This window comes from Verrucomicrobiia bacterium, from assembly GCA_019634625.1.
Taxonomy (GTDB): domain Bacteria; phylum Verrucomicrobiota; class Verrucomicrobiia; order Limisphaerales; family CAIMTB01; genus CAIMTB01.
This window is the reverse complement of record JAHCBA010000017.1, coordinates 57672-115342: the sequence shown is the minus strand read 5'-3', so window position 1 is coordinate 115342 and position 57671 is coordinate 57672. Positions and strand designations below refer to the sequence as shown.

Sequence of the window (57671 nt, the reverse complement as noted above, 5' to 3'; positions counted from 1 at the left end):
CATCCAGCTCCAGGCGGTCCAGCGTCCGGCCCTTGCGTTCAGCCAGGGCCACCACCTCGCCCACCACATGGTGGGCCTCCCGAAATGGCATGCCACGCAACACCAGGTAATCCGCCAGATCCGTCGCCAGCAATTGGGCATCCCCTGCCGCCGCTTCGCACCGATCCGCAACCGCCTCGGTGTTGGCCAGCATCCCCGCCATCAACCGCACACAGGCCCGCACCGTGTCCGCGGTGTCGAACACCCGCTCCTTGTCCTCCTGCAAATCCCGGTTGTACGTCATCGGCAGCCCCTTCAGCAGCGTCAGCAGGGCCATGAGATTCCCCACCACCCGGCCGCTCTTGCCTCGCGTCAGTTCCGCAACATCCGGGTTCTTCTTCTGCGGCATCAACGACGACCCGGTGGTGTAGGCGTCTGCAATTCGTACGAACCCGAACTCGGCGCTCGCCCACAGAATCGAATCCTCCGCCAAACGGCTGAGATGCACGGCCAGCAGTGCCGCAGCCGCACAGAATTCCACCGCGAAGTCCCGGTCACTCACCGCATCCATCGAGTTTCGGGACAGTCGCGCCCTGCCACGCGCGTCCACAAATCCCAACTCCCTGGCCACGAATTCCCGGTCGATCGGGAGGGTCGTTCCCGCCAGCGCTCCGGAGCCGAGCGGACAGACATTCGCCCGCTCCCGGCAGGCGGCCATCCGGTCCCGGTCCCGGGCCACCATCTCGACATACGCCAGAAGATGATGGGCCAGGTACACCGGCTGACCGCGCTGCAGGTGCGTGTATCCCGGCACCAGCACGTCCGCATGACGCCCACCCAGCTCCACCAGGCTCCCCTGGAGCGCCGCGAGTTCGCTGTCCAGCGCCTCGATCTCCTCGCGCAGCCACAAGCGCAGATCGAGGGCCACCTGGTCGTTCCGGGATCGTGCCGTGTGCAACTTGGCCCCGGCCGCCACCCGGCGCGTCAGGGCCGACTCGATGTTCATGTGGACATCCTCGAGATCCCGCCGCCACTCGAATCTTCCCTCGGCAATCTCCCGCCCGATCGCCTCCAACCCGGCCACAATCGCGTCCCGCTCCTCCGCCTCAAGCACCCCGATGCGCGCCAGCATCCGGGCATGGGCGATCGAACCCCGGATGTCCTGGGACCATAGCCGCCAGTCGAACCCCACGGACTCCGAAAACGCCGCCACCTCGGCGGCGGGACCCCTTGAGAACCGCCCGGACCGGGCGACGACGGACGAACGTTTGGTGGCCATGTCAGGCGACGAGTCTGCCGGGACCGGACGGCGTCGGCTATCCCCAGTTCCCATCGCCCCAGTTCCCACCGCGATGCCGCCAGGATTGGCACCGGCCCGCTCTCGCGGCAGCATGGCCCCGTGCGCCGTCTCGCCTCCCTTTCCCTCGCGCTGATCCTCGGCCTGCTGAGCGGCTGCGCGGCTTCCGGCCCTCCCCACAAACTGACCTGGCGGACGCTCTCCCGTGGACTGACCAGCGGCATCAGCGAACCCCGCCGGGTGGTCCTCCATGCGGAGGCGCCGTACCTCCGCCTGTGGGCCGAACATGCCGCCCAGGCCGACCGCGTCGCACTGCCCCCGGCCGTCAACTTCGATCGGGAAATGGTCCTCTTCGTCAGCATGGGCACCCAGCCCACCGGGGGCTACTTCATCGAAATCGTCGATGTCGAATTGCGCGGAGACCAGCTCCGAATCCTCGTCGGAGAACGCCGCCCACAGCCAGGTGCCTTCCAAATCCAGCAACTCACCCAACCGTACCACCTCGTCGCCCTTCCAGCCGTCCACGCCAGGGTCGATTTCCGGGATGTCCGGCCCGCTGGCGTCGCCCTGCGCCGTAACGCCCGACCCGGCGACGAGGGAACTCCTTCCGTCCCGACCCGAACCCCTCGATCCCCGGCCCGCTCACCGCGTGGAGCCAGTTCGGCACCCTGAATCGGCCCCCCCTCCTCAACCGAAAGCCCCGGGTCGAATCCCGGCCCCCGGGTCGCCCATGAAGACGACCCGGTCGGTAAGATCGTTCAGGGCCTGGCGCACCTCGCCGAACGCTTCCGACAGGTCCGCCAGGATCCCGTCCAATTCGTAGCGCGACGCCAGACGATGGTCGCTGGCAGCCTTGAAGCTCGATCGCCCCATGCCCTCGTAATACCCAATCCCCGGCGCGCCACGTCGGTCCGATCGCCATCGGAGGTGCTCAGGGAACAGGCCCGTGACGAACAGAGTGTGGTTCCCCAGGTGCGCCTGGATCAGGAATCGTGTCCGGTCGTCCGCCTTGTCCATCGCCGCCAGCATCTCGAAAACATATCGCATCGGACGCCCTTCAGCGTCCCTCGGCGTCGCGTTGTCGGCATGCGTGAAGCCGACCAGCACCTCCGCCACGTAATCCGCCAGACGCCGATCGTCGATCCCCGCCCTCCGCAACACGTGCCGGACAAGAATGTAGAAGTAGCAGTGCTCCGAAATCGCCGTGCAGCCCGGCAGGTCCCGCAATGCCGCAACCAGCTTCTCCTCATCCAGAATCCGGTCCCGCGTGTCGGCATCGGCCAGCAATCCCAGGAGCGCCCGTTCCTGTCGGTCGTCCCGTCCCAGCACCCGGCTGATGAATTCGAAGTCGGTCGGCGTGAATTGCTGCCTGCAGTTCGGAAGGATAAACTTCATGGCCAGTCCGGGTTTTGTCCTCTGCCAGAGAGAACCGTCCCTTGTCGAGCCCGGATCCCTCACCCCACCCTTGCACAACTTCCCTGCGTTGACATCGGTCGTTTGCCAGCAGTCCTCGAGCCCAATCGCTCCGCGATGACGGCCGGTTCCCCGGCCCTGGCAGCCCCCCTCGACATTCTCCCCCGTGACGGGCACTCTGCTCGCGTGGCGCAGGCCAAACTCGAACAATTGCGGGCGTTGGTTCGTTCCTTCGGCTCGTGCCTCACCGCCTACTCCGGCGGCGTGGATTCCGTCCTCCTCGCCGCCGTCGCCCACCGCGAATTGGGGGATCGCGCCCTCGCCGCCATCGCCGACTCGCCCAGCCTGCCCCGCGCAGAACTCGCCGAAGCCCTCGCCCTCGCCCAACGCCTCGGTTTCGCCGTCCGTGTCGTCCGCACCCGCGAATTCGACAACCCAAACTACCTCGCCAATCCCGAAAACCGCTGCTTCTTCTGCAAACACGCCCTCTTCGAGGTCCTCGCCCCCCTGGCCTCCGCAGAAGGCTTCGCCGTCCTCGCCTACGGCGAAAATGCCAGCGACCTCGGTGACCACCGCCCCGGCGCCAAAGCCGCTTCCGAATTCCAGGTTCGCGCCCCCCTCAAGGAGGTCGGCCTCACCAAGAGCGAGATCCGCGAATTGTCCGCCCTCCTGGGCCTGCCCACCGCCGACAAGCCCCAGCTCGCCTGCCTCTCCTCCCGCATCCCCTACGGTGAGTCCGTCTCCCCCGAAAAACTGCGCATGATCGAGGCCGCCGAGGCTTTCCTCCGCGATCTCGGCTTTCACGACGTCCGGGTCCGTCATCACGAACTCAAGTCAGGCGCCCTCGCCCGCCTCGAACTGGGCTCCGCCGAACTGCCCCGCCTCGTCGTCGGCGACCTCCCCGCCCGCGTCGCCCGGCACCTCGCGGGCCTCGGCTACTCCCAGGTGACCCTCGACCTGCAGGGCTACCGCCGCGGCAGCACCCTCGAGGCCCTCCGCACCCCCCTCCTCCGCAACTTTTCCACCCCCACGGGTTAGGTTCCCCTCACGAAGGTCCGGATGCCGCAGTTCACCTACAAAGCCCGACGCCGCACCGGCGAGGTCGTCCAGGGCGTCCTCGAAGTTGCCGACCGCGCCACCGCCCTCGGCCAGTTGGAACGGCTCGGCCTCTTCCCCGTTGCGGTCCAGACCGCCACCGGCGCCGAACTCCGGAAACAGGCCCAGGCCCGCTCCCCCGGCTCCCCCGCCGCCGGCTGGCTGCCCCCGGCACTCCGGTCCCTCGTCCAGCGCCAGCGCAAACCCAAGCTCCAGGAACTCGCCACCTTTACCCAGCAGCTCGCCAACCTCCTCAAGTCCGGCATGCCCCTCACCGTCGCGCTCAACAGCATGACGCACCTCGAAACCCGGGGCATCCCCTCCGATGTCAGCCGCCAGCTCAAACAGGACGTCATGGAGGGAAAATCCCTCTCCGACGCCATGTCCCGGCAGCCCCGTGTCTTCGCCGACCTCTACGTCAACATGGTCCGCGCCGGCGAACAAAGCGGTGCCCTCGTCGATGTCCTCCGCCGCCTCGGCGCCCACTTCGAACGCTTCGCCGAGGTCCAGTCGAAGTTCGTCTCCGCCCTCATCTACCCCGCCGTCGTCGCCCTCGTCGGCCTGGCCGTGATCGTCTTCTTCATGGCGGTCATGCTCCCCAAGTTCATGACCATCTTCGAGGGCATGGAATCCCGCCTCCCCACCTCGACCCTCATGGTCATGTCGGTCAGCGACATCTTCGCCCAATACTGGTGGCTGATCGGCCTCGTCGCTGTCGCCGGCTGGATCCTCTTCTCCCGGTACCGCGCCACCGACTCCGGACGTCGCACCCTCGACCGCTGGAAACTGTCCGCACCCGTCCTCGGCAAGGTCGTTCGTCTCAATCTCTTCGGACAGTTCTGCCGCACCCTCTCCACCCTGCTGTCCAACGGCGTTCCCGTCCTCACCGCCCTCAAGATCAGCGAGTCCATCATCCCCAATGTCATCCTCAAGGAGGCCATCGCCAAAACCCGCGAGGAGGTCACGGACGGCAAAACCATCGCCCAGCCCCTGGCCCGCTCGAAGGTCTTCCCCCAGCTCATGATCGACCTCATCCGCATCGGCGAAGATACCGGCGATGTCCCCGGCTCCCTCGAAAACCTCGCCGGCACCTACGAAAACGAACTCGCCATTCAGCTCCGCGTCCTCACCAACCTCATCGAGCCCGCCATGATCATCACCATGGCCCTCGGCGTCGGCTTCCTCCTCTTCAGCGTCGTCTCCGCCATGTTCTCGATCACCCAAAACCTCAACATGTGATGCCCGTCCCCCCTTCGATGCCCCGTCCGCATCCCATCGGAGGCCTTCCATTCCCCAGGCCGTCCGCCCCCGGACGCCGCTCCCAAGGGTTCACCCTCCTCGAATTGATGATCGTCATCGGCATGGCCGCCCTGGTCATGGCCATCAGCATCCCGTTCGTCCAACGCACCCTCCGCCGCGATGCCGTCTTTCAGGCTGTCCGCCTCGTCGAGGATGCCTGCCGCAACGCCCGCTCCACCGCCATCTTTCACAACGCCACCGCCGAACTCGTCATCCGTCCCCTCGACAAGTCCGTCAGCGTCCAACCCGGCCAGTCCGCCTTTCCCCGCTTCGCCGCCCCCGACCGCGATCCCTACGACGATTCGCCACCCCCGCCCCGCGGTTACGCCCGCCATGCCGCCAAACCCGTCTCAGGCCACCTCGGCGACGACGTCCATATCGAACTGCTCGACGTCAATTTCACCGAATACCGCGACGCCGAGGAGGCCCGCGTCCGCTTCCATCCCAACGGCACCAGCGACGAGTTCACCATCGTCCTCCGCATCGGCGCCTCCGCCTGGCGCAAGATCTCCCTCGAGATGGTCACCGGCCTCCCCGTCCTCGAAGTGATGCGCTGACCCCCAGCCGCCCCCAATGCGCCTCTCCCCTTCCCACCCGTCCCGATCCCGCACGCCCGGTCGCCGCCGCGGCTTCACCCTCCTCGAAGTCGCCCTCGCCATGGGCCTCCTCTTCGGCGTCACCTTCGTCCTCCTCCAGATCACCTCCACCAACCTCCGTGTGGCCCGCGCCCTCCAGCGCACCACCGTGGACGCCGGCAGCCTCGCCGCCGAACTCACCCTCACCAACCAGCTCGTCGAAGGCATCGAAATGGGCGACTTCGGCGAACTCCATCCCGGCTACGAATGGCGCCGTGAAATCCTCCTCGTCGGCACCAACGGCCTCTTCGAAGCCCGATTCGAGGTCTTCCATCCCCACGATCGCTCCCTCGAATCCGAACTGGTCATCCTCCTCTTCCGACCCGATTCCATCCTGCGCGCCGGCGCCTCCCGTCAATGATCGCCGCCCGCCGTCCATCCGGCGCCTTCACCCTCCTCGAGGTCATGCTGGCCCTCGGCATCCTCATGATGGTGCTCACCGTCATCTACTCCACCTGGATGGCCATCCTCCGCTCCAAGGTCGCCGCCGACAGGGCCGCCCTCCAGGCCCAGCGTTCCCGCATCGCCGTCCGCGCCCTCGAAGACGCCCTCGAAGGCGTCCAGGTCTTCCAGCAGAACCAGCCCTACTACGCCTTCCTCGCGGACACCGGCTCCCAGTTCGCCTTCCTCAGCCTCGCCTCCCGCCTCCCCCAGGCCTTCCCAGGCTCCGGCCTCTTCGGCGACCAAACCCTCCGCCGCGTCACCTTCCAGGTCGAGTCCGGCACCAACGGCCGCCCGCAACTCGTCCTTCGCCAGTACCCCCTCCTCCTCGCCACCAATGTCGTGGACGAAGCCTACCCGATCGTCCTGGCCAGCGATCTCACGGACTTCCTCCTCGAGTTCTGGGACGCCCGCCGCGGCGAATGGCTCTCCGAATGGGTCTATACCAACCAGCTCCCCCCCGTCGTCCGCTTCCTCCTCGGAGTCGGCCAGCGCCCCGATAACCCCTCCCTCCCCCAAACCCTCCAGGTCCGTACCGTCGCCCTCTCCGCCACCCCCGTTCCTTTCGAACTCCAGGGTCGCCCCATGCGCGCCCCCGGCACCCCACCCACCAATCAACCGCCCCCCAACCCCAACGAACCGCCCCCGGGCGGCGATCCCGTCGCCCCATGAGGATCCCCGCCCACCACCGCCCATCCCCCGCCTCCCAACCCGGCGCGCCCCGCCCCCGCCCCGCCGAAGCCGGCATCGCCCTCATCCTCGTCCTCGGCGCCATCGTCGTCCTGACCGCCCTCGTCGCCGGCTTCACCTACTCCATGAAGGTCGAAGCCCGCCTCGCCATGAACAACCGCCACGAGGCCGAAATGGAATGGATGGCCCGTTCCGGCGTCGAACTCGCCCGCTTCATCCTCGCCCAGGAACTCCTCAGCCCCGAAGGCCGCATGTTCGATGCCCTCAACCAGAAATGGGCCGGCGGCGTCGGCAGCCCCACCAACGAAATCCTCGCCGGCATCTCCCTCACCGACAACCAGATCGGACGCGGCCGCTTCGCCCTCTCCATCACCGATCAGGAGCGCCGCTTCAACATCAACAGCGCCGACCAGTTCGTCCTCTCCCAGGCCCTCCTCATGATGAACGTGGACGCCAGCCTCCACGCCACCATCGTCGATTCCATCCTCGACTGGCGCGATCCCGACGATGACCCGCGCCTCAACGGCGCCGAAAGCGACGACTTCTACCTCCGCCTCGATCCCCCCTACTTCGCCAAAAACGGCCCCATCGACGACCTCTCCGAACTCCTCCTCGTCCGCGGCATCACCCCCGAAATCTACTGGGGCTCCGGCTCCACCAACGTCCTCCGCAGCCAGCCCGTTGCCGCCCCCGGCGCCCTCCCCCGCTTCGACGAGGAACCCTACATCGTCCACGGCCTCCGCGACCTCTTCACCGCCGTCTCCGCCCCCCAGGTCAATATCAACACCTGCTCCGCCGAAACCCTCCAGCTCGCCGGCCTCGATCCCCTCGTCGCCCAGTTCGTCCTCGAAGCCCGGCGCGGCCCCGATGGCGTGGACGGTACCGAGGACGATATGCCCTTCCGCAGCACCGCCCAGATCCCCGTCCCCGGCAACGACCCCGCCCTCCGCCAGCAGATCCAGCAGTACTTCACCATCCGCAGCCGTACCTTCGAGGTCATCGTCACCTGCGATATCGGCGGTTATGTCCGCCAGTACCGCGCCCTCCTCGACCGTCGCAGCCAGCGCGATATCGTCGTCCTCTTCCTCCACGCCCTCTGATTTTCAGACAGGCTCCAAGAGGCCGCGCAACGCCGTCAGATTCGCTGTCGCGTCGAACAACGCCCGTATCGGGATCTCGAATCCCTCGATAACCCGCGATCGCACCCGCCCATCCCCCGACTTCACCACCAGCGCGTATCCCCCCTGCCCCAGCACATACTGCTCCAAACTCTCTGCTTCCGGATCGACCAGCCAGTACTCCCGCACGCCGTGCGCCTCGTAGTCGCGAAACTTCACCCCGCGGTCCCGCGACGCCGTCGACTCCGACAAAACCTCCACCGCCAGGTCCGGAATCGGAAGGCGGACCTGCCCGGGCTGCAACCCCGCCGCCTTCTCCGTTCCAAAGTAAATCACATCCGGCATGAAGTCGTTCCGCGGAAAAACGCATAGTCCCTTCTCCCCAAGAACCAACCCCATGCCCCTCGCGTCCACATGGGCGCTCAGCAATCGCTCCAGCCGCGCCCGCACCGCCATGTGCACCACCCGGTCCGGCGAATGCATGACAGTCTCGCCATTGATGAACTCCCACTTCGCCCCGTCCGGCAGTCCCTCGTAAAACCGGCGCCGCCGCTCCCGCTCCGCCGTCAGCCGCGCGTCCAACTCGGCCACAAATTCCGGAAGCGTCGGCAACTCCATCACCTGATCCATCAGCCCCTTCACGCCGTCAGCCTACCCTCCGTCAGGGCTCCCGCAAGAAACCTCGCCCTCCAACCCCGCCTGCACCGCCTGCACCGCCTCACCGCCCGCCGGCCCGTCGCCTCACCGCATCCCCGCCCTCACCCTCCTCCACCACCCGCTCCCCCTCCGCGCGCGGCGGCTGGACCAACGTCGGCGGCGCATTCGTTCGCGCCGCCGCCAGCTGCGCCGCGTATTCCTCCGGTGTCGGCACCCCCCCCCGGGAGATGTACTGGTAAATGTCCGTCGCCGCCTTGGCCCGCTTCACAAATTCGATGATCTCCGCCTGCGTGTAATACGTCCCGTACGTGGACAATGCCACCCGGGACGGCCGCTCCGTGTCCGTGTAATACCCGTACCGGTCGATCCGACCCTTGATCGACGGAATTGCCCGCTCCATCCACTCGGAGATCCGCGTCTGCTCCACATAATTGTCCGCCAGCTGGTCGAACGGCCCGTCGTAATAGTCGTTCCGCAATACGCTGATCTTCCGGATCATCGCCAGCACCTTCCGGCCCCCGTTTGCCTCGTCGTTCCAGAACGCAAAACCCGTCCGCCGGCCCACCACGATGTCCTTCTCCAACGTCGTAAAGGTATCCGGCACCGGCTCCTCCTCGTTCAAGACCCAGAAGAAACAGTTCCGATCCGTGTTGAACATCAGAAAGAACTGGATCCCCGACTCATCGAACGTCCGCATGATGAACGCCTCGTTCGACCGCACCGGAAACCTCTCCGGCGGATCCTGCCGCAGCCGGTGCAAATGAAAGGTCACCGACCGACCGTTGTACCGCACCCGGTACGTGTGCTTGTCCAGCTCCGTGATCGTCAGCCCGTCCGCATCCGTGAAATACTTCGACCGGCTCAGATAACTCCCAGGCGAACTCGGAAATTCCACATACTCCGAGTACCCGAACGACAACACCCCCCGCTCCCTCCGCCCCGCCGGCAGCCGGATGTTCCCCCAGATCTGCATCCCGTCGATGTAGTCGATGAAATAATAGTAGTTCTCCGACGGATAGATGGTCACCTCCTCCGGCAATCGCGAGTACACATGCCAGAAATACGCGTCCACGTCGTTCGGATCGACCCCCTTGCTGTAGTAGCCCTCGTTCCGCCATTGCTGCAGCGACAGGTACGAACCCGTCCCCAGCCCTCCAACACCCTGCGAGGACCCGGGCGCCGCCGCCCGAACCGTCACGCCCCCATTCAGGAGCACCATCAGAAGCCCCCATCCAAGTCCAGTGCGCGTCAGGAAACTCATCTCAAGAGCTTGGTTCAAACGTCATCCTATTGCCCCTCCCGGCTACTCCACAACGATCCGGTAGAAGAATCGCGTCCCGTCCACATTGGCATCCGTGAACACCGCCACCGGCCCGTCCGCCACCACCGAGCCGATCGTCTGCCATCCCTCCGGATCCGCCAGATCCGCCGTGCACTGAATCAAGTACCGGAGTCCCGGCGCCGCCCGCCACCGCAACGCCCGCCCCTCCGTCCTGGGCTCGATCCCCGTCATGCGCAACACATCCTCCGGATCCGCCGGATTCGTCCACACCCGCAGCTCCTCCTCGTTGGTCATGCCATCCCCGTCCGTGTCCTCCGCCGCATTCACCCGTACCCCGGGCCCAAACGCCAGAATCTCCCATGCGTCCGGCAGCCCGTTCCCGTCCAGATCCTCACCCAATCCCGAATCCACCGCCCCATGCACCACCGACCGCAGCGGATGGTGCCCAAGCGACGCCGCCGGCTCATGCACCGCGGAACGCGCCGGATCGTGCTGCAACGAACGGTCCGGGGTGTGCACCTGCTCCGATCGCAGAACATCATGCACCAGCGACTTCAACGGCTCGTGCGCACTCGACACCGCCGCCAAATGCACCGCCGACCGTGCCGGATCATGGCCCTCCGACAACGCCGCACCGTGGCCCGCCGATTCCAGCGGCGCATGCACCGCCGACCGCAGGGCGTCATGCGCCAGCGACCGCTCCGGCGAATGAAACGCCGGGCGCCGCGGATCGTGCATCCCCGACTGCTCCACCGTGTGCAACCCCGATCCTACGCTGTCGTGCCCAAGCGACGCCGCCGGCTCGTGCTGAACCGACTTCAACGCATCGTGCAACCCCGACCCCACCGGGTCGTGATGCCGCGACATCAACACCGAATGCACGTCCGACAACAACGGCTCATGACCCAGGGACGTCCCCGGCAGGTGCAATCCCGATACCGCCGCATCATGCAGCCGCGACGCTTCCGCCCCGTGGTGCACCGACATCAACGGTGAATGCACCACCGATCGCAACACCAGGTGCCGCCCCGATTCCACCGGCTCGTGAATCATCGAACGGACCGCGTCGTGCCGCGCCGAGTCCGCCGCCACGTGCTGCCCGGACCACAACGGATCATGGATCGCCGAGGCCAGCGCATCATGCCCGCGAGACGCCAGGGGCTCATGCACCACCGAGAGCGCCGCATCATGCAACCCGGACAACGCCGCCCCATGCTGGGTCGATCGCGCCACCTCGTGAATCGCCGACCGCAACGGCCCATGCTGCTGCGACAGCGCCGTCGTATGCACCTCCACCGACCGGTCCGGTTCATGCACCCCCGACAGCGCCGCGTCATGCCGCCGCGATCCGTCCGCCTCATGGTGCGCGCTCATCAGTGGCGAATGCACCGCCGACCGCAACGGCTCATGCACCCGGCTGTTCGCCGCCTCATGGATCAGCGAGACCGCCGGATCGTGCGCCGCCGACAGGTCCGGCCGATGCCCCGCAGACCAGAACGGATCGTGAACATCCGATCGCAAGGCCCCGTGCAACTCCGACCGTCCCACCGCATGCACCATCGACACGGCCGGATCGTGCACCACCGAATCCTCGGGGCGATGTGCCACCGACCACAACGGATCGTGCACCACCGACTGCAGGGCATCGTGCCCCGTCGAACGGATCGACGAATGCACCATCGACCGCGCCGGATCATGCACCGCCGAGTCCGTGGCATCATGCCCGCTGGACAGGAATGGAGAATGCAACGCCGACCGCAATGCCGCATGCCCGGCACTCGCCTCCGGCCGGTGGATCATCGAAAGCCCCGGATCGTGCCTGCGCGATTCCGCCACCGCGTGCCCCGCCGATCGCACCGGATCGTGGATCAACGATGTCCACGCATCGTGCATCACCGACCGGTCCGCCCCATGCACCGTCGAAATCGCCGGATCGTGCCCGGCCGAAACCTCCGGCCGGTGCTCCCGGGACCACACCGGATCGTGCAGATCCGATCGCAACGCCCCATGCAATCCGCTCACCTCCGCCCGATGCACCAGCGACACCGAGGGATCATGGACCCTCGATTCGGTGATCAGATGCTGCACCGACCCCACCGGGTGATGGTGCACCGACCGCAGCACGTCGTGCCCCACGGAAACCGAGACACCATGCAGCATCGATCGGGCCGGGTCGTGCGTTGCCGACACCTGCACCGTATGCGCCGAGGACAGGAAGGGAGCATGCAACGCCGAACGCAACGCCCCGTGCTCGGCCGATAGCTCCGGCCGGTGCAACATCGAGATCCCCGGATCATGCACGGCCGATTGCTCCGTTCCATGCACCGAGGACCGCAGCGGATCGTGCAGCAACGACGCAAACACCTCGTGCAACCCCGACCGCTCCGGCGCATGCACCACCGACACCGCCGGGTCGTGCAGCCCCGATGCCTCCGGCCGATGCTCGGCCGACCACACCGGATCGTGGATGTCAGAGGCCAGCGGCCGATGCAGCAGGCTCCGGTCCACCGCGTGCCACACCGACAAACACGGGTCGTGCTGTCCCGGTTCCACCGTCGGAAGCGGCCTTTCCACAAATAGCTCGAACGCGCCCGCCGCCTCGAAGGTATCGCCCGGCCCCGCCGGAACCCGCGAGACCACCGCCAGGACCCGCACCGCCTCCCGCACCCGCATCGACTGATCCCCCAACCCCACGTCCAGCACCAGGTCCAGGAAGGCATTTCCCTTCCCTTCCGCCGTCAGTGGCGGCAAATCGATCCGCCCTGACTGGACGTTCTCCGCCTCCTCGAGAACTCCCGTGCTCCGGCAGAATGGCCAAACCCTCGGAGACCGCACTCGTACCACCACCGGTCCCCACCGCGATTCACCCGCCAATTCAAGCTGCGCCAACTCGATCGGGATCTCGTCCAGCAGGTTCCCGTTGTCATCCGTGACGGCGTTGATCTGCAGCGCCATCAGACTCGCCCCCGCCAGTTGAATCACCTGGGGCGCACCCTCGGGCGGATGCAACTCGATCGTTCCCCGTGTATTCGCCACACCCGACGCCGGACGAACCGTCGTGTCGCTGTCCGTATCTCCAGGCGGCCGCGTGCCCCCGGCATCGGGAACGATCGTCAGCCGGCCCACCCGGAATCCCGTCCTCTCCAACGGCTGCCAGATCGACCGCAGCGGATCGTGCAATCCCGACAAGTCCGCCTGATGTCCCGACGACCACCGGGGATCGTGCCGGACCGAATTCTCCGGGTTGTGCGCCATCGACCACGCCGGATCGTGCCCCCCGGAACTCGCGGCGTCGTGGCGCCCGGACGCGAACGGAGAATGAACCGCCGACCGCAGCGGTTCGTGCCCGGCCGAACGCATTGGCTCATGCACCGCCGAACGGGCCGCATCGTGAATCCGCGACTCCTCCGGCCGGTGCATCCCCGACCAGACCGGATCATGGACCGCCGAACGCAGCGCGTCGTGCTGCAACGAAGCCTCCGGCCGGTGCAGCACCGACCGGACCGCGTCATGCACCTCCGACTCCGCCGGGCGGTGCGTCCGGCTCCATACCGGATCATGCACCAGCGAAAACCGCGGATCGTGCTCCGCCGACCGCTCCGGCTGGTGGACCCGCGATGTCGCCACCTCATGCACCGCCGACCGCGCCGCGTCATGGAGCCGTGATTCGAACGGCGTGTGCAGCAGCGAACGCAACGCCTCATGCGCCGCCGACAACCCGGCTTCATGCTGCATGGACAACGCCGGATCGTGCCCGCGCGAATCCGCCACCGCATGCTGCACCGACATCACCGGAGCATGCAGCGCCGACCGCAGCGGATCGTGCAGCGCCGACAGCCGCGCCTCATGCACCATCGACCGCGCCGCATCGTGAATTCCCGATCGCTCGGGCCGGTGCCGTTCCGACCACACCGGATCGTGCACCGTCGAGGTCAGCGCGTCGTGCAACGCCGACCGCTCCGGCCGGTGCAGCGTCGAGCGGACCGCGTCATGCACCAGCGACGCCGCCGGTTGATGCTCCCCGGACCATACCGGGTCGTGAATCACCGAGGCCCGCGGTTCATGCACGTTCGAGCGCATCGGATGATGCACCGCCGACACCCCCGCGTCATGACGCTCCGACTGCCATGGCGTATGCACCGCCGAACGCACAGGCTCATGCGCCCCCGACCGCGCCGGATCGTGCACCACCGACAACACCGCATCATGAACCCGCGATTCCGCAGCCTCGTGCCGCTCCGACCACACCGGATCGTGAATGTCCGAAATCAGCGGTCGGTGCAGCCGGGAACGATCCGGAACATGCACCGCCGACACCGCCGGATCATGCTCCGCCGAGGCCTCCGGACGATGCTGCCGCGATCGGACCGGATCGTGCACCCTCGAAGCCACCACCTCATGCACCCGGGACTCCGCTGCCCCGTGCACCCGCGATACCACCACATCGTGCTCCCTCGATAGGACAAGATCGTGCAACACCGAGCCGCCCGTCTCGTGCAGCACCGAGCGGATCGCCTCATGCACCGTGGACACCCCCACCCGGTGCACCGCCGAACGTCCCGGCTCGTGGATCGCCGATACCACCGGATCGTGGCCACCCGATCCCGCCGGATCGTGCTCCGCCGACATCAGCACGGAGTGCAGCACCGACGCCACCGGACGATGCAGTCGCGACAGACCCGGATCGTGCAGGTTGGACCGCAATACGTCATGCAACTCCGAGGCCGCAGCCTCGTGCCTGGCCGAACGCACCGGATCGTGGCCCAGCGACCGCAGCGGCTCGTGCGTGCGCGACTCCTCCGGACGATGCAGCACGGAAGCCGCCGGATGATGAATCGCGGACCGCGCCGCATCGTGATCCCGGGAAAACGCCGGATCGTGAAGCGCCGAAATCAGCGGCACATGCACCCGGGAACGGTCCGCCTCGTGAACCGCCGACTTCGCCGGGTCGTGCCATTCGGAGGTCGCCACCGCGTGCACCGCCGATCGAACCGGATCGTGCACCCCCGACAACCCCGCCTCGTGCCGCCGCGATCGCACGGGATCGTGCAACAGCGACGCCAGAGGATCGTGCAGCCGGGAACGCGCCGGCTCGTGCAGATGCGAGGACACCACCTCGTGAACCTCCGACCGCTCCGGCCGGTGCTGCCGCGACCACCATGGATCGTGCACCTCCGACCGCAGCGGCTCATGCACGATCGATTCCTCCACCCGGTGAATCCGTGACACCACCGCATCGTGCGCCCCCGACACCGCAGGCTCATGGGCCGCCGACCGGCCCGCGTCATGGAAGATCGACCGAACCGGCTCATGCACCACCGACAACGCCGGATCATGCCCCAGCGACTGCTCAGGCCTGTGCTCATCCGACATCACCGGCGAATGCAGGAACGATCGCGAAGGAACATGCATCTCCGATCGAACCGGCCGGTGCAGGCTGCTCACCAGGGCATCATGAACCCGCGACCGCACCACCTCATGGTGACCCGACCAGAGCGGATCATGCCCCAGGGAGATCAGCGCCTCGTGCCCTCCCGACAACGTCGGCGCATGCACCACCGACACCGCCGGATCGTGCACCCGCGACACCTCGGGATCATGCTGGTCCGACCACACCGGATCATGAATGTCCGAGGTCAGCGGACGGTGCATTCGCGAACGGTCCGGCACATGCACCGCCGACAACGCCGGATCGTGCGCTTCCGACCGGATCGCGTCGTGCACCCACGACTGCCTCGGATCATGCAACGCGGATCGCAGCACCCCGTGCTCCACCGAATCCTCGATCCGGTGCTGCCTCGAAGCCCCCGGATCGTGCGTCGCCGACGTGCTCGGAACATGCGTCATCGACAGCACCGGATCGTGCTCCGCCGACGGCCCCGGAAGGTGCAACCGCGACAGCACCGGACCATGCAGTGCCGAAAGCAGCGCCTCGTGCAGTCCCGAAAGATCCTGCCGGTGCACCACCGACCGCGCCGGGTCATGCCAGACCGACCGCACCGGATCGTGGCGCCGCGAACGAACCGGGTCATGCACCACCGACCGAAGCGGTTCATGCGCCGCCGATCGCACCGGGTCGTGCAGAATCGAGGCCGCCGCGTCGTGCAGTCGCGAGTCAGCATCGCCGTGCTGCCGCGACCAGTGGATGTCGTGGATCACCGACCGGCGCGGATCGTGACCCGGCGACATGGACGGCTCATGCCACATCGACATCACCGGTGCATGCTGCGCCGACTGCGCCGGCTGATGGGCCGCCGACCGGACCGCGTCGTGCACCACCGAATCCACCGGGTCATGAAGGATCGAACCCAGCACGTCGTGACGCGCCGACACCCCGGGCTGATGCTCCGCCGACAATACCGGCGAATGCAGCACCGACTCCAACGCCCCGTGTATCGCCGACCGCCGCGGATCATGAAGCCGGGATCGTACCACTTCATGGGTCGCCGAGGCTTCCGGCCGGTGTTCCCTCGACCGCAGAACGTCATGCACCACCGACGTGAGGACCCCGTGCTCACGCGATTCCGCCGCCGTGTGGAAGGTGGATTGCACCGGCTCATGCTCGACCGACTGCGCCGGCTCGTGCTGACGTGACCATACCGGATCATGCAGATCCGACCGCAATGGCGCGTGCAGCGACGAATCCGCCACCGTATGGGCCACCGATATCGCCGGATCGTGACGCCGCGATTCGAAGGGGGAATGAATCTCGGATCGCTCCGGACGATGCAGCAGCGACCTCAACACCTCGTGCGTCGCGGAGGCCCTCGGCTCATGCGCTGCCGACCGGGCGGGCTCATGCACGCCCGACGTCGCCGGCACATGGGCCATCGAGAATGTGGCGTCATGCCCCGCGGAGTCCCCTGGCAGATGCTGCGATGACAGGAAGACGGTGTGAAACAGGGACGCCAGCGGCTCGTGCGCCCCCGACCGGCCCGGGTCATGGATCCGGGACCGGAAGACGTCGTGCCGCCGCGAACGCATCGCGTCGTGCTGGTGGGACCCGCGCACGTCATGCAACAGCGATTCCAGCGGGTCATGCATCGCCGAGGCATCCGGTTCGTGAACGATCGAATGGACCGGATCATGCCATTCCGATGCCTCCGGCCGGTGCATTCCCGACCACCACGGATCGTGCACCACCGACCGCAACGGGTCGTGTCCCGCCGAAACGCCGGGCGCATGCACCGCCGACAACGCCGGGTCGTGCTGCGCCGAAACCGCCGTCGCATGCGCCGCCGAACGCGCGATGTCGTGCAGCAGCGAGCGCGCCGGTGCATGGCCGCCCGAAAGCTCAGGACGATGCTCCGCCGACTTCTCCGGCTCATGCACCGCCGACAATGCCGCGCCATGCGTCACGGAGCCTTCCGGCCCATGCGAGGCAGACACCACCGGAGCATGCAGAGTCGAGGCCAGCGGGTCGTGCACCTCCGACCGCTCGACCGCATGCAGCATCGATACGCCCGGCTCGTGCACCGCGGACCGCCCCACCGCGTGATGTTCCGACAGCACCGGACTATGCACCGCCGAGTCGAATACCCGGTGCAGCCGGGATCGCTCCGCATCATGAAAACTCGATCGCTCGGGCGAATGCACCGCCGAGTCCGCCGGCTCGTGCCGCGATGACCACCACACATCGTGCCCCACCGAGGCCAACGGCTCATGCACCGCCGACCGGTCCGGACGATGCACTCCCGACAACGCCGCATCATGGACCGGCACCTCCACCACCGCCTCCGACCGCGCCGGCACATGCAGCAGAGAGCGGACCGGATCGTGCATGGCCGAACGCTCCGGCCGATGGAGCGCCGAACTGCCCGGGTCGTGCCGTTGTGAAAGGTCCGGATCGTGTCCGGCCGATCGCACCGGATCGTGCAGATCCGACTGAAGCGCCTGGTGCGCCGCCGACCGTTCCACCGCGTGAACTCCCGACACCGAGGGATCGTGGACCAGCGAATCCTCAGGCCGATGCTGCGCCGAGCGGGCCGGGGCATGCACTTCCGACCGCGCCGGATCGTGCGTTGCCGAGGTCGCCGGCTGATGAAGCTTGGATCGCGTCGGATCGTGGGCCGTCGAGTCCTCCGGGCGATGACGCTCCGAGCGGAACACATCATGCACCTCCGACCGCAGCGGATCGTGTTGGAGGGATCGATCGGGAAGATGCACCGCGGACCGCGCCGGATCGTGCACCGCCGAATCCTCCGGGCGATGCAGGGCCGATCGATCCGGCCTATGCACCACGGAGCGGATTGCATCGTGCACGACCACCCCCCCATCGGCCGCTAGGACCCCTCCCGGCAAACCCGACACCATGAGAAGGACGCAGCCAGCCCGGAGCAGGGCCGGCAAGGACGCAGCGGATCGCTTCATGGTCACCTCCCTTTCCCAACAGAAACCCTACTGGCTGTCAGTAGTGTCTGTTGGGAATGGGCGGCAGGCTGAACCGACGATCCGGCGCGATCAAGCAGAAACATGCCGCGCCACGAAGCCCCCAATCCGCCATCGCCGCCACTTCGTCACGCCACCAGGGCCAGGATCGACGGCGAATCCGTCGGCACCCACGCCCATGCCGTGGTCGGACTCGGACGCAGCCACGCCTCCCGCAAGCGGGCCAGCTTCTCCTCCACGATCGCCAGGCGCGCCTCCACCCCGCGAAGTTCCTCGCGGCGCGGCCAGATGAACCGATCCGAAATCCACCGCGCATCCCCCGTCGCCCCAATGATCCTCTCCCGCAATCGCAACGCCTCGATCTCCCGTTCCAGTTCCTCCTTGCGACGCCGATCCGTCCGCAACAACTGGACAAACGTCTCCATCGTGATCCGGATGGCCTCGGGAATCTCCTCTTGCGCTTTCATACGTCACGCCTCGGTTCAACGTCGCGACCCTCTCCCCGTGCATTTCGCCCTGAGCCAGATGCTCGCAACACCGATTACATAATCACTCTGCCTAGATCATGACAAGTAGTGAATTTCCGTTATCCACAAAGTCCCCGATCCACCCCGTTCCGTCCCTTGACTTGCTCCCCCGACCCTCCGGAGACTCCGCGCCCCATGTCCGAGCCGAAGGAAAACCCGCTGATGGAAAAGATCGTGTCCCTGTGCAAGCGACGGGGCTTCATCTTCCAATCCTCCGAGATCTACGGAGGCATCAACGGCTTCTGGGACTACGGCCCGCTCGGCGCCGAGTTGAAGCGCAATGTCAAGGACCTCTGGTGGCGCGCCATGACCCGGCTGCGCGATGACGTCGTCGGACTCGAGGCGACCATCATCATGCATCCCCAGATCTGGAAGGCCTCGGGCCATGTGGACACCTTTGCCGACTTCATGCGGGAGTGTCCCATCACCAACAAGCGCGTCCGCGCCGACCAGGTGGACCCCCAATCCGGCCTCCTCCATCGCTTCCGGGGCGCCCGCTCCCCCTCCACGGGCTGGACCACCGACAAGCCCTTCGCCGTCCTCCTCAAACCCAACGAAAAGATCGAGATCGCCCGGCGTCGCGCCCGCGTCTTCTACGGGCTGGCAGGCCCTTGGGACCAGGTCGGGGACAAGTACACGCTCGAACTCCTCGAGGATCCCCCGGAGCCCTTGGAAAACTCGGTCGACTTCCACCCGGAAACCGGCTGCGAACTCACCCCGGCCCGGGCCTTCAACCTGATGTTCAAGACCCACTACGGGCCCGTCGAATCCGACGACAACCTCGCCTACCTGCGGCCGGAAACCGCCCAGGCGATCTTCGCCCAGTTCAAGAACGTCCTCGAAACCTCCCGCCGGAAGATCCCCTTCGGCATTGCCCAGGTCGGCAAGGCCTTCCGCAACGAGGTCACCCCGCGCAACTTCACCTTCCGCTCCCGCGAATTCGAACAAATGGAGCTCGAGTTCTTCATCGCCCCGGATGAAGCCATCGAGGCCATTCATGGCCGCGTCGCCCAGCCTTCCAGCCCCGGCCATCCCGGCTCCCCCCAACCCGACTGGGGCTGGCGCATGTGGCACCAGTACTGGGTCGAGGAACGCATCCGCTTCTACGAATCCATCGGACTCCCCCGCACCCGCCTCGAGGAATACTGGCAGAAGCCCGCGGAACTGGCCCACTACGCCCGCGCCACGGTCGATCTCCTCTACCAGTTTCCCTTCGGCACCCAGGAACTCGAGGGCATCGCCGCCCGCGGCGACTTCGACCTGTCCCAGCACCAGCGCTTCTCCGGCAAACCCATGGGCGTGTTCGACGAGGATCTCCGCGCCGCCTGGTCCAAACTCGATGCCGGGCGCCAGCAGGCCCTCGCCCGCGGCTACCGCGAAGCCCGCCTTGCCTACTTCACCCATGCCGGCCTTTCCCCCGAGGACGCCGCACGCCAGGCCGACGAGGCCGCCGAGGGTCTCGCCCGTGGCCATTACATCCCCCACGTCATCGAACCGTCCGCCGGCGTCGATCGCCTTGTCCTGGCCCTCATCGCCCAGGCCTTCTCCGAAGACGAGGTGCCGGACGACAAGGGCAAACCCGAGATCCGCACCGTCCTCCGATTCCATCCGCGAATCGCCCCGGTCAAGGTCGCCGTCTTCCCCCTCCTGAAGAACAAACCCGATCTCGTCACCAAGGCCCGCCAGGTCCTGGAACTGCTGCGGCCGCACATGTACGCATTCTACGACGACGCCGGCGCCATCGGTCGCCGCTACCGGCGCCAGGACGAAGCCGGGACTCCGTTCGGCGTGACCATCGACTTCGAAACGCTCGGGGAAAAGGGCCCCGATACCGCCGACACCGTCACCGTCCGTGACCGTGATACCTGCACCCAGCAGCGACTCCCCATCGCCGACCTCCTCCCCTGGCTGCTCTCCCGCATCCAGTAGCCGCCGTCTCCCATCCCACGCTGCGAACGCCGGGGCTACGCCACGGCCGCTCCGTTCCGAAGGTAGTCCAGGTACCCGATCAGCCGCTCCCGCATCTCGCGCCGCGGCACCAGGGCATCGATCAGCCCGTGCTCGATCAGAAACTCCGCCGTCTGGAACCCCGGCGGCAGATCCGCCTGTGTCGTTGCCTCGATCACCCGCGGCCCCGCAAATCCGATCATCGCCCCCGGTTCGGCCAGAATCAGGTCTCCAAGACTGGCGTAACTGGCCATCACTCCCGCGGTCGTCGGGTGCGTCAGCACGCTGATGTAGGGAAGTCCCGCCGCCCCGTGATACGCCAGCGCCCCGCTGGTCTTGGCCATCTGCATGAGGCTGAACATCCCCTCGTACATCCTCGCGCCACCACTGGTGGACAAGATGACCACCGGGAGACGCCGGTCCGTGCCGGCTTCAATGAGGCGGGTCAGTTTCTCCCCCACCACCGCCCCCATCGACCCCCCCAGGAACGAAAAGTCCATCACCCCCAACGCCACCCGGTGCGGCCCCATCAGGCCCACCCCCGTCACCACCGCATCGCTCAGCCCCGTCCTCGTGTAATTGGCCTCAAGCTTCGACTCGTAGGTCGCCGCGCCGGAGAACCGCAGGATATCCACGCTCGCCAGATCCGCATCCATCTCCTGGAACGAACACGTCTCCACCAGCGCGTGAATCCGCTCCCTCGCCCCGATCGGAAAATGATGCTGGCACCGCGGACACACCTTCAGGTTCTCGTCCAGCTCCCGGTCGAAGATCATCGACGCGCACTTCGGGCACTTCGTCCACAGCCCTTCCGGAATCTCCTTCTTCCGCGGTCGTCCCGCCGCCATCTTGGGCTTTCGGAAAAACGCCGTGTCGCTGGGCACCGCCGGCGGACTGAAGGTCGGATCGAATTTCTCCATCGCCGGCCGTCGCCTGGGGAATCGCTCTTGGCTCATGATCGATTGTTCCTGCATCCGCTCCTGCGCCTGTTCCTGCGCCTGTTCCTGCATTCGGCCGCTCCGCTCCAGGTCACGGCTCCATCACCCCGCGGGCCACCGTCCACACCCCCACCCGCTCCGCCCCGGCCCGCCGGAGCGCCCGGGCCACCCCGCTGGTCGTCGCCCCGGTCGTCAGCACGTCGTCCACCACCAGCACCCGCCCGCCGATCGGCCCCGCCCCGGCCCGCACCGCAAAGGAACCGCCCACATTCTGAACCCGCTCCCTCCGGTCAAGCAAGGCTTGCGTCCGGGTCGCCCGCGTCCGCTCCACCCACCGCGTCCGCAACGGTATCCCCGTCGCCCGCGCCAGCCTCGCGCCCAACCGTTCCGCCTGGTTGAACTCCCGCTCCCGCAATCGCAACGGATGCAGCGGCACCGGCACGATCGCATCCCAATCCTCCCTCCTCACCCGCGGCAATGCCTCCCTCAATAACAGCCCCGCCAGAAACGGCTCAAACCACACCGCCCCCCGGTACTTGTAACGGTGAACGACATCCAGCAGGAAGGGCGTCGCCACCACCGCCGCTCGTGCCGCCTCGAAATGAAGCTCCATCTCCCCGCAATTCCCACACTCGAACGTCCCGGTCACCACCCCCTCATAGGGAAGTCCGCACCGCTCGCAATACGTCCCGCCCACCCATCTCACATGACCCGGACCTCCCGCGCATTCCGCACAGACATACCCCTCGTCGCGCCCCGCCTCCCCTTCCCCGCAAATGCCGCAGACATCCGGATACACCAGGGACAACGCCGCCTCGATCCAGTCCATCGCCCCAAGTGCCCGCCGCGTCTCACCCACGGGAATCCTCGGATTGTACAACTCTCCTCATGTCCTCCCATCGCCACCCGCAGCCCGGCGCCAGCGGTTCGTCCCCAGCGGTTCGTCCCCAGCGGTTCGTCCCCAGCAGTTCGTCGCCGGTGAATCGTCGCCGGTGAATCGTCGCCGGCCGGGTCGCACCTCACGCACGTCGCGAGGCTGCGGGTCAGTTATTCACCCGGTTTTTCTCCTCCCGATACTTCGCCCATCGCGCCTTCGCCGCCTCCGCAATCCGCGCCTTCGCCGCCGGACTCATCTGACGACGCTTCCGAGGCCCCATTCCTGCCGCCCTGACCCCGCGGGCAGGCCGCCCGCGCCGTGCCTTCCCGCCGCCCCCACCCTCCCCCCCGAACAATCCCGCCAGCTCCGCCTGGAGTGCCTCGATCTCCTGAATGATCTGTCCCGCCCGTTGAAGAGTCTCTGCGCTCGGAATCATGTCGAGAAGTTTCCTTTCGAAATTTGAACGCTACACAGACGCTACTCGGGGTCAATGGCAAAGACTGTCTTCAAGTCACTCCCGCCTGTGCCCGCAAAAAACCAGTGGTTCACCACGCCTTCGCGTGTTACTCCGCCCCCGGAAATGGCGGAGATTTGCACTGTGGCCGGAGACGCTCTGGATTTGGAACCGCGACCGTTCGGACCGTACCGACTGGAGGAACTCATCAATCGCGGGGGCTTCTCCGAGGTCTGGCTGGCCCGCGATTCGAATCGTCGTTCCCTGGCCATCCGGCGCCTGGTCAACACCTCGATGTTCCACTTCACCGAACGGAGCCGGTTCGGCCGCGGCTGCGAGATCCTCCGCCAACTCCAGGGCAACGACCTCATCATCGGTTACCTCCATCACGGGCGCATCGAGGGCTGCCCCTACCTCGCGATGGAGTACGTCGAGGCCTCCAACCTCAAACTCATCCTCGCCCGCTGTGATGACCTGCTCCAGGAATACCTCGGCAATATTCTCATCGACAGCGCCCGTGCCCTCGAACATGTCCACGACTCCGGGTACATGCACCTCGACTTCAAACCCGAGAACCTCCTGGTCACCCGCAACGCCAATATCAAACTCATCGATTTCGACCTCGCCCAACCCCGTCCCGACCAGCCCCGCAAAGCCTCCCGCAACCCCGGAACCCCGGCCTACATGGCCCCCGAGCAACTGCAGCGCCTTCCCTACGATCATCGGGTGGATATCTTCGCCTTCGGCGTCATGGCCTACGAACTCCTCACCCTCGAGAAACCCTTCCCGGGAGAATCCCCCGACGAGATCCTCCGGCGGCAACTCCACCGTTCCGACTTCCGCGTCCCCCGCGACATCAATCCGAACATCCCGCCCGCCCTCGAACGCATCGTCCTCAAATGCCTCGAACGGGATCCCGGCCAGCGCTACCCCTTCCTGAGCATCGTCGTCCGCGATCTCGAACGAGCCCTGTACGTCTGAGCCGGCGCCTGTCCCACGCACCTGTCCCCCAGCCGCCGCCCGCTTCACACGCTCCCGGCCAACCGACCCGCTTCCGGACCCTCCAAGCCGCCGCTTCCTGCCCCCGTCAGGGCCGCGTCCCCATCCTTCCACACCGGCTCCAGCCCCAGCGCCGCCAGCACCCCGGCCACCTCTCCCGCCGGCCGTTCATCCGCAATCTCGAACTGCCCCGTCGCCCCCGTCCTCCGTCCCGCCCCAGGCTCCCCTTCCCCCTCGCGAACCGCCACCCTCCGCCCGCGTTCGGTATAGTGCACCTTGTCCCGGCCCACACCCGTGTACCCGCCCGGCTCCGTGTGGCTCCCGGCGCTCATCAGGGTAATGCCCAGGGGAACCAATCCATCCCGCAACCGCGCCGGTTCCCGGGTCGATAACACCAATCCCACATCCGGCAGAAGGATCCGAAACGCGGTCACCAATTGCACCAGCTCCCGGTCTCCCAAAGGCCGCTCCGGCGTGTAGCCCCCGGCGCACGGACGCAACCGCGGCAGTGAGATCGTGATCTGTGCCTTCCAACAGTTCCGCAACAGCCACAACGCATGCGCCGCCACGGCCAGGGCCTCGGTCCGCCAGTCGGCCAATCCAAACAGCGCCCCGATGCCCAGCCTCCGGAACCCGGCCTGGTACGCCCGTTCCGGCGTGGCCAGGCGCCACTCGAAGTCCTTCTTCGGTCCCAAAGTGTGAACCGAGGCATACCGTTCGCGATCGTACGTCTCCTGGTACACCACCAGCCCTTCCGCTCCCGCCCCCACCAGCGGCCGATATTCGTCCGCCTCCATCGGCCCCACCTCCAGCGACACTCCCGGCACCAGCTTCGCAACGGCCCCCACGCACGCCTCCAGATACCCTTCCGACACAAACCGCGGATGCTCCCCGGCCACCAGCAGGATCTGACGGAATCCCTGGTCCCGAAGGGCCCGCACCTCGTGCGCCACCTCCTCCACGCTGAGCGTGACGCGCAGAATCGCATTATCCCGCGAGAAGCCGCAGTAGGCGCAGTTGTTGATGCACTCGTTCGACAGGTACACCGGCGCAAAGAGTCGGATCACCCGCCCGAACCGGCGCCGCGTCAGGGCCTGCGACCGCTGCGCCATCGCCTCCAGACACTCCGCCGCAGCCGGCGACAGCAACCGCGCAAACTCCCCCAACCCCAGTCCCTCCCCCCGGGCCAGCAGGGCGCGCACCGCCTCGGGACGGGTGCCCTCCGCCTCCGTCACCCACCGCCGCAGCGGCAATTCCCGGAATACGTCGAGAAATGGCATGCTCTGCCCCTCAGAATCCCAGCCGGGCCAGGACCTTCTCCAGCTCCACCTGGAAATCGCCGACATCCGCCGCCGAGGGCTGGTACCCCGGCGTCTTCGGGATCACCCCCAGCCTGCCATACTGATCGAGCTGCCACTCGGCTCCCTTCCCGTCCCGAAATGTCACCTTCCCGCTCGCCAGCGCCCCAGGCCGCGCCAGATCGTCCACCGTCACCGTCACCCGCCCGGGCGCCCCGCCCGTCGCCGCCCCTTCCGCGCCCCCGCCAACCAGCAGACCGGCTCCTCCCGCAGAGGTTCCGGTGCTCCCTCCCGCCTTGCCCCCCGCAGTTCCACCCCCGGTCGCAACAGCCGGAGCCGGAGCCGGCGCAACCGGCTTGGGATCCCGTGGCCGCAATTGCAGGTCGTCCAGCAGCATCCGGGCCTCCATGTAGGTCAGCCGGATCCCCAGTTCGTCGCCCAGCCGCGTTTGGATGTCGGCCACCTTCAGTCCCTGGTCGATCCATTCCCGCACCCGGGCCGCTTGTGTGTCGTCGAGCTTCATGTCGAGGAATACCGCCGCGCCCTTTATTGGCGCCGCCGCCGTCTTTTTCAATCCTGCGCCGTTCCCATCGCTGACGAGCTGTGCATCCCGGAGTTGTGGGTGAGGAGGCAGCGAATCGGAGGGACGAGCTCTGCGAGTCCTCAATCCAACGCTCCACACCGTTGCGGCCTCGTGGAACTCGGCCCTCCGAAGCACCGCTTGGCGGAGTTCCCCTCGTCCTATCCCTCGCCCGATCGCATCTCCGACAACATGGAGATTCGCCCCCGCCCGCCCCCCCGGCATGCCTCCCTTGACGTGCGGGGCCCCGGACTCCCAGCTTCCTGTCCCCGAAGCATGAACCGCCTCGTCCGACCCCGCTGCTCCGTAACGGTCTCCCTCGTACCGGAAGCCCGCGGCGGTCCGTTCATCTTTCACGGCGACCTGGACGTCGCCTGCGCCCGGGCGGCGGAGCTGGGATTCCACGCCATCGAACTCTTCCCGCCCGGCGCGGATGCCCTAGACGCCCGTCTGCTCCGTCAGGTGCTGCACCGCAACCGCCTCGCCCTCGCCGCCGTCGGCACCGGCGCCGGTTGGGTGACCCAGGGACTGTCCCTGACCGACCCCGACCCTGCGCAGCGCACCCGCGCCCAGGCGTACGTCGCCTCGATCGTGGATTTTGCCGGGGCGTTCGGTGCGCCGGCCATTCTCGGCTCGATGCAGGGCCGGGCCCTGGGCGAAGTGACCCGCGGCCAGGCCCTCGAATGGCTGGCTCAGGCGCTCGAACAACTCGCCCCCCGCGCCCATGCCCACGGCCAGCCTTTCCTCCTCGAACCCCTCAACCGCTACGAATCCAATCTCCTCAACACCGTCGAGCAGGCCCTCACCTTCCTGGCCACCCTACACTCCCGCAATGTCCGGATCCTCGCGGACCTCTTTCACATGAACATCGAGGAAACGTCCATCCCGGCCGCCCTCGAACGGGCCGGCGAGATCCTCGGGCACGTCCACTTCGCCGACAGCAACCGGACCGCCGTCGGCGGCGGGCACACCGCCATGGCCCCCATCATCGAGGCCCTGCGCGCGGTCGGCTACCGTGGCTACCTCTCCGCCGAGGTCTTCCCCCTGCCCTCCCCGGAGGAGGCCGCCCGACAGACCATCGAAAGTTTCCGTCGCTGGTTCGTCGCGTCCGGCTAGCCCCGCTCCGTCCTGCCGCCGTCCGTCCTCTCGAACGCCCGGTCGAGCAACGCCGCCTGCTCCTTCTTGTGCGCGTTGTTCGAGCCGGTCGCCGGACTCGCCGAAGCCGGGCGGCTCACGTAGCTCAAAGGAAACCGCCGCAACAGCCGGTTGCCCCACTGTCCCTTCAGGAACCGCAACGCCCCCATGTTGCCGGGCTCCTCCTGCACCCACCGGACCACCGTGCCCCGCTCGTACCCCTGCATCGCCTCCTGCAGGGCCGCCTCGTCCATCGGGTAAATCTGCTCCAATCGCACGATCGCCACATCGCCGCGCCCCTGTTCCTTCCTCCTCTCGACCAGCTCGTAATAGATCTTTCCGCTGCACAGCAGCACCGTCCGCACTTCCGATGGCGCCACCTCGGTGTCCCCCAGCACCCTCCGGAATCCCCCCCCGCTCAACTCCTCCCGCGCGGACACGCACCCCGGATGCCGCAACAGGCTCTTCGGCGTCATCACCACCAGCGGCTTGCGCCAGTTCCGCAGGACCTGGCGCCGCAGCAGATGGAAATACTGGGCGGGCGTGGTCGGGTAACACACCTGGATGTTGTCCTCGGCCGCCAGCGCCAGAAACCGCTCCAGACGCGCGCTCGAATGTTCCGGCCCCTGCCCCTCGAACCCGTGCGGCAGCAGCAGCACCAGCCCCGACAACCGCCGCCACTTGTCCTCTGCACTCACAATGAACTGATCGATGATCACCTGGGCCACGTTCGCAAAATCCCCGAACTGCGCCTCCCACAGCACCAGCCCGTCCGGCATGTCCAGACTGTACCCGTAGTCAAAACCCAGCACCCCGATCTCGCTCAGCGGGCTGTTCACCACCCCAAACGCCGCCTGCCCGGGACCCAGCTCCCTCAACGGTGTCCAGGTCGCCCCCGTCTCGATGTCGTGCAATACCGCGTGCCGATGGCTGAAGGTCCCCCGCGCCGCGTCCTGACCCGACAACCGCACCCGCCGCCCCGCCGCCAGCAGGCTCGCAAAAGCCAGCGCCTCGGCTGCCGCCCAGTCCAGACCCTGCCGGCCCGCCGCCATCTCCCGCCGCCCCTCCAACACCTTCACCACCTTCGGATGCGCCCGGAATCCCTCCGGCAGTTCCGTCTGCCTCGCCAGCCACCGTTCCACCTCCTCCACCGGAATCCCGGTCTCCCCGTCCGGAACGTCGCTCTCCCGGCCGCCCACGTACCGGCTCCGCGCCCAAATCCCCAGCAGACGCTCCGCCGGTGGCTGGTACCGCTCGCTGGTCGCCTCCCCCAATTCATCCTCCAACCGGCGCCGGCACTGCTCCGCAACCTGGTCCGCTTCCTCCCGCGTCACGCCCCCCAGCTTCAAGAGATGGTCCAGATACCCTTCCCGCACCGTCTTGCGCCGGGCAATCGTCCGGTACAGCAACGGCTGGGTGAACGCCGGCTCGTCCGTTTCGTTGTGGCCCAACCGCCGGTACCCGTACATGTCGATGAACACGTCCCGCTGAAACGCCGCCCGGAAATCCAGCGCCAGCCGCAAACACAGCGCAACCGCCTCCGGATCCTCCCCGTTCACGTGGAAAATCGGCGACTGCAGCATCTTCGCCACGTCCGTCGCGTAGGCACAGGATCGCGCCTCCCGCGGGCTGGTGGTGAATCCGATCTGGTTGTTCACGATGATGTGCAGCGTCCCGCCCACCCGGTAGCCGTCAAGCTGGCTCAGGTTCAGCGTCTCCTGCACCACCCCCTCCCCCGCAAACGCCGCATCCCCGTGGATCAGCAGCCCCATGCAGCTCCGTCGCCCCGTGTCCCCCACCCGGTCCTGCTTGGCCCGCACCCGCCCCAGCACCACCGGATTCACAAACTCGAGATGGCTCGGATTGAAGCACAGGGACAGATGCACCCGCCGCCCCGTGGTGGTGATCCAGTCGTTGCTGTGCCCCAGGTGATACTTCACGTCGCCCCGCCCGATGTAGAGATCCGGATCCTTGTCCGCGAACTCCCGGAAGATCTCCTTCGGACTCTTCCCGAGAATGTTGGCCAGCACATTCAACCGGCCCCGATGCGCCATCCCCAACACGATCTCCGCCACCCCCTGCGCCGCCGACTTCTCGATCGCCAGGTCCAGCAGCGGAATCAGCGTCTCCGACCCCTCCAGCGAAAAACTCTTGGCCCCGATGAACTTCCTCCGGATGAACTCCTCGAACATCACCGCATCCGTCAACCGCGTCAGAATCCGAAGCTGCTCGTCCTTCGACAACTGCATCCGCGTCTCGATCGGCTCGAGATGCCGCTGCAGCCAGCGGCGCACCTCGATGTCGTCGATGTGCATGTACTCCACCCCCACACTCCCGCAGTACGTGTCCCGCAGCCGCTGATGCAGTTCCCGCAACGGCATCTGCCGCCCGTTCTGAAACGTCCGGCACGACACCATCCGGTCCAGTTCCGCCTCGGAGAAATGAAAGTATGCCAGCCCCAGCTCCTCCGGCATCCGTGCCTTCTCCTGGTCCCGCCGCTCGTCGTGCAGCGGATCGAACCGCGCCACCACATGGCCCCGCACCCGGTGGTTCCGGATCATCTGCCCCACCCGGTCCTGAAACCCCGTCGCCTTGATGTCCTCCACCACCGTCTCGTCCGCCCCCCTCCCCACCCGGCCCGTCACCCGGTCGCCCTGCGCCGGTCCGGCCGGGTGAAACAGCCCGCGCGGCCCGATCGAAGGCCCCGTCCCCGCGCCCGTCGGCCACGCCTCGCCGTTCCCACCCTGACGGAAGTACGCCTGCCACTCCGGCGACACCGAGTCCGGATCGGATCGAAACACCTCAAAGAGCTCCTCGATATACGCGACATTCACCAGGTTCCCCGCGGACAACGCTTCATTCATGGCCGTGCACCGCCCGCAGGCTGACCGCACCAGCGCCCCTGTCAAACCCACGCGCCTCCCCGTCCCTTGCGCAATCCGCCCTTCCCGGCCCACATTGCCGGCGTCCGGTCGCTGCACCCCACATCCCTATCCCCATCCCAACCCCGCCCAAGCCTCCCAGGACCTCCTCCCATCCGCCCGATCCGATCATGAACCGCGGTTCTCCAGCCGATTCCAACCTTCCCCCGGTCATCGACGTCGAAATCGTCGCCCGCGATGGCGGCAATCCCCTCACCCCTGACGAACTCGCCGAACTGCGCTGGGCCCGGCACCTCCTCAGCCGGCCCGGCGTCGCCATCCGCCTCGCCAACATCGTCGGCGCCCCCATCGAAAAGGGCCTTCGCCTCCTCCCCCCCTCCGCCGCCCGCGTCGTCCATCGCGCCACCCGCCTCGCCCTCTCCCATGCCCTCCGCATCGCCGTCCACTCGCTCCCGGACACGCCGGTGCCCACCCCAAGAAACCGCTTCCATCGCTGGCTCGTCGGGGCGTCCGGCGCGGTCGGAGGCGCCTTCGGCCTGGGCGCCCTCGCCGTCGAACTGCCCGTCTCCACCACCCTGATCCTGCGCTCCATCGCCCAGATCGCCGCCAGCCAGGGCCACAGGCTCAGTGCCCTCGAAACCCGTCTCGCCTGCCTCGAAGTCTTCGCCCTCGGCGGCGACACCACCGCCGACAATGCCGCCGAAACCTCCTACTGGGCCGTCCGGGCCGCGCTTGGCCGCCTCGTCACCGAGGCCGCCAGCTCCCTCGCCGGCCGGGCCGCCTCCCTCGATGCCACCCCGGCCGCCGTGCGCCTCGTGGCCGCCGTCTCCGCCCGGTTCGGCCTCGTCGTCTCCGAACAGGTCGCCGCCAAGGCCGTTCCAGTCGTCGGTGCCGCCGCCGGCGCCGCCATCAACGTCGCCTTCATGAACCACTTCCAACTCATGGCCGAAGGTCACTTCATCGTCCGCCGCCTCGAACGCCAGTACGGCACCGAAACCGTCCGCCAGGCCTACGAATCCCTCTCCCAATCGTCCGACTCTTGAACCCTCCCCAGATGCCCGCCCGGGATCGCCTCCCCATCCACGCCTGCACCCGCGACCAGCTCGCCGACCGCCTCCGCGATTGGAACCAACCCGCCTGGCGCACCGATCAACTCCTCGACTGGCTCTACGCCAAACGCGCCTCCAACTGGTCCGATCTCAGCAACCTCCCCCGCACCCTCCGCTCCCGGCTTGCCGAGTCGTTCGACCTGTCCCTCCCCACCCTCGCCCGGCTCCAGGGTTCCGCCGATGCCACCCGCAAGTTCCTCTGGCGCCTTCAGGACGGTGCCCTCATCGAAAGCGTCCTCATCCCCGCCAATCCCGCCCTCTATGGCGACCGCGCCGACCGCCACACCCTCTGCGTCTCCACCCAGGTCGGCTGCGCCTACGGCTGCCGCTTCTGCGCCAGCGGCCTCGACGGATGGAAACGCAACCTCGGCCCCGACGAAATCGTCGGCCAGGTCCTCGCCGTCGAACGCTGGCACCGCTCCACCCCAACACCCACCCCCGCCGCCCCACCCCATCCCCCACCCTCCCGGTCCGCCCGGCTCATCGACAACCTCGTCATCATGGGCATGGGCGAACCCCTCGCCAATTACTCCGCCCTCCTCGCCGCCCTCCGCACCCTCAATGCCCCCTGGGGTGCCGCCATCGGCGCCCGCAAAATCACCGTCTCCACCAGCGGACTCGCCCCCCGCATCCGCCAGCTCGCCGCCGAACCCGAACAGTTCCGCCTCGCCATCTCCCTCCACGGCGCCACCGACGCCGTCCGCCAGCGCATCATGCCGGTCAATCGCAAATATCCCCTCCAGGAACTGACCGCCGCCTGCGAGGAATACCTTCGCCACAAGGGACGCATGATCACCCTCGAATACATCCTCCTCGTCGGGGTCAACGACGACCTCGCCCAGGTCCCGCCCCTCGCCGCCCTCGCCCGGCGCCTCCACGCCAAGGTCAATCTCATCCCCTACAACACGGTCGAAGGACTGCCCTGGTCACGCCCCGACGACGCCCATTGCCAGGCCTTCGCCTCCCTCCTCGATCGTGCCGGCATCCCCACCACCCTCCGCCTCGAAAAAGGCCACGACATCGCCGCCGCCTGCGGTCAACTCCGGCTCCAGACCGAGCGTGAGTCCGCCTGAGCGTCGTCCGTCGCCGGGCCGCCAATCTCGGTCCCGTGCATCCCGGAGTTGTGGGTGGAGGCGCGAACTTCGCGATGCATCGCCTCGGAGGGCCGAGTTCCACGAGGCCGCAACGATGGGGTGCGTTGGGATGAGGACTCGCGGATCTCGTCCCTCCGATTGGCTGTCTCCTCACCGACACCTTGGGGATGCACCAATCCCGGACCCTTTTTGCTGGGAATTCCCCGGGAGGCCGGTTCAACCTGCCGCCGTCACCTCAACGCCTGATTCCCTTATGGACTTCACCTTCAACTGCCCGAACTGCCAGCAGGAATTGGAAGTCGACATCTCCGCCGCCGGAACCCAGGTGGAGTGCCCGGCCTGCAATCGGAAGATGAACGTGCCCGTCCCGGAGGTGTCCCAGTTGCACGTCGCCCCCCATGGCGCCGGCACCGGCGCCCCGGACCCCAACCGCGAGGAGAAACACTTCGTCGTCCCCATCCACGATGGCCCCGCCGAGGTCCTCATCCAGAAGTCCGCCCCCACCCTCGAAGTCGCCGCCTCCGAGCCCGAAAAGAAACTCCGGGTGAAAACCTTCCGCCGCATCGACACCATGACGGTGAACAAGGATCACTTCGACGAGGTCGTCTCCGAATTCCTCCAGAAGGTCGGCCAGGACTACATCATCAGCGTCACCCCCATCACCTACACCTACAAGGACCTCTCCAGCGGCGCCTTCGTCACCGACTACGGCGCCATGGTCGTCTTCCGCGGTTGATCCGGCACCCACCCCCAGCCCCGGGTCGGACATCCTCCCTCTCCCCCCCCCATGACTCCGTTCATGGGGCCCCGCTGATTGACTAGCGGGTCAAGCCTTATTCCCCCCCCTGTGCCATCAGTCCTATCAGTCCTATCAGTCCCATCGGTCCCATCCATCCCCCGTCCTGTCCCCACACCGCGAAAGCTTTGACTCCCCGTTCCTGTCGCCTAGCCTCCCCTCCACGGACCCACATGCGCCATCGCGCTTGCTACCATGAGAATCGGCATCAACTCCTTCCTCTTTGTCTCCCCCTTCACCACCGACAGCGTCCGCCTGTTCCCCAAGTTCAAGAAGTGGGGCTTTGACACGGTCGAACTGCCCATCGAAGCCCTCGACCACATCGACCCCGTCAAGGTCAAGGCGGCCGCCGACAAGGCGGGTCTGGCCATCGGCAGCGTCTGCGCCTGCATGGGACCCGGCCGCGACTTCCGCGGCAATGCCGGCGAGCAGCGCACCGCCATGACCTACTGCCGCGGTCTCATCGACCACATGGTCGCCCTCGGCTGCCCCTCCCTCATCGGCCCCGTCTACAGCGTCGTCGGCCGCATCGGCGCCCACGACAACGACGAACGCAAGGCCCAGTTCGCCACCGTCGTGAAGAACCTCAAGCAGCTCGCCGCCTACGCCGAAGAGCGCGGTGTCCAGATCTGCATCGAGCCTCTCAACCGCTTCGAAACCGACTTCCTCAACACCTGCGACCAGGGCCTCAAGCTGGTCAAGGCCATCGCCAGCCCTGCCGTCCGCCTCCACCTCGACACCTTCCACATGAACATCGAGGAGAAAAACCAGGCCGCCGCCATCCTCAAGGCCGGCAAACTCCTCGGGCATTTCCACGCCTGCGGCAGCGACCGCGGCACCCCGGGCAACGATCACATCGACTGGAAACCCATCGCCGCCGCCCTCACCAAAGTCGGGTACCGCGGCGACATCGTCATCGAAAGCTTCACCACCGACGTCAAGGTCATCGCCCGCGCCGCCGCCATCTGGCGCAAGATGGAACCGACCCGCGACGAGATCGCCACCAAGGGTCTCCAGTTCCTTCGCCGCCTCCTCAAATCCAAATAATCCAGGCCGAAGCCCCCTCCGTTCGCCCCATCCTCCATGTCACTGCACCCTGTCGCCTCCCACGCCGAAAGCCTGCCCACCCTCGATGTCCTGGGCACCGTCACCCGCATCCTCCTCGACGGTAAGCAGACCCACGGCGCCTTCTCACTCGTCGAACTCATCGTCCCGCCCGGTGGTGGCATTCCCGCCCATGTCCACCACCGCGAAGAGGAGACCTTCCACCTCATCGAGGGCGAACTCGACATCACCTGCGGCCATCATTCGGTCCAACTCCGCTCCGGCGATACCTACTTCGCCCCGCGCGGCATCCCCCACGCCATCCGGGCCGACGGCGCCGCCCCTGCCCGGCTCCTGGTGACCATCACGCCGGCCGGCTTCGAACGCTTCTTCCGCGAAGCCGATGAACTGGCCGCCCGCGGCGAATGTTCCCCGGAGAATGTCATGACGGTCCTGCGCGATCGCTACGACTGCACCTTCCTGCCGTCCCCGGTCCCCGCCTGAGGCCCTCCTGATGTCCCCCTCGCGGCCTGCCCGGTCTCTGCGGTCCATCCTTACCCCCCAACCCAACCCCGCATCCCTCCCGTCCCCACGATGCCCATGAACCCGTCCCCCCGACTCGCCCGCGGCCTCGCCTCCCTCGCCCTGGCCCTCCTCGCTGCCCAGCCCTTCTCAGGGCATGCCGCTTCGGACGAGATCGCCCTCTTCAACGGACGCAACCTCGACGGCTGGGAGGGACATGCCGACATCTGGTTCGTCCGCGACGGCGCCATCACCGGCCAGACCCGTCCCGAGACCGCCCTCAAGCACAACACCTTCCTCGTCTGGAAGGGCGGCACCATCGAGGACTTCGAACTGCGCCTCTCCTACCGGATCGTCGGCGGCAACTCCGGCATCCAGTACCGCAGCCGCGTCGTTCAGCAGGGCGCCCAGGGCCCCATCGTCGGCGGTTACCAGGCCGACTTCGAGGCCGGCACCACCTACTCCGGCATCCTCTACGAGGAACGCGGTCGCGGCATCCTCGCCCAACGTGGCCAGTTCACCCGTATCACTCCCGCCGATGACGGACGTCACCGCGTCACCGTCCTGGGTTCTCTCGGCAGGACCGAGGACATCCAGGCCGGCATCAAACCGGAACAGTGGAACGACTACCTCATCGTCGCCCGCGGCAATCGCCTCACCCACCTCATCAACGGACGCGTCACCGCCGACGTCATCGACGATGACCCCGCCCGTGCCGCCGCCTCCGGCGTGCTCGCCTTTCAGGTCCATGTCGGTCCCCCGATGACCGTTCAATTCAAGGACATCCGCCTCCGCCACCTTGCCCCCGCCCCCGCCCCCACCCTCTCCGACCTCGACCGCTTGGCCGGCGAGTGGATCGGGCACGCCGGCCGCCGGGACGGCTTCGACATCCCCGCCGACTGGCTGTCCCAGGTCCACCTCAAGATCGAAGGCGATCGCTATGACGTCCGCTGGGACGACGGCGGCGATCGCGGCACGATCACCCTCGATCCCTCGGCCAGTCCCAAGCGCATGGACATCGATGGCACTTCGGCCGGTCGGGTGTACGGGATCTACGAACTCTCCGGCGACCAGCTTCGTGTCGCCTACACCCCGGAAGGCGGACCCCGCCCCCGCAACTTCGACACGCCGGCCGGTTCCTCCACCCTCACCATCACCTATCGCCGGAAGTAGCCACTCCCGGCCTCCACCGGCTCAACGCTCACGGCTCCGCCTTCGCCACCGACGCCCGCTCGCGCAACCAGGCCAGATCCTCGTTGTTCGGGTACTGCAAGGCGATGTGGTTGGGAATCCATCGCTCCCGGGCCAGCCGCGTGGTCTCCGCATTCCGCCAGCGACGGCTCTCGACGTGCCCGTCCGCAAAGCTGAACGTCCCGGACCGGTTGTGCTGAACCGAGGGCAAGTGGTAGTAGAGGTCCGGAAGCCACCCGCCCAGCGAGATCACGAAGCCGGGATAACAGATGTTCCCCGGTGCCGTGTCGATGAACTGCAGCAGCCTCGAGGCGCTCCCCACGCTCAGATCGCTGGTCTTCCTGAACGCATGATGCCGGCTCGACACATACGGGAAAATCTCCAGCGGCGGATCCTGCCACCCCATGTACCCGTTCAATGCATACGACCGCACCTTCGGATGCTCGCGCCCTTCCAGCTCCACCGTGCTCCGGTCGGCCGGACACTTGTACACCGCCGCCGATCCAAGGTAGGAGCCAAACGCCGCATGGCGGGGATCCAGCAGGAACGTCGTGTTCGTGAAGGTCTCCGGTTCGCGATGCGACGCCCCCATCACCCACAGGCGCCGCCCTTCGACCGTCTCCGGAATCCCATACCCGTTCGGCGCCAACCGGTCCTCATGATCGTCCGCGTAAAGCTGCCACGTCAGCCCAAGCTGGCGCAGATGGTTCATGCACTGGATCCGTCGCGCCGAGTCCCGTGCCCGCGACAACCCGGGCAGCAGCAGACTCGCCAGAATCGCAATGATGGCGATCACCACCAGCATCTCGATCAGTTGAAAGCCCTCCGCCCGACGCCCGCTGCGCCGCTCCTCCCCGCCGACCGTACGTCCCGTCGTCACCGGCGCACCCTACCACCGCCCCCCGCCCGCCGAAAGGCGCCGCTCCCATGACCCGTATCCGCGTCCTCGATTCCCACACCGCCGGAGAACCCACCCGCGTCGTCCTCGAAGGCGGTCCCGATCTCGGTCGCGGTCCCCTGCCCGGGCGCCTCGCCGCGTTCCGCGCCCATCACGACCCCTTCCGCTCGGCCATCGTCAACGAACCGCGCGGCTCGGACGTCCTCGTTGGCGCCCTCCTGGTGGAACCCTTCGATCCCTCCTGCGCCGCCGGCGTCCTCTTCTTCAACAACGTCGGCTATCTCGGCATGTGCGGCCACGGGACCATCGGGCTGGTGGTGACCCTGGCCCACCTCGGCCGCCTCCAGCCCGGCGAGTGCCGCCTCGAAACCCCGGTCGGCATCGTCACCGCCACCCTCCATCCCGACGGCTCGGTCTCCGTCCGCAATGTCCCCAGCCACCGCATCGCCCGCGCCATCACCGTGGAGGTGCCCGGACTCGGACCCGTCACCGGCGATGTCGCCTGGGGCGGGAATCCGTTCTTCCTCGTCGCTCATCATCCCTGGACACTCGACCTGGCCTCGGTCGGGCAACTCACCGACATCACCTGGCGCATCCGGCAGGCCGTCAATGCCGCCGGCCATCCCGAGGTGGATCATGTCGAACTGTTCGGCCCGCCGGGTGCAGGCGGCCATTCCCGCAACTTCGTGCTCTGTCCCGGCCGCGCCTATGACCGTTCCCCCTGCGGCACCGGCACCAGCGCCAAGCTCGCCTGCCTGGCCGACGACGGCGACCTCGCCGAAAACCAGCCCTGGATCCAGGAGGGCATCCTCGGCACCACCTTCACCGGCCACTACCAGTGGCTCGACCGCACCCGCGGCATCATCCTCCCCACCGTCACCGGCACCGCCCACGTCATCGCCGACGCCACCCTCCTCCTCGATCCGCGCGACCCGTTCCAATGGGGCATCCGCCCCGCCTGAATCCCAGCCCCCTTCAGCCGCCCCTGTCTCCCTTATTTCAGGATCTCGTCGAAGAAGACCTTCATCGCCTCCCAGCTCCGTCGATCCGCCTTCTCCTCGTAGGCCGCTCCGCGCGTCGGATCGCTGCCCGCATTCCAGTCGGTGAAGCTGTGGACCGCGCCCCCGTAGCTGACCAGTTGCCAGTCCACCCCGGCCTTCCGCATCTCCTCCTCGAACGCCGACACCTCCGCCGGCGGCACGAACGGATCGTCGGCCCCGTGCAACACCAGCACCCGCGCCGCCACCCGCCCGCGCTCCGCCGGATTCGGCGTCCCCAGCCCCCCATGGAAGCTCACCACCCCCCGCAGAACCGCCCCGCTCCGCGCCAGTTCCAAGACCGTCGTTCCCCCAAAACAATACCCGATCGCCGCGATCCGGGTCGGGTCCACCACCGCATGCCGGCGAAACTCGTCCAGCGCGGCCCGGACCCGGGCCTGAAGCAGCGGCCGGTCCTCCTTGTATGTGCCCGACAACTGGGCCGCCTCCTGCGGCGTCCCCGGCCGCACGCCCTTCCCGTAAATGTCCGCGCAGAACACCGCATACCCCAGCCGCGCCAGCATCTCCGCCCGCTTGTGTTCGTAGTCCCCCAACCCCCGCCATTGATGCACCACCAGCACCCCGGGACGCGGACCCGCATGGGACGTATCCCAAACCAATGCCCCCTCCAGCACCACCTCCCCCTGCCGGTATTCCACCGTCCGTCGCTGGACCGACGCCGTTGCCGAAACCGCCGCCAGAACCAGGGCCGCCGTCACTTGCCAGACTCGCACGTTCATCGACTCACAGCCTGACGCCTGCCCGTCTCCGGTCAATCTCCACTCCTTCGGCGATCTGCCGGGTGCAATGGAATGGCGCCTCACCTGTGCCGGAATCGGATCCTGAGGGACGAACCCCGCGAGTCCCCATCCCATCGCTCGACCTGGGCGAACGGGTTCACCCGTTGGCCCGACGGGTACTGGTTGCCGTCATGAACGAGTCTCCGACGTCCGCGCCCCGCACGCTTGCCGAAGGGACACCCTCAACCCTCCAGGAGCGCGAAGGCTGCTGCGTAGTGCTCCGTGTGACTCAGGCTCACATGCAGCTCCCGAGCGCCGCGAGACGTCATCAGGTCCCGTCCACGCCCGTGAAGGACAATCATCGGGGCGCCGGTGGGCCGGTGGGCCACCTCGATGTCCCCCCAGCCCAGGCTGGCTCCGATTCCGGTTCCGAATGCCTTGGAGACCGCCTCCTTCGCGGCAAAACGCGCGGCGATGTGCGGCCCGGGTTTCACGTGGCCCTGGCAGTACTCGATCTCCCGGGCGACCAGCACCCGGCGCAGGAACCGGTCGCCGAACCGTTCGACCATCGCCGTCATTCGGGACACCTCGATGATGTCGATACCCGTGCCAAGGATCATCGCGGTCCCAGGGCATAACCCTGCATTCGTTCCAGAAAGGCTCCGACAGCCACGCCCAGGCCGACGGTCAGGGCGTGACTGACCAGGCTGTGCCCGATGTTGAGCTCTTCGAGATGAGGCACGCGGCTCAGGAGGACCGGGAGGTTTTCCAGGGTAAGACCGTGACCGGCGTTCACCCGAAGGCCGCTCCCTCGTGCCTGCTCCGCCGCGGAGACCAATCTCATGAGGGCTTCCTCCTCGCCCGCACCCTCCCGTCGGGCCTCCGCGAAACCCCCGGTGTGGAGTTCGATGAACGGGCTGCCTGATGCCGCCGCGGCGGCGATCTGTTCCGGATCCGGCGTCACAAACAGGCTCACCGCGCATCCGATCCGCTCCATCCGGCGGCAGACTTCCGCGACCCGGGTCCGGTGCGCAACCACATCCAGACCGCCCTCCGTGGTGATCTCCTGGCGGTGCTCCGGCACCAGGCAGACGAAATCCGGCCGGACCCGTTCGGCGATGGAGACCATCTCCTCGGACAGGGCCATCTCCAGGTTCAGGCGCGTCCGGATCCGCTCCCGCAACGCAAACACATCGCGATCCTGGATATGCCTCCGGTCCTCCCGCAGATGGGCGGTGATGCCGTGAGCCCCCGCCTGCTCACAGACCAGGGCCGCCTCGACGGGATCCGGCTCACCCCACGGGCGTCCGCGGTAGCGGGCTTCGCGCAGAGTGGCGAGGTGATCGATGTTGACACCAAGCCTCAGCATGGAAGTCAGGGGATTCGCGCCTCCAACCCGCCGCCGGACTGTAGCCCCGAGACCTGCCCCGGCCGGCCGCGTCGCACCGGAGGCGCCGGAGGATCCTGCCACCCCGGAAAACCCGGGTTGTGAATCCATCGCAACAACTGAGTCCATTCGAGGGCGCTTAACCCGAGTTGCGAACTCCGCGTCAGGACCACCCGGGTCGGCGTCTCCAGCACCAGCTCGGTGATGGTGTCACCCAGCAGCGGGCCGGCCCGGTCGATCCATGCTCCACCGGCAACCTGGATGAAGCCCTCCTTGTTCCTCGGCCATTGGGCGGGGGGATGACGAAGCATGATTCCGAGCTGTGCGAGTTCCTTCAACTGGACCAGCCGCCCGACGTGGTTGGTGACCTTGTGGGTGACCCCACCCGCGCCGGTCTGGCTTTCCACCCACCGCAACCCTGTCATCTCCCAGTCGTACATCAGGAGGTTCGTCCTCCCAACCACCTGCCGCATCAGCTCCGCCGGGGCTGGATCACCGCCGGGGGGCGCCGGAAAAAGCCCGCCGACCAACAGGGGCGGATCGCTCTCAGCACGGCCTTCGACAAACGGTGCCAGGTATCCAAGACCCATGACCTCGACCCGGGACGCGCGGTTGGTGACGCGCAACGCGAAGGTCTGGCCCTGCCAGGCGTGGTTGGTCATGAACCGCAGTGGCAGTGCCGGCATCAATTCCGTCAGGAGATTCGCCGGGTTCGCCGTCTCGGCCGCGAAATACTGCAGCCAGGGAAACCCCGCCACCGACCAGAGCAGGAGGCGCTTCGGCCATTCCGTCACGCCCAATTCCGAAAACAGCCCCAGCCGGCTCAACCAGCGGTCCGCTCCATGCATGGCAGTGAACCCCACCAGCGGATCCCGAACCAGATTCGTCGGCACCTGCCACGGCTCCAAAGGCCCCGCAACCGCCTCGGCCAGATCCAATCGCGCCTCGGTCCGGAACCGTCCCTGACGCGGCGTCATGCTCCACTCCATCCAGCGTGGCCACTGATCCAGGGGACCCAGCTTCGCCTCGCCCCATCCCATCAACCGGGCCCAACGCTCCGGACTGCCCTCGATCCACAGAACGTGGTCGTGCTTCGGTTCGCCGGCCCCGGCACTCACCCGTTGCACCAAGGCCTCCCACGCCCCTTCCCCACCCCCGATCATCGCCCACTCCCCGTTCGCCTCGAACCGCACGCCCCCGCCCGGTGCCCGTTCCAAGGCCCAGGCGCCTGCCGTTGCCGCCTGAGCCACCTCCCCCGAGTCCGAAACCTCGCCCGGCCCTGCCCCGGCATCGCTCGATGAACCTTCACCGGGCTCAGCCAGCCCTTCCGCCGGCTCATTCCCCCTGAACTTGGACTTTTCCAGACCCTCCGCTTCGCGCGTGTCGTCTTCGGACCCGGCTTCGCCGGGCCCTGGCTCTGGCGAGGTCGCGGGATGGTCCTCCTCGATGCCTTCCCTGCCCACAGCGGACTCGGCACTGCGCGGGCGGTTTGCGTCGATCGCATCCTCGACGGATGAGGACCCGCCAAGGGCCGCCAATTCGGCGGCCCAGGTCGCACATCGCTCTTCACCCAACCGCGCCGCCACCGCCCAACCCGTGATCCGATCGCCTCCCGCCTGCACTTCCACCAAGAACTCGGCACGGACGAACTCGCGCACCAGCGCCTCGATGGTCGCGGTGTGGTTGGTAATCCCTGCCGGGGCCCCCCACCACAGGGGCAGATTCGACGCGAGGCGACTCACCCCTTCGACCAGCAATTGCCGGGTCTCCGGGAGTGCCACAATCGCCGCCACCGGCGCCAGGTCCGATGCAGCGACCACCGCGTCAACTCCCACGAAGTGCTGCCGCAGGATCGTCGAAGTGCCCCTCTCAGCTTCGGGTTCGGTCCCACAAGCCGTCAGAACCGCCATCACACCGGCTGCGATTACAATGAAGCGCATAAACGAGAACCGCTTGCATGCCAAACCCGGGAACTCTGCGCAATGGCTGAATCGCAGCCCAAATCGCCGCATGAGCCATGGCGGCGGCGGCGGACGGTCGCAGATGGCGCCATCAGGCGGGCAAACTGGGCCGGCGGCTGGCCGGAAATGCCTTCGTCCGGTGTTCAACGCTCTGTCGGGCGCTTGAATGAAGGGGCAATCCGACCTCGGGAAAGTCGGCCTTCGGGCCCATTTCAAATCATTATGTCAGGCATTTTAAAGTTGATCCCTTTGTTCTTCCGCCACACCTTGCGCGGGGTCAGCGAGTTCTCCGCAATCCTGCAGGCTCCCTCACCCTCGACTGCTCAACAAACAGCGCCCATCCCCACCTCATGAGAATCCCACGCATCAAGGCCGATCCCTCCCTTCCGTCGACGTACCATTGCATGTCCCGCGTCGCCGGCCGCCTCCATCTCCTCGACGACTCCGCCAGACACAAGCTCATCAACCTCCTCCACCACCTCGCCCGATTCTGCGACATCGACGTCATCACCTTCTGCATGATGTCCAACCACTTCCATCTCCTCATCCGTGTCCCGCCCAAACCCCTCCCCGACTCCATCCCGGACGACGTCATCCTCGCCAAACTCGAGGACTTCTACGGCCCCAAGGCCACTCTCCCCACCCTCGCCCGTGCCGCTCTCAAGAAGGGCCAACCCATCCCCGACGACATCCGCCAAGCGGTCCTCTCCCGCATCGCCGACCTCTCCGTCTTCCTTCAGGAGTTCAAGCAACGCTTCTCCCGCTGGTACAATCGTCGCCACGACCGCACCGGCTACCTCTGGGGCGAACGTTTCCGCAGCGTCCTGGTGGAAGACTGTCCCAGCACCCTCCGCGCCATCGCCGCCTACATCGACCTCAACCCCGTCCGCGCCGGACTGGTCAACGATCCCAAGGACTACCGCTTCTGCGGCTACGCCGCCGCCCTCACCGGCGACAAGGTCATCCGCCGCGGAATCATGGGCTTTCTGGGGACCCAGGACTGGAGCGCGGCGTCAGCAGAATATCGCCTGGCGCTATACGTGATTGGCGGGACGTCAGGACGGAGCGACAAGCGGGTGCTCGATCCGGAGGCGATTAAGGCGGAACTGGCGCGGGGCGGGAAATTGCCGCTGGGCCAGATCCTGCGCCTGCGGATCCGCCACATGACCGATGGGGTGTTTCTGGGATCGAAGGAGTTTGTGGACCAGATGTGGGAACGGCACCGGGACAAGTTCGGCAAGCGGCGCAAGAGCGGCGCACGCAACATTCGAGGCGCTCCCATCCCCGGGCTCACCGTCCTGCGCGATCTGCGGGTCGATGCGGTGGGGTAAGTCGCCGGACCTGAGGCGTCATGCTCGTTGATCGCAGGAACCAACCTTGGGGGACAACGCACAGACCAGGGGGAGAGCGGACAGGGCATGACCGACGACCACACCCGCAAGACATCCCTCCCTTTTGCCACTCGCCTTCATCCCGCCCGTCCCTCAACCTCATCCCTCCAAGGGGGTGCGGGCAACCTGGCTTCGTTGGCGCATCGGATCCCAGGTCGGCGATCCGTTGGAAGCTCCCATAACGACATTCCTTCGCCCCCATGACTTCATCGATGAAAGACCAACTGCTCGGCTGGTTGCGAAAACCGGACTACGTCCCCGCAACCCTCCCAGACCTCTTCCGGCACCTGAGCCTCCCCGAATCCCGGCGCACCGAGTTCCGGAATCTCGTCCGGAGCCTGGAGCGGACCGCCCAACTCGTCCGCATCAAGGGCGAACGCTACATCCTCCCGCGCGAAGCCGACCTCATCCCGGGGCGCATCCGCATTAACCGCCAGGGAAAGGGCTTTCTCATTCCCGACGATCCGGCCATCCGCGAGATTGTCATTCCCGAACGCGCCACGGCCACCGCCCTGCATGAAGACAGGGTCCTCGTCCGGCGCGATGTTTCCCCCAAGGGACTCCGCCCCCATCCCGCCGACGAGAATACCGGCTCGGTCATCCGCATTCTCGAACGTCGCCGCAATCAACTCGTCGGAACGCTCCGTCACGGCCGGCGCCTGCTTTATGTGGTTCCGGACGATCCGCGAATCCCCCACGACATCGCCGTGCCCGAACCCAGGGATGTCGGGCGCCCAGCTCGGGAGGGCGACAAGGTGGTCGTTGAACTCAAGGAATGGGAATCCGACCACACCCAGCCCGAAGGCGAGATCATCGAGGTGCTCGGCGCTCCCGACGACGAGGGCGTGGACATGCTCTCCGTGCTCCGCCAGTACAACCTTCCCCTCCATTTCCCCCGGCGCGTCCTCCAGGAGGCCCGAGCCTACGGGGACACCGTCCATGCCCGCGACACCGCCGGCCGGGTCGACTGCCGGAGCCACCCGGTGGTCACGATCGATCCGGACGACGCCAAGGACTTCGACGACGCGATCTCGCTCGAACCCGCCGGGACCGGCCGCTGGCGGCTCTGGGTCCACATCGCCGACGTGTCGCACTATGTGAAGGCCGGTACCGCCCTCGATGCCGAAGCCCGCAGCCGTGGCAATTCGACCTACCTCGTCGATCGCGTCATCCCCATGCTCCCCGAGGCCCTCAGCAACGAACTCTGTTCGCTTCGACCCCGGGTGGACCGTCTGACCAAAGCCGTCGAATTCCTGGTCACCGACGACGGCCAGGTCCTCAAGGCCGCCTTCCATTCCGCCGTGATCCATTCGCAGCGCCGGTTCACCTACGGCGAGGTGCTTGGCATCCTCCGCCGCCCGGCCGCCGATCCCATCGAACACATGCTCCACGACGCCCACCGCCTGGCCCAGCGCCTGCGCAAGCGTCGCTTTCGCGAAGGAGCCCTCGCCCTGGATTTCCCGGAAATGAAGATCCGCCTCGATGACCAGGGTCGCGTGGAACGGATCGAGAAGATCGAAAACGACGAATCCCACCAACTCATCGAGGAGTACATGCTCCTTGCCAACGAGGCCGTCGCCCGCCGCCTCGTCCAAACGCGCATCCCTGCCATTCACCGCGTCCACGAGGCCCCCGATGAACGGCGCCTCCGCGAATACCGCGAGGAGGTCCTCTCCCACAATGTCCCCTGCGGCAACCTCACCCAGCGCGCCGAAGTCCAACGCCTCCTGCATCGCCTGGACGCCCTCCCCATCGGGCCCGCCCTCAAGATCGGATTCCTCAAGTCCCTGATGCGCGCCCGCTACGCCGTCGAACCCCTCGGCCACTTCGGCCTCGCCAAACGCCATTACGCCCACTTCACCTCCCCCATCCGCCGTTACGCCGACCTCGTCGTCCACCGCGCCCTCTTCGACAAACACCCCGAGGCAGGTGCCGCCCTCAAGGAAACGGCCGACCATCTCTCCCTCACCGAACGCAACTCCTCCGACGCCGAACGCGACAGCAAGGACGTCAAGCTGTTCGCCTACCTCGAAGCCCAGTTGCGGAACCGCCAGCCGCACCGTTACCCGGCGCTCGTCACGGACGTCCGCAACTTCGGCTTCTTCGTCGATGTCCCGGATCTCGCCATGTCCGGCCTGGTACCCCTTTCCACCATTCAGGACGAATTCTACGCCTTCGATGCCTCCCGCGGCCAGCTCGTCGGACGGCGCACCCGCCAGGTCATCCGCCTCGGCGACCGCATCGAGGTTCAGGTCGCCAAAGTCGATCGCGCCAAGAAGCAGGTCGATTTCCGGCTCGCCCAGGCCCCCGGACAAGCCCGCCCCGGACAAGCCCGCCCCGAACGACCCCAACGAAGGCCCCAACAAAGGCCGCTCCGGGAGACCCGCCCTCATCCCAGCCGCCCAACCCAGGATCGCACACTCCCTTCAACCGACCGCAGCCGCCAGGACCGCCGCGGCCCCCAGCCCGCCTCCGACCGCACCAACCGCTCCGACGCCACCAGGCCGTCCCATGGCCGCTCCACCGATGCCCGGACTCGACGTGGGAGACCGGGGAGACCGGGGAGACCGGGGAGACCGTTCCGCAACGCACCGCCGGCGCCGGCACCGGCCTCTGGCGCCCGCCCGTCCTCACGCCCGGTCAAGCCGAAGCGCAGATCCGCACCCGCCCGCCCCTCCTCCCGGCAGGCGCCGACGCAGGCGCCAACTACTCCCGCTGCAGCTCCATCACCGCGGCGCCGAAGGTGAACCCGGCTCCAAAGGCGCACAGCCCCACCCGCCCGTGCGCGCCTTCCCGGAGCAGTTCGGCAAGGACCAGCGGGATGGTGCTGCTGCTGGTGTTGCCGGCGTGTTTCACCCGGTTGATCAACCGCCCGCGCGGCAGCTTCAACCGCTGATCCACGGCATCGAGAATCCGCCCGTTGGCCTGATGCGGCACAATGTGGTCGAGCTGCTCGACCCCGATCTCGCTCTCGGCGCACGCCTCCTTCAGCAGCGCGATCAACTGCCGCACGGCCATCGGAAACACCTTCAGACCGTCCATGTTCACGTTGGGATCCCCCCGCCGCCCGTGATGCAGAATCGTGCCGTCCTCGCCCCGGGCGCTTAGCACCGGGCGATGCAGGCGCACCCGCGAACCCCCGAATTTCGCGGAGGCCGGTCCGTGGACCAACGTCGCCGTGGCGGCATCGGCAAAGACAATGGCCGTGTCGAAATCGTCCGGGTTGGTGTACTCGCTCATCGCCTCCGCCGTGACCACCAGGATATTGGCGTCCGGGCGCGACTGGCAGAAATCGAAGGCGGTCTGCAAGGCGTACAGGTACCCGGTACAGGCCGCCAGGATGTCGCTCGCCGCAAGATCCTTCTTCGCCCCCTCGCCTCCCAGTTGATGGTGAAGCAGGCATGCCATGCTCGGGCTGACTGAGATGGGCGTGCTGGTGCTCACGTATATGGCGTCGAGATCGTGCAGCGTCAGCCCGCCGGCACGCAGCGCCTCCCGGGCCGCACGCGTCGCCAGCGTCAACGCCGTCTCCCCCGGCCCCAGCAGCGGTCGCGACTCGATGCCGGTCCGCTGGAGAATGTCATGCGGCGTCCGGCCCTCGAACCGGCGCACCAGTTCCTCGTTGGTCACCACCCGGCCCGCAGGCCTGGGCGCAATGACGGAGATGCCCACCACGGACCGCTCGCTGGATCGCAACGGCACCGCTCGGGGCCGCTCTCCGGGAGCGGGCGCCCCGGCGCGACGCGTGATGACCGGGCGCAACTCGGTGGGCACCCGCTTGGGCAGTGCCGGTCCCACGGCCCGTCGGACAATCCGCGCCATCGGACTGCCGATGGGCACCTTCTCGTCCAAGGGCAGCAGATCGTGAATCACCCCCGAAACCGGGGCGCGAAGCTCGAAGGTGGCCTTGTCCGCCTCACAATCCGCAATCGGATCACCCGCCTCGATCGACGCCCCTTCCGCCACCTTCCATTCCACCACCGAGACGCTCTGATCGGCCGGACTCGAGCCCACCGCCTCGAGGACATACGCTCCGTCGGCCGCCGCCGCCCCGCCTTCCCAGCGCAGATCCAGCGCGCACAGGTCGGCCACGGCCTCGAGGATCCGGCGCAGACTGGGCAGGACCTCCATCTGGTTCAGATAATTGCACGGCGGATACGTGTCGAACCGCGTCACCCGCCGGACCCGGACCGCGCCTTCCAGTTCCTCCGTCACGCCGGCCACCACCTCGGCCCCGAAACCGCAGGTGAGATTGTCCTCGTGGACCACCACCAGCCGCCCGGTCCGCCGCACGCTGGCCGCCACACCCGCCCGATCCCACGGACTGATGGAACGTAGATCCAGCAACTCCACACCCACACCGGCCTCCTCCAGCAACCGCGCCGCCCGCAGACACAACGGCACCGTGCTGCCCCAGGAAACCATCGTCAGCTCGTCGCCCCGGGTCAGGGTTCGGGCCACACCCGGCTGCAGGATCTCCCCCAGCGCCCCCTCGGGCGCGGCCAGCGCCGGATCGTTGAGACAGACCTTGGGATAGAGAAAAACCGTCGGCCGCCCGGTGCCCTGGTTGGCAAAGGCCGCATTCAGCAACCCCGCCGCGTCCGCCGCCGAACTCGGCGTCACCACATCGATCCCCGGCACGTGCGCCATCACGCTCTCGAAGGTGTGCGCGTGAAACGGCCCGAGACCCGGGCGGTACGCTCCGCCAGGGGCCAGGATGATCACCGGGCAACTCCACCCCCCCCCGCTCCGCCAATGGATCGATCCCAGCTCGCACGCGATCTGGTTGTACGCCATCGGCAGAAAATCCGCGAACTGGATGCAGGCCACCGGCCGCCCCCCGGCCAGCGCCCGGCCCAGACTCACCCCCACAATCGTGGATTCGGTCAGCGGCGAATTGCGAACCTGACCCGGAAACGCCCGGGTCAGACCGCGGGTCAGACCGAATACGTCCCCCTTCGGATCCTCGATGTCCTCCCCATAGAGACTCACCCGCCCGTCCGACGCCAGATGGCGTCGCAGCACTTCCCGCATGGCCTCCAGCATCGTGTACGAACCGGCCACCGCCGGCAGCACCGTGGTCACCGACGGGGGAACCGCCGGCGGCGCGACGGCATCCACCGCCGCCGGGGGACGCGCATCCAGGTTGGTGGGAGGATTGGGAGCGGCCAGCGCCCGCTCGGCCGCCGCGCGCACCTCCACCTCGGCCTCCCGGTCGAGCCGGTCCAGCTCGGCTTCGGCCACCCCGCTGGCCAGCAACCGGCCCCTCAGGCGCTCCACCGGGTCCGCGTGCGACCGGACCCGCTTCAATTCCGCCTCGTCCCGGTACACCCGCTCGTCATCGGCGTTGGTGTGGTGGGTGAGCCGCTCGACCTCCAGCACCACCACCGCCGGCTCCCGTCGGCGAACCGACGCCACAATCGGCCCCAACGCCCGCCCCACCTCGATGGCATCCCGCCCATCGAGACGCCGGATCGGGATTCCCAAAAACTCCGCGGCCGGTCCCGACGGCAGACTGTAAAACGTCCTTCCCGCGGTCCGCGTCGAGATCCCGTAGCCGTTGTCCTCGATCAGGAACAGCACGGGAAGCCGGCAGCGGACAGCCTCGCCAATCGCCTCGAGAAACTCGCCCTGCTGCGTCGTGCTGTCTCCGTTCACGCACAGCACCAGCGGACCGGGTTCCCGAGCCGGGTGATCCCCGTTGCGGGCCCCGCGTTCCGCCGTCGCCCGCGCCACCAGTTCCTGGGCGACACCGACGGAAGGCAGGGCGTTGTTCCCGACCGGGCCTGCCATGGCCATCACCTTCACCTCCGGGTAACTCAGATGCGCCCCCATCTGCCGCCCCCCCGACGTCGAACCCGCCGTGCAGAGAAGCCCATGGAAAAACTGCTCGGGGGGGATCCCGCGGGCCAGCATCAGGGCCTTGTCCCGGTAATGCGGATGCAGCCAGTCCTCGGGGGTCAGGTGCTGCACAATGGCCGCCGAAGCCTCGTGGCCGGCCCCACCCACGTGGAAATAAGCCTCTCCCCGGTTCACCAGCTCCATCTCCACCCGATCCACCCACCGGGCCAGGTGCATGAACCGCAACAAGGCCAACGCCTGGGACACTTCACCCTCCGGGACCGGCACGACCGGTGTCCCGGCCTTCGTGCTCACGTCCCGCTGAACAGCAAACGCGGAATCCACGGGTGCGATGTTGCCCGGTTCCCCGTCCCCGCGAAAGCCAAACGTGGAGTGCCTGCGCCCCCGGGGCGCATCCCGGAGTTGTGGGTAGAGGCGCGAACTTCGCGAGGCATCGCCTCGGAGGGCCGAGTTCCACGAGGCCGCAACGATGGGGTGCGTTGGGATGAGGACTCGCGGAGCTCGTCCCTCCGATTGGCTGCCTCCTCACCGACAACTTGGGGATGCATCGCCTTCTGGATGGGACAGCCAAGCGCCGGGACCCTCGATGCCGACCCGCTTCCTTCCCGATGCCGTCCTCGATTCGGACGCCACGGTTCCGTGCTGACCATCGTGAAGAAATGGAGCGGGTGAAGGGAATCGAACCCTCGCTTCAGGCTTGGGAAGCCCGCGTTCTACCATTGAACCACACCCGCACCGCGAACGACCAAGTTCCTATCAAGAGCACCGCCCCGGCGCAACCGTTCGTTTGAGGCCCAAATCGTCCCCAGGTGCATCCCCGGATTGCGGGTGGGGAGGCAGTCCATCGGAGGGACGAACCCCGCGAGTCCATGGAAAGCCACTTCCGGAGTTGGGGTCGGCAACGCCATTCACGCCAGCGCACGCAGTTCCGCCCGCAGCAGGGTGGCGAGGGGTCCCAATGTCTCCCGGTCGAAGGCGAACCGGCATCCCGCCGCCTCGAACAAATCCGGCAGGGGCCTGGATCCGCCCAACCCCAGCGCCCGCTTGTACCCCGCCAATGCCGCCCCGCGATCCTCGCGGGATCGCAGCCACACCTGCAACGCCCCGATCTGTGCCAGCCCGTACTCGACGTAGTAGAACGGATACAGAAACACATGGAGCTGACGGTGCCACGACCACGACCGCGCCGACTCCCAGCCCGTCCAGTCCGTGTCGCCGCCGAACCGGTTCATCAACCCATTCCATGCCGCGGCCCGTTCCTCGCGCGTGTGCTCCGGGTGCGTGTAGATCCAGTGCTGAAACGCATCCACCGCCGCAATCCATGGAAACGTCTCGACCACCCCCTCGAGGTGATCCCGCCGCGCCCGCCGCAGATCGTCTGCGCCGTAGAACGCGTCCAGATACTCGCCTCCCAGGAACTCCATGCTCATCGATGCGACCTCGCAGAACTCGATCGGCGCATCCCGGTACGCATAGAAATCCTCGTCCCGCGTGGCCATGGTGTGGAACGCATGCCCCGCCTCGTGCAGCAGCGTCTCCACGTCCCGCTGCTGGCCCACCGCATTCATGAAAATGAACGGAAGGCGCGCCTCCGGCAGGGAACTCTGGTAGCCGCCGGGCGCCTTGCCCTTCCGGTTCCCAAGGTCCAGCAGCTTCAACGCCCGCATCTGACGGAACTGTTCGGCCAGTCCTGCATCCAGCCGTTCCATGATCCGTTCGGTCCCGGTCTCCAACCCGTCCACCTGCTCGAACGGCCGGAGCGGCGGACGGTTCGCCACATCCACCATGAGATCCCACGGCCGGAGCGTCCCGACCCCGAGGCGCTGGCGCCGTTCCTCCTGCAACTCCCGCAACAGGGGCACCATCTCGGCCTCGATCGCCGCATGAAACGCTTCGCAATCCGCCGGCGTGTAATCGAACCGGCCCCGCAGCGGGAAGGCGTAATCCCGGTAGCTGCCGTAACCCGCGTTGTTGGCGATCCGGTGCCGCAACCGCACCAACTCGTCGAACTGACTCTCGAAGGTCTCCTTCTCCTTCAGGCGCCGTTCCGCCACCCGTTCCCAAGCCTCCTGCCGCAAGGCCCGATCGGGTTCCTCCAGGTACCGGCCCATTTGCACCAGGGTCTTCTCCTCCCCCTGGAAGGTCACCGTCATGGCCCCCGACACCTTCTGGTACTGTTGCCCGATCCGAGCCTCCTCGGTCTCCAGGGGCACGTTCTCATCCCGGTACAGCGCCACATGGACCTCCGCATGGCGGTCGAACTCCCGGTACCGGCCCGCCGGCAGATCGCCCCGTGCGGGATGCGCGAGATACATCCGTTCGAGCTGGAACTGCCGCGGCTTCAGTTCGGGCTCGATCTGCTCGACAAAATCCAGATAGGCCCGCTCCGCCTCCGCATCCTCCGTATGGCAGGTCATCCCGATGTACCGTCGTGCGCTCTCCTCCCCGATCGCAGCCGTCAACTCGCTCCAATCCCCCAACCATCGCTCCAGTTCGGCGCCCGTCTGTGCCGCCCCCAACCGTATCTCCAACAGGTCGAACAACGGCTCGATCGCGTCCCACTCGTTCCAATCCACCGTGGTCGGCAGGAACCGCCGCTCCCGATAGGGAGCCAGCTCTCCAAATGGCAGCAAACTCATCGCCCGCGCAGCGTCCTCAATGCTCCAATCCGGCGCAAGCCCTCCCACCCCGCCTCCCTCATTGCCCCGGCTGCCGCAGGCCCCCACCCCATGAACCCGCGTTTTCGCGTCGCCTCCCGCCCCCGTTCCGGATTTCTTTGGCGCCGTTCATGAAGACCAAGGCCGCCCGGAAATCCCGCCCCTCCGACCGCTACGTCATCATCATGGCCGGCGGTCGCGGCGAACGCTTCTGGCCCGTCAGCCGCGAAAAGACCCCCAAGCAACTCATCCGCCTCCTCGGCGACCAGTCCTTCCTCCAGCAGGCCGTCCACCGCGTTCTCCCCGTCGTCCCGGCCGAAAACATTCTCGTCATCACCAACGCCGCCCAGGCCCCCGAGGTCCGACGTCAACTGCCCCTCCTGCCACGGGAAAATGTCGTGGCCGAACCCGTCGGCCGCGATACCTGCGCCGCCGTCACCCTCGGCGCCGCCCTCGTCGGCGCCCGCTCCACCACAGGCGTCATGGCCGTTCTCCCCGCCGACCACGTCATCCCCGAGGAGAAGAAGTTCCAGCGCGTCCTCGCCGACGCCCTCGACCTCGCCAGCCGCGGCCAGGTCATCGTCACCATCGGCATCCAACCCACCGAACCCGCCACCGGCTACGGCTATATCCGTGTCGGCGCCCCGCTCCCGCCTCCCCAGGGCGCCAAACCCTACAAAACCGTCTTCCACCGCGCCGAACGGTTCAAGGAGAAGCCCGATCACGACACCGCCCTCGAATACCTCCAGTCCGGACAATACCGCTGGAACGCCGGCATGTTCATCTGGTCCTTTGTCACCGTCACCCAGGGCCTCCAGGCGCATCAGCCCGCCATGCACGAGGCCTGCCACCGCTGGTTCGAAGCCGCCGCCGCCGGTCCCGCCCGCCTCTCCCGCACCCTGGCCGCCGAATACCCCGAGGTAAAACGCATCGCCATCGACTTCGCCCTGCTCGAACACGCCCAGAATGTCGTCGTCGCCGATGGCGACTTCTCCTGGGACGACCTCGGCTCCTGGAACGCCCTCGCCCGTCACCTCAAACCGGACTCCGAGGGCAATTGTTCCCAGGCCGACTTCCTCCACGTCGATGCCGCCCGCAACATCGTCTTCGATGCCAGGTCCCCGGCCCGCCGCACCCCCATCTGCCTCGTCGGCCTCCGCGACTCCATCGTGGTGCAAACCGACGACGCCACCCTCGTCGCCCACAAGTCCCAGTCCCAGAAAATCAAGGAACTCGTCCGCCGCCTCGCCGCCGACCCGGACCGGGCCCGATGGGTTTGAAGCCTGAACACCCACCGCTTCCCCATCCTCTTCGCCGGTAGGCGCCCCTGTCCATCCCCCCGGGAAGTCACAGGGCCGGCGTCTGCGGGCCTCCCGCAACCGGCGCCCGCCGGTAGTCCATCACCTCGCCCAGGACCCGCCGGGCTGTCTCGATCGGCGGTTCCCCGTCCAGGTACGGCACCACGCACGACACCACCTCAACGGCCGACCGGCTCTTCCCCGTCAACAGAGACCACTCCAGGGTCGGGCGATCGAAGAACGCCATCGGGATTTCCTCCCCGTTCCGCCAGATGCCCCAGACCTGCACCGCCCGCTGGCCCACTCCCGCGAACCGGAACAGATGCATCGTCAATGCCCGGTCCCCGAAGCGGACCTCCAGCGGCTCCACCTGGCCCTCCACCCGCCATCCGCCCGCCGGCATGCAAATGTCCGGACGATGCCCCGTCACCCAGCGGTTCGCCGCGGCCGGTTTCCAGAAGAAATGGTACAAGTGCACCCGCCCGCCCCACACCCCGTCCTCTTCGCGCGTGTACATCCCGCCTTCCGTCGGAGCCAGGGCCGCCCAGATGTCCGAACGCATCGTCTCCTCGACCGTCCCCGTTTCCTCCCCCGTCCGCACCGCGAAATACGGTCCTTCCTGCGGCGGATCCCGACGATCCAGCACAGACAGCCAGGCATGGTACGCCACCACCCCGGCCATCCCGATTCCCAAGGCCGGCGCAAAGGACGGCATCCGCCGCCACTCGAAGTCCCGCACCCGCCCCGCCAGGCGTCGCCACGCCGGAAGCTCCCCGCCGGCCCCCTTTCGCCGCGGCGGTTCGGTCGGCACCGCCCCCTCCCCGGCCGTCAACACCCGTCCCAGCACCCACGCCAGAAGCGGCAACCCCACCAGGATGGCGTCCCCGATGCCGTCGTGAAACCGGTCCATCGCCTCCACACCCCGCGTCTCCATGACCAGACACAACGCGAGCGTCCGCCCCAGGTTCAGCACCATGGCCAGGGCGGCACACAGGACGATCAACATCAGGCGCCGGCCCCACCGCAGAAAAAACAACTCCCCCACCGCCAGGCTGATCATCAGGCTGGCCTGCAACGACCGGATCCCGCTGCACGCCTCGGCAATCCCCACCGGACCCTCCCGCATCAGAATCGTCGTCCCCTGCGGCTGCGCATGAATTCCCAGCACATGCAGCACCTCGACAATCACCGTCGCCACCATCTGCTGCAGCCCGATCGTCACCGGTGTTTCGTACCGTTTGGGCCAGGCCACCGCGGTCAGGAAGAAAAGCACCGGAAACGCCAGGGTCCGCACCAACGGCCAGCCCCCCAGACAACGCCCCGCCCAAAGCGTCGCCCCCACCGCCGCCAGCGCGAGGCCCCAGTTGTTCAGCCGGTCGTCGGGCAGTTCGTTGCGGAGCAACTCGACCGGCAATGCCAGCAAGGCCACCAGCGCCACCCCAAGCCCGATCGCCGACGGTCGCGCCGGCCAGCGCGGCGCCCCCCACAATTCCCGGCCCACCATCGGCTCATCCAGCCGGCGCCACAGGAAGAACACGATCAACGGAGTGACAAACCACCCGTACGAGTACATCGGGTTGTCCCGCCACTCGTCCACGCACCCCGCCACCGCCCAGACCCACAATCCCAGCAGTCCCAGCCCCAGCGCCCACGCCCGTCCCACCCCCGGTCTCCCCAACGCCCCCGATGCGCCACCCGCATCCGCCCCCGTGGACGCCGCCGCTGACTCGGTTCCCATCGCCATGTGCGCCCTCTCCTACCGGCCGGGCCCCGCGGCGTCCACAAACTCATCCGCCGGATCGAAGGGCGGGATCGGGATGTTCAACAACCGCATCCGTCCCACCGCCCGATGGCGGCACCCCGGATGGATCATCACCGCCATCAACGGCAGGACGGGCAACCGGTTGCCATCCAGCTCAAGGTGACCCTCCCCTTCAAGAACCACGTAGATCTCCGTGGTCCGCCCGTGATGGTGAAGGGCCGCCTCCCCTTCGATCTCCACCAGATGCACCGTCGCCAGCCCCCCGGGCACCCCGCCAAAGCCGCGCCGCGCCGTCCCGCACGGACAGGGCACCGGCGGCAACTGGTCCAGTTGCACCACCGCGTATCGCTCCATGCCGAACCCTACCCTGCCGCCGCGCCGTCCGTCCACCCGCACCGGAGCGATGGGATCAGGACGATTCGGTGCATCCCGGAGTTGTGGGTGAGGAGGCAGCCAATCGGAGGGACGAGCTCCGCGAGTCCACAACCCAAAGCACCACCCCCTTGCGGCCTCGTGGAACCCTGCCCTCCGACGTCACCACCCCGTTCCACCCTTCGGAGGGACGAGCTCCGCGAGTCCACAACCCAGCGCTCCACTCCGCTGCGGCCTCGTGGAACCCTGCCCTCCGAGGCAACGCTTCGCGACGTTCGCACCTCTCCCCACGACTCCGGGATGCACGGACGCCGGTTTGGGCCCGTACCCGCGGCTTGCCAAGACCCCCGCCCTTGCGAGACACTTTCCCCGACGGGACGCCCGCCACTTTCTGGCGTCGCCCGTTCCCGATCGCGCGGGTAGCTCAATTGGCTAGAGCGTCGGCCTCCGGAGCCGAAGGTTGTGGGTTCAAGCCCCGCCCCGCGCACCACCTCGATTCGGGCGTCCTGGCGTGAGCCCGGTTGCTCATCCCAAGGCACCCCTCCCCGGCCGGCCTCGTGGAACCCGACCCTCCGATTCCTCCCCTTCGCTTCACTCCGGAGGGACGAACTCCGCGAGTCCACGCCAACCGTAAATGATCGGGGGATCGGCGACCTGCGTCACCGATCCCCCGTCAATGTTCAGCTTGCGGAACCAGCCGCCGCCGCCCTGGGCCTTACCAGAACCCGAAGCCGTGATAGCGGTGGTTGTGGATCCAGCGCCGGTAGATGGCCTCGAGGGCGTACCGGTTCGAGTGACTTCGCAGCAACCCGAACCATCCCTGGTTGTACACGAACAGGTCGGTCCAGCCGCCGGTGCCGCGGAACTCGGCCACGTGGAAGTTGTCCACGGATCCCAGGTTCCATCCGCCGATCCAGCCGGACTGCCAGGTGCCCTGAAGGGCGTTTTCGCCGTTCGAGCGCAGGATGCCGAGATACTGCGTGGACCAGTTCACGGCATTGAACACCACCAGGTCCTCGTTGCCGTCCCCGTTCACATCGGCCGCATAGAACCGGTCCCGGCGGCGCATGTTCCAGCCGGGGATGGTGTCCTCGTACCGGCGCCGGAACTGGAGCCGGCCCGCCTCGTTGCAGGCGAACAGGGCCAGATACTCCGGACCCCAGTCGCGCCCGTTGAAGATCGCCAGATCCTTGGTCCTGTCCCCGTTGAAATTCACCGGGATCAGCTCGTCCTGGCGCCGCATCGTCCAGAACAGGGAGTTCCCCTGCTGGATCGTCCCGTAATACCGGTCGGCGAGGGACAACGCGCTCCCCGTCGAGTTGAAGATCATCAGGTGAACCTGATTCCAGTCCTGGGTGTTGTGCGCGATGACTCCCATCCTCCCGTCGCCGTTGTAGTCGCCCACGTGGAACCTCTCGTTCCGCCCCATCTCCCACCCCGGCAGGTAACGGTCGTACCGCCTTGAGTACACCAACTGCGTGCCGGTCGAACGAAGCATCAGGAAATACGGCATGTTCCAGTCGCGCCCATTAAAGACCATCAGGTCGTCCCTTCCGTCCCCGCTAAAATCCCCGGCGTAGAACTGGTCGTTGCGCCTCATCTCGCCCCAGCCCGGCAGGTCCCGGTCGTACCGGCGCACCGGCTCGAATCCCGTTCCCGTCGATCGCAGCAGACAGAGATACGGCTGGTTCCAGTCCACCAGGTTGATCACGTACAGATCCGTCCGGCCATCCCCATCGAAGTCACCCGGAATCAAAATGTCGTTCCGGCGGAACTCCCAGGACCGGGTGGCCGCCGCGTTGCGCAGCAGATCCGTGTGGTACCACGTCGGCTCGAGGACCCCGGTCACCGCCCGCGGAGGCGTGCCCGTGACCGGATCGTTCGGCCCGACCGTGCGGTCCCGCGCCAGGTACAACGACAACTGCCGGTCATCCAGGATCACCAGGTCGGTGCGGCCGTCCCCGTCGAAGTCACCCACCACGCTCTTCCGGAAGTCCCCTTCCTGAAAGCCGCGCGCCGTCTCCCGCACCGCGGTGTACCCGACCGGGTTGTGCGGCGGGGTGTTGTTGTTCATGCGGCCCCGCCACGACGGACGGAAGATGCCGTTCCACCACTGCTGGTTCCCGCGGGTCGCCCCGGGAAACAATCCGACGTCCTGGTCGGTGTTGGCCACATTCGCCTGCGCCGTCGGGACCGGCCGCGTCGGCGGGATCCACACGTTCCATTTGATCTGGTTCCGAACGGTGACCCGGGTCTGATTCACCTCCGTGAGTTCCGCGCCCGCGTAACTCCCGCACCCCGCCGCTCCCTGGTTGCACTGATACTCGTCCTGCTGGCTGGCAAAGAAGTGCCCGAACTCGTGCGCGAACGTCCCCCATCCGCTGGCCAGCGTCACCGCGAAGTGAGTGCCCCGGGCGCACCCGCCGCCCGTGCTCACATTCAACACCACGGCGATCCCGTCCACCTCGGGCACCAATCCGTTGATGATCCCGTTCATGAGCGCGATCGTGTTCGGCCCGGGCTCCATCCAGCAGCGGTTCCAGACCCCGCTGTACCGGTACTGCAGCGCCGTGTTGCGCGTCGTGACCACCGCCCCGTTGGTGTTCACCGTCGTGATCCC

Annotated in this window: 41 protein-coding genes, 2 tRNA genes and 1 pseudogene (2 of these 44 cut by a window edge); 21 read left to right on the top strand and 23 right to left on the bottom strand. The window is 67.2% G+C overall.

What is annotated here, in order from left to right; all coding sequences use genetic code 11:
- Positions 1-1258: the 5' portion of an argininosuccinate lyase gene (gene argH / locus KF833_12085; protein MBX3746035.1), read on the bottom strand. Its footprint begins 179 nt before the window's first position; 1258 of the gene's 1437 nt are visible here — the first part of the coding sequence; the start codon lies at positions 1256-1258; its stop codon lies beyond the left edge, outside the window.
- A gap of 120 nt (positions 1259-1378) precedes the next feature.
- On the opposite strand from argH, the gene KF833_12080 reads away from it, so the two are divergent.
- Positions 1379-1948, top strand: coding sequence for a protease complex subunit PrcB family protein (locus tag KF833_12080; GenBank protein ID MBX3746034.1), 570 nt, complete (start codon positions 1379-1381; stop codon positions 1946-1948).
- 15 nt (positions 1949-1963) lie between these two features.
- On the opposite strand, the gene KF833_12075 is transcribed toward KF833_12080, so the two are convergent.
- A complete protein-coding gene (locus KF833_12075; protein MBX3746033.1) occupies positions 1964-2671 on the bottom strand; it encodes a hypothetical protein in 708 nt (235 codons plus the stop codon).
- Between the two features lie 135 nt (positions 2672-2806).
- Here KF833_12075 and larE point away from each other — a divergent pair, with 135 nt between their 5' ends.
- The 6 genes from larE to KF833_12045 are packed head-to-tail and all read left to right on the top strand — an operon-like array spanning position 2807 to position 7949.
- A complete protein-coding gene (gene larE / locus KF833_12070) occupies positions 2807-3727 on the top strand; it encodes an ATP-dependent sacrificial sulfur transferase LarE (protein MBX3746032.1) in 921 nt (306 codons plus the stop codon).
- 21 nt (positions 3728-3748) lie between these two features.
- On the top strand, positions 3749-5023 hold the full coding sequence (locus tag KF833_12065) for a type II secretion system F family protein (protein MBX3746031.1): 1275 nt from the start codon (positions 3749-3751) through the stop codon (positions 5021-5023).
- Between the two features lie 17 nt (positions 5024-5040).
- Positions 5041-5640, top strand: coding sequence for a pilin (locus KF833_12060; protein ID MBX3746030.1), 600 nt, complete (start codon positions 5041-5043; stop codon positions 5638-5640).
- Positions 5641-5656: 16 nt separating this feature from the next.
- On the top strand, positions 5657-6079 hold the full coding sequence (locus KF833_12055) for a hypothetical protein (GenBank protein ID MBX3746029.1): 423 nt from the start codon (positions 5657-5659) through the stop codon (positions 6077-6079).
- Positions 6076-6831: a prepilin-type N-terminal cleavage/methylation domain-containing protein gene (locus tag KF833_12050; GenBank protein ID MBX3746028.1), complete on the top strand. Its 756-nt coding sequence runs from the start codon at positions 6076-6078 to the stop codon at positions 6829-6831. The genes KF833_12055 and KF833_12050 overlap by 4 nt, the downstream gene beginning before the upstream one ends.
- On the top strand, positions 6828-7949 hold the full coding sequence (locus tag KF833_12045; protein MBX3746027.1) for a general secretion pathway protein GspK: 1122 nt from the start codon (positions 6828-6830) through the stop codon (positions 7947-7949). The genes KF833_12050 and KF833_12045 overlap by 4 nt, the downstream gene beginning before the upstream one ends.
- Positions 7950-7952: 3 nt before the next feature.
- On the opposite strand, the gene KF833_12040 is transcribed toward KF833_12045, so the two are convergent.
- The 4 genes from KF833_12040 to KF833_12025 form a co-directional block, all read right to left on the bottom strand.
- The gene (locus tag KF833_12040; GenBank protein ID MBX3746026.1) at positions 7953-8609 is read right to left on the bottom strand and encodes a Uma2 family endonuclease; all 657 of its coding nucleotides are present in this window, start codon (positions 8607-8609) and stop codon (positions 7953-7955) included.
- A gap of 76 nt (positions 8610-8685) precedes the next feature.
- Positions 8686-9885 carry a hypothetical protein gene (locus KF833_12035; protein MBX3746025.1) on the bottom strand — a complete coding sequence of 400 codons (1200 nt, stop codon included), beginning with the start codon at positions 9883-9885 and terminating at the stop codon, positions 8686-8688.
- Positions 9886-9927: 42 nt separating this feature from the next.
- Complete coding sequence (locus tag KF833_12030; protein ID MBX3746024.1) at positions 9928-18276, bottom strand: hypothetical protein; 8349 nt, start codon at positions 18274-18276, stop codon at positions 9928-9930.
- 146 nt (positions 18277-18422) lie between these two features.
- Positions 18423-18761, bottom strand: a complete 339-nt coding sequence (locus KF833_12025; protein ID MBX3746023.1) for a hypothetical protein — start codon at positions 18759-18761, stop codon at positions 18423-18425.
- Between the two features lie 195 nt (positions 18762-18956).
- Here KF833_12025 and KF833_12020 point away from each other — a divergent pair, with 195 nt between their 5' ends.
- On the top strand, positions 18957-20750 hold the full coding sequence (locus KF833_12020) for a glycine--tRNA ligase (protein MBX3746022.1): 1794 nt from the start codon (positions 18957-18959) through the stop codon (positions 20748-20750).
- A gap of 35 nt (positions 20751-20785) precedes the next feature.
- Here the strand turns inward: KF833_12020 and accD are convergent, their stop codons facing one another.
- From accD to KF833_12005, 3 genes are all read right to left on the bottom strand, one after another.
- Entirely contained in the window at positions 20786-21724 is a 939-nt protein-coding gene (gene accD, locus KF833_12015) for an acetyl-CoA carboxylase, carboxyltransferase subunit beta (GenBank protein ID MBX3746021.1), read from the bottom strand.
- A 73-nt stretch (positions 21725-21797) separates the two neighbouring features.
- Entirely contained in the window at positions 21798-22565 is a 768-nt protein-coding gene (locus KF833_12010) for a ComF family protein (protein MBX3746020.1), read from the bottom strand.
- A gap of 184 nt (positions 22566-22749) precedes the next feature.
- Positions 22750-23019 (bottom strand): hypothetical protein, encoded by a 270-nt coding sequence (locus KF833_12005; protein ID MBX3746019.1) that lies wholly within the window; start codon positions 23017-23019, stop codon positions 22750-22752.
- Positions 23020-23202: 183 nt separating this feature from the next.
- On the opposite strand from KF833_12005, the gene KF833_12000 reads away from it, so the two are divergent.
- On the top strand, positions 23203-24018 hold the full coding sequence (locus KF833_12000; GenBank protein ID MBX3746018.1) for a serine/threonine protein kinase: 816 nt from the start codon (positions 23203-23205) through the stop codon (positions 24016-24018).
- Between the two features lie 44 nt (positions 24019-24062).
- Here the strand turns inward: KF833_12000 and thiH are convergent, their stop codons facing one another.
- Entirely contained in the window at positions 24063-25316 is a 1254-nt protein-coding gene (gene thiH, locus KF833_11995; GenBank protein ID MBX3746017.1) for a 2-iminoacetate synthase ThiH, read from the bottom strand.
- A 10-nt stretch (positions 25317-25326) separates the two neighbouring features.
- Positions 25327-25857 (bottom strand): hypothetical protein, encoded by a 531-nt coding sequence (locus tag KF833_11990; GenBank protein ID MBX3746016.1) that lies wholly within the window; start codon positions 25855-25857, stop codon positions 25327-25329.
- Positions 25858-26190: 333 nt separating this feature from the next.
- Between KF833_11990 and KF833_11985 the strand changes: the two genes are divergently transcribed.
- Positions 26191-27030, top strand: a complete 840-nt coding sequence (locus tag KF833_11985; protein ID MBX3746015.1) for a sugar phosphate isomerase/epimerase — start codon at positions 26191-26193, stop codon at positions 27028-27030.
- Here the strand turns inward: KF833_11985 and KF833_11980 are convergent.
- A complete protein-coding gene (locus tag KF833_11980) occupies positions 27027-29912 on the bottom strand; it encodes a 2-oxoglutarate dehydrogenase E1 component (GenBank protein MBX3746014.1) in 2886 nt (961 codons plus the stop codon). The two genes, KF833_11985 and KF833_11980, sit on opposite strands and share 4 nt — an antisense overlap.
- Positions 29913-30100: 188 nt before the next feature.
- Between KF833_11980 and KF833_11975 the strand changes: the two genes are divergently transcribed.
- The 6 genes from KF833_11975 (at position 30101) to KF833_11950 (ending at position 35668) form a co-directional block, all read left to right on the top strand.
- Positions 30101-30973, top strand: coding sequence for an EcsC family protein (locus tag KF833_11975; GenBank protein MBX3746013.1), 873 nt, complete (start codon positions 30101-30103; stop codon positions 30971-30973).
- Positions 30974-30984: 11 nt separating this feature from the next.
- Positions 30985-32112 (top strand): 23S rRNA (adenine(2503)-C(2))-methyltransferase RlmN, encoded by a 1128-nt coding sequence (gene rlmN, locus KF833_11970; GenBank protein MBX3746012.1) that lies wholly within the window; start codon positions 30985-30987, stop codon positions 32110-32112.
- A 274-nt stretch (positions 32113-32386) separates the two neighbouring features.
- Positions 32387-32869 (top strand): hypothetical protein, encoded by a 483-nt coding sequence (locus tag KF833_11965; protein ID MBX3746011.1) that lies wholly within the window; start codon positions 32387-32389, stop codon positions 32867-32869.
- 255 nt (positions 32870-33124) lie between these two features.
- Positions 33125-33976 carry a sugar phosphate isomerase/epimerase gene (locus KF833_11960; protein ID MBX3746010.1) on the top strand — a complete coding sequence of 284 codons (852 nt, stop codon included), beginning with the start codon at positions 33125-33127 and terminating at the stop codon, positions 33974-33976.
- 36 nt (positions 33977-34012) lie between these two features.
- Positions 34013-34477 (top strand): cupin domain-containing protein, encoded by a 465-nt coding sequence (locus tag KF833_11955; protein ID MBX3746009.1) that lies wholly within the window; start codon positions 34013-34015, stop codon positions 34475-34477.
- Positions 34478-34573: 96 nt separating this feature from the next.
- Complete coding sequence (locus KF833_11950) at positions 34574-35668, top strand: DUF1080 domain-containing protein (protein ID MBX3746008.1); 1095 nt, start codon at positions 34574-34576, stop codon at positions 35666-35668.
- 28 nt (positions 35669-35696) lie between these two features.
- Here KF833_11950 and KF833_11945 read toward each other — a convergent pair whose 3' ends face one another.
- Complete coding sequence (locus KF833_11945; GenBank protein ID MBX3746007.1) at positions 35697-36566, bottom strand: type II secretion system protein; 870 nt, start codon at positions 36564-36566, stop codon at positions 35697-35699.
- A 56-nt stretch (positions 36567-36622) separates the two neighbouring features.
- On the opposite strand from KF833_11945, the gene KF833_11940 reads away from it, so the two are divergent.
- A complete protein-coding gene (locus KF833_11940) occupies positions 36623-37546 on the top strand; it encodes a proline racemase family protein (protein MBX3746006.1) in 924 nt (307 codons plus the stop codon).
- Positions 37547-37578: 32 nt separating this feature from the next.
- Here KF833_11940 and KF833_11935 read toward each other — a convergent pair whose 3' ends face one another.
- The 4 genes from KF833_11935 to KF833_11920 form a co-directional block, all read right to left on the bottom strand.
- Positions 37579-38361, bottom strand: a complete 783-nt coding sequence (locus tag KF833_11935; GenBank protein ID MBX3746005.1) for a dienelactone hydrolase family protein — start codon at positions 38359-38361, stop codon at positions 37579-37581.
- Positions 38362-38603: 242 nt separating this feature from the next.
- Positions 38604-38981, bottom strand: coding sequence for a holo-ACP synthase (gene acpS / locus KF833_11930; protein MBX3746004.1), 378 nt, complete (start codon positions 38979-38981; stop codon positions 38604-38606).
- Entirely contained in the window at positions 38978-39730 is a 753-nt protein-coding gene (locus tag KF833_11925; protein ID MBX3746003.1) for a pyridoxine 5'-phosphate synthase, read from the bottom strand. The genes acpS and KF833_11925 overlap by 4 nt, the downstream gene beginning before the upstream one ends.
- A gap of 5 nt (positions 39731-39735) precedes the next feature.
- The gene (locus KF833_11920) at positions 39736-41568 is read right to left on the bottom strand and encodes a hypothetical protein (protein ID MBX3746002.1); all 1833 of its coding nucleotides are present in this window, start codon (positions 41566-41568) and stop codon (positions 39736-39738) included.
- Between the two features lie 491 nt (positions 41569-42059).
- On the opposite strand from KF833_11920, the gene KF833_11915 reads away from it, so the two are divergent.
- The gene (locus KF833_11915) at positions 42060-43040 is read left to right on the top strand and encodes a transposase (protein MBX3746001.1); all 981 of its coding nucleotides are present in this window, start codon (positions 42060-42062) and stop codon (positions 43038-43040) included.
- 272 nt (positions 43041-43312) lie between these two features.
- Positions 43313-45400 (top strand): annotated as a pseudogene (gene rnr / locus KF833_11910) (ribonuclease R).
- Between the two features lie 406 nt (positions 45401-45806).
- Here the strand turns inward: rnr and KF833_11905 are convergent.
- The 3 genes from KF833_11905 to KF833_11895 form a co-directional block, all read right to left on the bottom strand.
- The gene (locus tag KF833_11905) at positions 45807-49178 is read right to left on the bottom strand and encodes a transketolase (GenBank protein MBX3746000.1); all 3372 of its coding nucleotides are present in this window, start codon (positions 49176-49178) and stop codon (positions 45807-45809) included.
- A gap of 444 nt (positions 49179-49622) precedes the next feature.
- Positions 49623-49696 (bottom strand) — tRNA-Gly (locus KF833_11900).
- 174 nt (positions 49697-49870) lie between these two features.
- Positions 49871-51601, bottom strand: coding sequence for a M3 family oligoendopeptidase (locus KF833_11895; protein ID MBX3745999.1), 1731 nt, complete (start codon positions 51599-51601; stop codon positions 49871-49873).
- Positions 51602-51750: 149 nt separating this feature from the next.
- Between KF833_11895 and KF833_11890 the strand changes: the two genes are divergently transcribed.
- The gene (locus KF833_11890) at positions 51751-52899 is read left to right on the top strand and encodes a mannose-1-phosphate guanylyltransferase (GenBank protein ID MBX3745998.1); all 1149 of its coding nucleotides are present in this window, start codon (positions 51751-51753) and stop codon (positions 52897-52899) included.
- 67 nt (positions 52900-52966) lie between these two features.
- Here KF833_11890 and KF833_11885 read toward each other — a convergent pair whose 3' ends face one another.
- On the bottom strand, positions 52967-54661 hold the full coding sequence (locus tag KF833_11885) for an exosortase/archaeosortase family protein (protein MBX3745997.1): 1695 nt from the start codon (positions 54659-54661) through the stop codon (positions 52967-52969).
- A gap of 12 nt (positions 54662-54673) precedes the next feature.
- On the bottom strand, positions 54674-55033 hold the full coding sequence (locus KF833_11880) for a cupin domain-containing protein (GenBank protein ID MBX3745996.1): 360 nt from the start codon (positions 55031-55033) through the stop codon (positions 54674-54676).
- Positions 55034-55464: 431 nt separating this feature from the next.
- Between KF833_11880 and KF833_11875 the strand changes: the two genes are divergently transcribed.
- Positions 55465-55541, top strand: a tRNA-Arg gene (locus KF833_11875).
- 225 nt (positions 55542-55766) lie between these two features.
- Here KF833_11875 and KF833_11870 read toward each other — a convergent pair.
- Positions 55767-57671, bottom strand: partial view of a VCBS repeat-containing protein gene (locus KF833_11870; protein ID MBX3745995.1) — the 3' portion only. 1323 nt of this gene lie beyond the right edge of the window; 1905 of the gene's 3228 nt are visible here — the last part of the coding sequence; its start codon lies off the right edge, out of view; the stop codon is at positions 55767-55769.

Excerpts from the sequence above, each read along its gene's own strand:
- KF833_12075 (MBX3746033.1), bottom strand. The coding sequence starts at position 2,671 with ATGAAGTTTATCCTTCCGAACTGCAGGCAGCAATTCACGCCGACCGAC.
- thiH (MBX3746017.1), bottom strand. The coding sequence starts at position 25,316 with ATGCCATTTCTCGACGTATTCCGGGAATTGCCGCTGCGGCGGTGGGTG.
- KF833_12045 (MBX3746027.1), top strand. The coding sequence starts at position 6,828 with ATGAGGATCCCCGCCCACCACCGCCCATCCCCCGCCTCCCAACCCGGC.
- KF833_11925 (MBX3746003.1), bottom strand. The coding sequence starts at position 39,730 with ATGCTGAGGCTTGGTGTCAACATCGATCACCTCGCCACTCTGCGCGAA.
- KF833_11935 (MBX3746005.1), bottom strand. The coding sequence starts at position 38,361 with ATGAACGTGCGAGTCTGGCAAGTGACGGCGGCCCTGGTTCTGGCGGCG.
- KF833_11915 (MBX3746001.1), top strand. The coding sequence starts at position 42,060 with ATGAGAATCCCACGCATCAAGGCCGATCCCTCCCTTCCGTCGACGTAC.
- KF833_11955 (MBX3746009.1), top strand. The coding sequence starts at position 34,013 with ATGTCACTGCACCCTGTCGCCTCCCACGCCGAAAGCCTGCCCACCCTC.
- KF833_11880 (MBX3745996.1), bottom strand. The coding sequence starts at position 55,033 with ATGGAGCGATACGCGGTGGTGCAACTGGACCAGTTGCCGCCGGTGCCC.
- KF833_11990 (MBX3746016.1), bottom strand. The coding sequence starts at position 25,857 with ATGAAGCTCGACGACACACAAGCGGCCCGGGTGCGGGAATGGATCGAC.
- KF833_12025 (MBX3746023.1), bottom strand. The coding sequence starts at position 18,761 with ATGAAAGCGCAAGAGGAGATTCCCGAGGCCATCCGGATCACGATGGAG.
- KF833_12005 (MBX3746019.1), bottom strand. The coding sequence starts at position 23,019 with ATGATTCCGAGCGCAGAGACTCTTCAACGGGCGGGACAGATCATTCAG.
- KF833_12055 (MBX3746029.1), top strand. The coding sequence starts at position 5,657 with ATGCGCCTCTCCCCTTCCCACCCGTCCCGATCCCGCACGCCCGGTCGC.
- rlmN (MBX3746012.1), top strand. The coding sequence starts at position 30,985 with ATGCCCGCCCGGGATCGCCTCCCCATCCACGCCTGCACCCGCGACCAG.
- KF833_12050 (MBX3746028.1), top strand. The coding sequence starts at position 6,076 with ATGATCGCCGCCCGCCGTCCATCCGGCGCCTTCACCCTCCTCGAGGTC.
- acpS (MBX3746004.1), bottom strand. The coding sequence starts at position 38,981 with ATGATCCTTGGCACGGGTATCGACATCATCGAGGTGTCCCGAATGACG.
- accD (MBX3746021.1), bottom strand. The coding sequence starts at position 21,724 with ATGAGCCAAGAGCGATTCCCCAGGCGACGGCCGGCGATGGAGAAATTC.
- KF833_12060 (MBX3746030.1), top strand. The coding sequence starts at position 5,041 with ATGCCCCGTCCGCATCCCATCGGAGGCCTTCCATTCCCCAGGCCGTCC.
- KF833_12035 (MBX3746025.1), bottom strand. The coding sequence starts at position 9,885 with ATGAGTTTCCTGACGCGCACTGGACTTGGATGGGGGCTTCTGATGGTG.
- KF833_11905 (MBX3746000.1), bottom strand. The coding sequence starts at position 49,178 with ATGCACCTGGCCCGGTGGGTGGATCGGGTGGAGATGGAGCTGGTGAAC.
- KF833_11960 (MBX3746010.1), top strand. The coding sequence starts at position 33,125 with ATGAGAATCGGCATCAACTCCTTCCTCTTTGTCTCCCCCTTCACCACC.
- larE (MBX3746032.1), top strand. The coding sequence starts at position 2,807 with ATGACGGCCGGTTCCCCGGCCCTGGCAGCCCCCCTCGACATTCTCCCC.
- KF833_12065 (MBX3746031.1), top strand. The coding sequence starts at position 3,749 with ATGCCGCAGTTCACCTACAAAGCCCGACGCCGCACCGGCGAGGTCGTC.
- KF833_11890 (MBX3745998.1), top strand. The coding sequence starts at position 51,751 with ATGAAGACCAAGGCCGCCCGGAAATCCCGCCCCTCCGACCGCTACGTC.
- KF833_12030 (MBX3746024.1), bottom strand. The coding sequence starts at position 18,276 with ATGAAGCGATCCGCTGCGTCCTTGCCGGCCCTGCTCCGGGCTGGCTGC.
- KF833_11965 (MBX3746011.1), top strand. The coding sequence starts at position 32,387 with ATGGACTTCACCTTCAACTGCCCGAACTGCCAGCAGGAATTGGAAGTC.
- KF833_11975 (MBX3746013.1), top strand. The coding sequence starts at position 30,101 with ATGAACCGCGGTTCTCCAGCCGATTCCAACCTTCCCCCGGTCATCGAC.
- KF833_12020 (MBX3746022.1), top strand. The coding sequence starts at position 18,957 with ATGTCCGAGCCGAAGGAAAACCCGCTGATGGAAAAGATCGTGTCCCTG.
- KF833_11885 (MBX3745997.1), bottom strand. The coding sequence starts at position 54,661 with ATGGCGATGGGAACCGAGTCAGCGGCGGCGTCCACGGGGGCGGATGCG.
- KF833_11985 (MBX3746015.1), top strand. The coding sequence starts at position 26,191 with ATGAACCGCCTCGTCCGACCCCGCTGCTCCGTAACGGTCTCCCTCGTA.
- KF833_11980 (MBX3746014.1), bottom strand. The coding sequence starts at position 29,912 with ATGAATGAAGCGTTGTCCGCGGGGAACCTGGTGAATGTCGCGTATATC.
- KF833_11950 (MBX3746008.1), top strand. The coding sequence starts at position 34,574 with ATGAACCCGTCCCCCCGACTCGCCCGCGGCCTCGCCTCCCTCGCCCTG.
- KF833_11895 (MBX3745999.1), bottom strand. The coding sequence starts at position 51,601 with ATGAGTTTGCTGCCATTTGGAGAGCTGGCTCCCTATCGGGAGCGGCGG.